The sequence below is a fragment of the Nitrosomonas communis genome (genome assembly GCF_900114745.1).
In the GTDB taxonomy this organism is placed as follows: Bacteria; Pseudomonadota; Gammaproteobacteria; order Burkholderiales; family Nitrosomonadaceae; genus Nitrosomonas; species Nitrosomonas communis_A.
On record NZ_FOUB01000029.1, the window covers coordinates 1 to 47,742 of the forward strand.

General features: G+C 41.6%; 48 protein-coding genes, 2 tRNA genes and 5 pseudogenes. 19 read left to right on the plus strand and 36 right to left on the minus strand.

All coding sequences use genetic code 11. The annotated features are described in order from the left end of the window. Positions 1 to 87, minus strand: a pseudogene (locus BM122_RS11480) (IS200/IS605 family transposase); the annotation flags it as partial. Between the two features lie 105 nt (positions 88 to 192). Here BM122_RS11480 and BM122_RS25140 point away from each other — a divergent pair. Then, positions 193 to 765 (plus strand): annotated as a pseudogene (locus BM122_RS25140) (ISL3 family transposase); the annotation flags it as partial. A gap of 1,378 nt (positions 766 to 2,143) precedes the next feature. Beyond that, positions 2,144 to 2,902: an IS5 family transposase gene (locus tag BM122_RS11505; protein WP_256212022.1), complete on the plus strand. Its 759-nt coding sequence runs from the start codon at positions 2,144 to 2,146 to the stop codon at positions 2,900 to 2,902. Here the strand turns inward: BM122_RS11505 and BM122_RS11510 are convergent. Then, the gene (locus BM122_RS11510; RefSeq protein ID WP_143083414.1) at positions 2,860 to 3,075 is read right to left on the minus strand and encodes a hypothetical protein; all 216 of its coding nucleotides are present in this window, start codon (positions 3,073 to 3,075) and stop codon (positions 2,860 to 2,862) included. The genes BM122_RS11505 and BM122_RS11510 overlap by 43 nt on opposite strands. Positions 3,076 to 3,924: 849 nt before the next feature. Here BM122_RS11510 and BM122_RS11515 point away from each other — a divergent pair. After that, positions 3,925 to 4,224, plus strand: a complete 300-nt coding sequence (locus BM122_RS11515) for an MBL fold metallo-hydrolase (RefSeq protein WP_074905694.1) — start codon at positions 3,925 to 3,927, stop codon at positions 4,222 to 4,224. Positions 4,225 to 4,352: 128 nt separating this feature from the next. Here the strand turns inward: BM122_RS11515 and BM122_RS26055 are convergent. After that, positions 4,353 to 4,478 (minus strand): annotated as a pseudogene (locus BM122_RS26055) (transposase); the annotation flags it as partial. A 196-nt stretch (positions 4,479 to 4,674) separates the two neighbouring features. On the opposite strand from BM122_RS26055, the gene BM122_RS11530 reads away from it, so the two are divergent. Further along, positions 4,675 to 5,028 carry an MBL fold metallo-hydrolase gene (locus BM122_RS11530; protein ID WP_177198108.1) on the plus strand — a complete coding sequence of 118 codons (354 nt, stop codon included), beginning with the start codon at positions 4,675 to 4,677 and terminating at the stop codon, positions 5,026 to 5,028. 621 nt (positions 5,029 to 5,649) lie between these two features. Here BM122_RS11530 and BM122_RS11535 read toward each other — a convergent pair. The 4 genes from BM122_RS11535 to BM122_RS11550 form a co-directional block, all read right to left on the minus strand. Then, positions 5,650 to 5,982, minus strand: a complete 333-nt coding sequence (locus BM122_RS11535) for a four-helix bundle copper-binding protein (RefSeq protein ID WP_074905696.1) — start codon at positions 5,980 to 5,982, stop codon at positions 5,650 to 5,652. 479 nt (positions 5,983 to 6,461) lie between these two features. After that, a complete protein-coding gene (locus BM122_RS11540; protein WP_074905697.1) occupies positions 6,462 to 8,516 on the minus strand; it encodes an amylo-alpha-1,6-glucosidase in 2,055 nt (684 codons plus the stop codon). Positions 8,517 to 8,563: 47 nt separating this feature from the next. Continuing rightward, complete coding sequence (gene treZ / locus BM122_RS11545; protein WP_083398462.1) at positions 8,564 to 10,483, minus strand: malto-oligosyltrehalose trehalohydrolase; 1,920 nt, start codon at positions 10,481 to 10,483, stop codon at positions 8,564 to 8,566. A gap of 630 nt (positions 10,484 to 11,113) precedes the next feature. Beyond that, a complete protein-coding gene (locus BM122_RS11550) occupies positions 11,114 to 11,620 on the minus strand; it encodes a DUF2726 domain-containing protein (protein WP_074905698.1) in 507 nt (168 codons plus the stop codon). Between the two features lie 710 nt (positions 11,621 to 12,330). Here BM122_RS11550 and BM122_RS11555 point away from each other — a divergent pair. Continuing rightward, positions 12,331 to 13,314: a malate dehydrogenase gene (locus BM122_RS11555; RefSeq protein WP_074905699.1), complete on the plus strand. Its 984-nt coding sequence runs from the start codon at positions 12,331 to 12,333 to the stop codon at positions 13,312 to 13,314. A gap of 7 nt (positions 13,315 to 13,321) precedes the next feature. Here the strand turns inward: BM122_RS11555 and BM122_RS11560 are convergent, their stop codons facing one another. From BM122_RS11560 to BM122_RS25145, 16 genes are all read right to left on the minus strand, one after another. Continuing rightward, entirely contained in the window at positions 13,322 to 13,786 is a 465-nt protein-coding gene (locus tag BM122_RS11560) for a peroxiredoxin (RefSeq protein WP_074905700.1), read from the minus strand. 38 nt (positions 13,787 to 13,824) lie between these two features. Beyond that, complete coding sequence (gene ccmI, locus BM122_RS11565) at positions 13,825 to 15,162, minus strand: c-type cytochrome biogenesis protein CcmI (protein ID WP_074905701.1); 1,338 nt, start codon at positions 15,160 to 15,162, stop codon at positions 13,825 to 13,827. A 2-nt stretch (positions 15,163 to 15,164) separates the two neighbouring features. Then, positions 15,165 to 15,698 (minus strand): cytochrome c-type biogenesis protein, encoded by a 534-nt coding sequence (locus BM122_RS11570; protein WP_083398463.1) that lies wholly within the window; start codon positions 15,696 to 15,698, stop codon positions 15,165 to 15,167. A gap of 5 nt (positions 15,699 to 15,703) precedes the next feature. Further along, positions 15,704 to 16,228, minus strand: a complete 525-nt coding sequence (locus BM122_RS11575; RefSeq protein ID WP_074905702.1) for a DsbE family thiol:disulfide interchange protein — start codon at positions 16,226 to 16,228, stop codon at positions 15,704 to 15,706. Beyond that, positions 16,225 to 18,267 carry a heme lyase CcmF/NrfE family subunit gene (locus BM122_RS11580; protein ID WP_074905703.1) on the minus strand — a complete coding sequence of 681 codons (2,043 nt, stop codon included), beginning with the start codon at positions 18,265 to 18,267 and terminating at the stop codon, positions 16,225 to 16,227. The genes BM122_RS11575 and BM122_RS11580 overlap by 4 nt, the downstream gene beginning before the upstream one ends. A 63-nt stretch (positions 18,268 to 18,330) precedes the next feature. Further along, a complete protein-coding gene (ccmE, locus tag BM122_RS11585; protein WP_074905704.1) occupies positions 18,331 to 18,780 on the minus strand; it encodes a cytochrome c maturation protein CcmE in 450 nt (149 codons plus the stop codon). Beyond that, positions 18,764 to 18,991: a heme exporter protein CcmD gene (gene ccmD, locus BM122_RS11590; protein ID WP_371264920.1), complete on the minus strand. Its 228-nt coding sequence runs from the start codon at positions 18,989 to 18,991 to the stop codon at positions 18,764 to 18,766. The genes ccmE and ccmD overlap by 17 nt, the downstream gene beginning before the upstream one ends. After that, positions 18,958 to 19,698 carry a heme ABC transporter permease CcmC gene (gene ccmC, locus BM122_RS11595; RefSeq protein ID WP_074905706.1) on the minus strand — a complete coding sequence of 247 codons (741 nt, stop codon included), beginning with the start codon at positions 19,696 to 19,698 and terminating at the stop codon, positions 18,958 to 18,960. Before ccmC ends, ccmD begins: the two co-directional genes overlap by 34 nt. A 33-nt stretch (positions 19,699 to 19,731) precedes the next feature. Then, a complete protein-coding gene (gene ccmB, locus BM122_RS11600; protein ID WP_074905707.1) occupies positions 19,732 to 20,391 on the minus strand; it encodes a heme exporter protein CcmB in 660 nt (219 codons plus the stop codon). Between the two features lies 1 nt (position 20,392). Next, positions 20,393 to 21,007 carry a cytochrome c biogenesis heme-transporting ATPase CcmA gene (gene ccmA / locus BM122_RS11605; RefSeq protein WP_074905708.1) on the minus strand — a complete coding sequence of 205 codons (615 nt, stop codon included), beginning with the start codon at positions 21,005 to 21,007 and terminating at the stop codon, positions 20,393 to 20,395. Positions 21,008 to 21,196: 189 nt separating this feature from the next. Beyond that, on the minus strand, positions 21,197 to 22,114 hold the full coding sequence (gene truB / locus BM122_RS11610) for a tRNA pseudouridine(55) synthase TruB (RefSeq protein WP_074905709.1): 918 nt from the start codon (positions 22,112 to 22,114) through the stop codon (positions 21,197 to 21,199). 169 nt (positions 22,115 to 22,283) lie between these two features. Next, complete coding sequence (gene rbfA, locus BM122_RS11615) at positions 22,284 to 22,637, minus strand: 30S ribosome-binding factor RbfA (RefSeq protein ID WP_074905710.1); 354 nt, start codon at positions 22,635 to 22,637, stop codon at positions 22,284 to 22,286. A gap of 17 nt (positions 22,638 to 22,654) precedes the next feature. Then, a complete protein-coding gene (gene infB / locus BM122_RS11620; RefSeq protein WP_074905711.1) occupies positions 22,655 to 25,315 on the minus strand; it encodes a translation initiation factor IF-2 in 2,661 nt (886 codons plus the stop codon). 126 nt (positions 25,316 to 25,441) lie between these two features. After that, on the minus strand, positions 25,442 to 26,914 hold the full coding sequence (gene nusA / locus BM122_RS11625; RefSeq protein ID WP_074905712.1) for a transcription termination factor NusA: 1,473 nt from the start codon (positions 26,912 to 26,914) through the stop codon (positions 25,442 to 25,444). A 32-nt stretch (positions 26,915 to 26,946) separates the two neighbouring features. Beyond that, positions 26,947 to 27,378, minus strand: a complete 432-nt coding sequence (gene rimP, locus BM122_RS11630) for a ribosome maturation factor RimP (RefSeq protein WP_074905713.1) — start codon at positions 27,376 to 27,378, stop codon at positions 26,947 to 26,949. 990 nt (positions 27,379 to 28,368) lie between these two features. After that, entirely contained in the window at positions 28,369 to 28,491 is a 123-nt protein-coding gene (locus tag BM122_RS25145) for a hypothetical protein (protein WP_256212018.1), read from the minus strand. 371 nt (positions 28,492 to 28,862) lie between these two features. On the opposite strand from BM122_RS25145, the gene BM122_RS11635 reads away from it, so the two are divergent. After that, complete coding sequence (locus BM122_RS11635; RefSeq protein WP_074905714.1) at positions 28,863 to 29,207, plus strand: hypothetical protein; 345 nt, start codon at positions 28,863 to 28,865, stop codon at positions 29,205 to 29,207. Between the two features lie 233 nt (positions 29,208 to 29,440). Here the strand turns inward: BM122_RS11635 and BM122_RS11640 are convergent, their stop codons facing one another. The 4 genes and pseudogenes from BM122_RS11640 to BM122_RS26060 all read right to left on the minus strand — a co-directional run. After that, positions 29,441 to 29,884, minus strand: coding sequence for a KGG domain-containing protein (locus tag BM122_RS11640; protein WP_074905715.1), 444 nt, complete (start codon positions 29,882 to 29,884; stop codon positions 29,441 to 29,443). Positions 29,885 to 30,263: 379 nt separating this feature from the next. Continuing rightward, positions 30,264 to 30,339, minus strand: a tRNA-Phe gene (locus BM122_RS11645). Positions 30,340 to 30,397: 58 nt separating this feature from the next. Next, a tRNA-Arg gene (locus tag BM122_RS11650) sits at positions 30,398 to 30,474 on the minus strand. A gap of 263 nt (positions 30,475 to 30,737) precedes the next feature. Further along, positions 30,738 to 30,800 (minus strand): annotated as a pseudogene (locus tag BM122_RS26060) (IS200/IS605 family transposase); the annotation flags it as partial. Positions 30,801 to 31,427: 627 nt separating this feature from the next. Here BM122_RS26060 and BM122_RS11655 point away from each other — a divergent pair. The 5 genes from BM122_RS11655 to metW all read left to right on the plus strand — a co-directional run bounded on the left by BM122_RS11655 (position 31,428) and on the right by metW (position 35,700). Further along, positions 31,428 to 31,820: a PTS sugar transporter subunit IIA gene (locus tag BM122_RS11655; RefSeq protein ID WP_074905716.1), complete on the plus strand. Its 393-nt coding sequence runs from the start codon at positions 31,428 to 31,430 to the stop codon at positions 31,818 to 31,820. Between the two features lies 1 nt (position 31,821). Further along, positions 31,822 to 32,091 carry an HPr family phosphocarrier protein gene (locus BM122_RS11660; RefSeq protein WP_046851719.1) on the plus strand — a complete coding sequence of 90 codons (270 nt, stop codon included), beginning with the start codon at positions 31,822 to 31,824 and terminating at the stop codon, positions 32,089 to 32,091. Beyond that, on the plus strand, positions 32,088 to 33,815 hold the full coding sequence (gene ptsP / locus BM122_RS11665) for a phosphoenolpyruvate--protein phosphotransferase (RefSeq protein ID WP_074905717.1): 1,728 nt from the start codon (positions 32,088 to 32,090) through the stop codon (positions 33,813 to 33,815). Before BM122_RS11660 ends, ptsP begins: the two co-directional genes overlap by 4 nt. A 130-nt stretch (positions 33,816 to 33,945) precedes the next feature. After that, positions 33,946 to 35,073, plus strand: coding sequence for a homoserine O-succinyltransferase MetX (gene metX, locus BM122_RS11670; protein WP_074905718.1), 1,128 nt, complete (start codon positions 33,946 to 33,948; stop codon positions 35,071 to 35,073). An 18-nt stretch (positions 35,074 to 35,091) separates the two neighbouring features. After that, positions 35,092 to 35,700: a methionine biosynthesis protein MetW gene (gene metW / locus BM122_RS11675; RefSeq protein ID WP_074905719.1), complete on the plus strand. Its 609-nt coding sequence runs from the start codon at positions 35,092 to 35,094 to the stop codon at positions 35,698 to 35,700. Here metW and BM122_RS11680 read toward each other — a convergent pair. From BM122_RS11680 to BM122_RS11695, 4 genes are all read right to left on the minus strand, one after another. Further along, positions 35,687 to 37,099, minus strand: coding sequence for an AmpG family muropeptide MFS transporter (locus BM122_RS11680; RefSeq protein ID WP_074905720.1), 1,413 nt, complete (start codon positions 37,097 to 37,099; stop codon positions 35,687 to 35,689). The two genes, metW and BM122_RS11680, sit on opposite strands and share 14 nt — an antisense overlap. Continuing rightward, positions 37,096 to 37,869: an exodeoxyribonuclease III gene (locus tag BM122_RS11685; protein WP_074905721.1), complete on the minus strand. Its 774-nt coding sequence runs from the start codon at positions 37,867 to 37,869 to the stop codon at positions 37,096 to 37,098. The genes BM122_RS11680 and BM122_RS11685 overlap by 4 nt, the downstream gene beginning before the upstream one ends. Positions 37,870 to 38,038: 169 nt before the next feature. Next, positions 38,039 to 39,346: a Y-family DNA polymerase gene (locus BM122_RS11690; RefSeq protein ID WP_074905722.1), complete on the minus strand. Its 1,308-nt coding sequence runs from the start codon at positions 39,344 to 39,346 to the stop codon at positions 38,039 to 38,041. Positions 39,347 to 39,353: 7 nt separating this feature from the next. Continuing rightward, positions 39,354 to 39,821: a LexA family protein gene (locus BM122_RS11695; protein ID WP_074905723.1), complete on the minus strand. Its 468-nt coding sequence runs from the start codon at positions 39,819 to 39,821 to the stop codon at positions 39,354 to 39,356. A gap of 171 nt (positions 39,822 to 39,992) precedes the next feature. Here BM122_RS11695 and BM122_RS11700 point away from each other — a divergent pair, with 171 nt between their 5' ends. The 3 genes from BM122_RS11700 (at position 39,993) to BM122_RS11710 (ending at position 41,027) form a co-directional block, all read left to right on the plus strand. Beyond that, on the plus strand, positions 39,993 to 40,184 hold the full coding sequence (locus BM122_RS11700) for a transposase (RefSeq protein ID WP_074905724.1): 192 nt from the start codon (positions 39,993 to 39,995) through the stop codon (positions 40,182 to 40,184). Next, positions 40,181 to 40,501, plus strand: coding sequence for an SOS response-associated peptidase family protein (locus BM122_RS26065; RefSeq protein WP_074905725.1), 321 nt, complete (start codon positions 40,181 to 40,183; stop codon positions 40,499 to 40,501). The genes BM122_RS11700 and BM122_RS26065 overlap by 4 nt, the downstream gene beginning before the upstream one ends. Before the next feature lie 268 nt (positions 40,502 to 40,769). Continuing rightward, positions 40,770 to 41,027: a hypothetical protein gene (locus BM122_RS11710; protein WP_074905726.1), complete on the plus strand. Its 258-nt coding sequence runs from the start codon at positions 40,770 to 40,772 to the stop codon at positions 41,025 to 41,027. Between the two features lie 141 nt (positions 41,028 to 41,168). Here BM122_RS11710 and BM122_RS23295 read toward each other — a convergent pair whose 3' ends face one another. Continuing rightward, a complete protein-coding gene (locus BM122_RS23295) occupies positions 41,169 to 41,309 on the minus strand; it encodes a hypothetical protein (protein WP_177198110.1) in 141 nt (46 codons plus the stop codon). A gap of 413 nt (positions 41,310 to 41,722) precedes the next feature. On the opposite strand from BM122_RS23295, the gene BM122_RS11715 reads away from it, so the two are divergent. From BM122_RS11715 to BM122_RS23305, 3 genes are all read left to right on the plus strand, one after another. Then, entirely contained in the window at positions 41,723 to 42,001 is a 279-nt protein-coding gene (locus BM122_RS11715; RefSeq protein ID WP_074905734.1) for an addiction module antidote protein, read from the plus strand. A gap of 206 nt (positions 42,002 to 42,207) precedes the next feature. After that, a complete protein-coding gene (locus BM122_RS23300) occupies positions 42,208 to 42,360 on the plus strand; it encodes a hypothetical protein (protein WP_177198111.1) in 153 nt (50 codons plus the stop codon). 165 nt (positions 42,361 to 42,525) lie between these two features. Then, positions 42,526 to 42,702: a hypothetical protein gene (locus BM122_RS23305; protein ID WP_177198112.1), complete on the plus strand. Its 177-nt coding sequence runs from the start codon at positions 42,526 to 42,528 to the stop codon at positions 42,700 to 42,702. 970 nt (positions 42,703 to 43,672) lie between these two features. Here the strand turns inward: BM122_RS23305 and BM122_RS22430 are convergent. Next, positions 43,673 to 44,020: a hypothetical protein gene (locus tag BM122_RS22430; RefSeq protein WP_177198113.1), complete on the minus strand. Its 348-nt coding sequence runs from the start codon at positions 44,018 to 44,020 to the stop codon at positions 43,673 to 43,675. 327 nt (positions 44,021 to 44,347) lie between these two features. Next, positions 44,348 to 44,833 (minus strand): annotated as a pseudogene (locus BM122_RS11725) (IS30 family transposase); the annotation flags it as partial. Between the two features lie 284 nt (positions 44,834 to 45,117). On the opposite strand from BM122_RS11725, the gene BM122_RS26070 reads away from it, so the two are divergent. Beyond that, positions 45,118 to 45,267: an IS630 transposase-related protein gene (locus BM122_RS26070; RefSeq protein WP_371264921.1), complete on the plus strand. Its 150-nt coding sequence runs from the start codon at positions 45,118 to 45,120 to the stop codon at positions 45,265 to 45,267. Between the two features lie 42 nt (positions 45,268 to 45,309). Here BM122_RS26070 and BM122_RS23310 read toward each other — a convergent pair whose 3' ends face one another. Together BM122_RS23310 and BM122_RS23315 are read right to left on the minus strand one after the other, a co-directional pair. Next, the gene (locus tag BM122_RS23310) at positions 45,310 to 45,453 is read right to left on the minus strand and encodes a hypothetical protein (protein WP_177198114.1); all 144 of its coding nucleotides are present in this window, start codon (positions 45,451 to 45,453) and stop codon (positions 45,310 to 45,312) included. A 385-nt stretch (positions 45,454 to 45,838) separates the two neighbouring features. Further along, positions 45,839 to 46,663 (minus strand): hypothetical protein, encoded by an 825-nt coding sequence (locus tag BM122_RS23315; protein ID WP_177198107.1) that lies wholly within the window; start codon positions 46,661 to 46,663, stop codon positions 45,839 to 45,841. An 878-nt stretch (positions 46,664 to 47,541) separates the two neighbouring features. Between BM122_RS23315 and BM122_RS11750 the strand changes: the two genes are divergently transcribed. After that, positions 47,542 to 47,742: transposase (locus tag BM122_RS11750; RefSeq protein ID WP_143083416.1), on the plus strand; the 201-nt coding region annotated here is incomplete at its 3' end.

Genomic DNA, 47,742 nt, shown 5'->3' on the forward strand with positions numbered 1-47,742 from the left:
TATCACTTTCTTCCTTCTTTTCGGAATAAATACGATATGGTACTTACAGTCCCATGTCGTATGGGCCAAACTCTGATAATCTCTCATTTGATTCTCCTAGCTCTTGATCAAGCTAAAAGAATCACGGTGACCGTATCACACGGTCAAACCTTTAATAGTCCCCCGGCATAGCCGGGGGATTACCTTATTTATTTATCGCCTGCTTTCATTGCCGGCGTCAACGATACTTTCTCCTGTGCACAGATTACCTTCGATCGTTTCCATATCGTCAAACTGCTCAATCAAGCAATGGATGCCGTGCGCAAAGCTGAACGCAAGGAACACGATGCGCTTAAAGGCCACCATACACTTTTCTAAAAAAACCTCAGTCGCTCTCAGAAACACAACAGCAACAATTAACTAGCATGATTCGCCTCTATCCTACTTTGGGGAAGGCCTACCGCCTCAAAATACTGTTCAATGATCTGTGGGACATGCCAGATAAATCCAGGGCACACGCTTTTCTTACCCAGTGATGCGATGAAGTCAATCAAGCCAGCATTCCAGCTTTCCAGGCTTTTGCTAACACGATCATCTCTCATTGGAACGGGATTATTCACTTTGTTGAATCCCGTCTGACCCAACGGCATTCTTGAGGGCATCAATAACAAGATTCAGCTTGCCAAACGGCGCGCCAGAGGCTATCGGAATATTAACAACTTCATCAATATGATTTATTTCTTATGTGGAAAACTTCAGTTTACTTACCCACGGTATTTCACATAGAATCCAGAGCTTTTGCCCGGGAATGTTAGAGCCAGCATCCATAATGCTTGAATTTGATACTTGAGTTGATTCATTTGAAACTCCTTATAAAAAAGTTTAATGGTTTTGGTTGTGCGCACCCCCAAATCAGCGTTATAGAGTAACGATTGGCTTGAGGCTGGGTACTATTCATCTTTAAATTATTGAAACTTTTATCATTTTAACGGTTCTTATTTTTAACCCTTTGCTAAAAAGGGTTACGGTACACAGCTATAGATTTATAGCCTCTCGCCATATGGTTGTGTACCGGTCTTTCATTCTTCTGATCCTTTACTGTGGTGCACAATTGATTTACTCCTCCCTTTTTCAATTTGTGCACCCATTTTTTATTTTTTGTTAAAACAGGTTGCAAATGTAAATGAAAACGATTATCATTATCATATCCAATGTTAAAAAAGAGCATTGATATAAACCTGTAGACCTCCTCTCTCCTTGTTATACAGGTGTGTATCGGTTCCACAATGGATATTCCCCTCAAATGGTGCACAATGTTTTTTTCTCATCTTTTCTTTGTGCACCATTTTTCTATTTAAGAAAAAGTTCATAATGTATTCCTTATTTGTTCGCTACAAGCTTTTACATGTACCTTAGTACAATGGAATAAAGCATGTATAAAGCTGGATAATTTACTTGTAGCGCTTGTGCTACTGATTTGTTTCGTTAAATGCAGTTTTCGAAACTGAATCATATTGTTGTACTCATTGTTGAAGTATTTTAACGGTGCATAGTGGCAAACATTGTCGGTAGGGCTTTTGTCGTTTTGCACCGTACTTTTTTTGAATTGTTGTTGAGATACCTTTCATATACCCCTTAATTAGGCGCTTGGTGCAAAAAAAATAAAAAGGAACGACAGCAGGGAGGTAAAAATAAGCAATTGATTAGAAAAGATTTCATAGCGTGTTCCTTATTTATTAACCACAAGTTTTAAGGGTTGATTGAATTCGTCATCGAACCTATACCAGTCAGGAGGAGAAACTGGTTCAAGCTCGACGACGTGAACTTTAGTAGAAAATTTGGTGACGTTGCGCGGCTTGGTTATATCAAGGCCGTGCTCACGTAGAACCTTGGCATGTCTAATGTTTATATGTCTAATGTCTATAAAGGGTTCCGTTTGACATGATGGTGCGTAAATCTTCCCCAGCTAGCCAAGCGGCAGCAGTGACATGGTAACGTGAAGGTATAGAATCTGGTATGTCGGGTTCATCGCTGCGATCAACACGGCGGAAAATTTCGGTTTCTGAGAAACTGTTTGGAAATTGTGAGTTCTGGGTTAACGTAGCGTCTTTTTGCTATTAGCAGACAATATGTTGAATCAACAAAAAAACGGAAGAAACGTTATCTGAGCAACTTAAGTGAGGGAGCGTGGAGTTATTTGAAACCCCATCTGCCAGTATCAGCTGTGGAGAGGCCACGAGAGTTGAGTATGCGTCAGGTAGTCAATGCAATTTTATATATTCTGAAAACAGGTTGTCAGTGGCGACAATTGCCTCGTGAATTCCCGGTCTGGAGCTCAGTTTACTACTATTTTTATCGCTGGTCCTATAACGGAACATGGGAACGTCTTCATCATTTGTTACGCTCTCGCTTGCGAGAAAAGTGTGGCCGACACAAACAGCCGACGGCAGGCTGCCCGGACAGCCAAAGCGTCAAATGCATCGCAGTTTCTGGTCAACGTGGTTTCGATGCAGGCAAGAAGATCAATGGTCATAAACGCCACATTCTGGTAGACACACCGGGGTTACTGTTGATGGTGGCAGTGACTGCTGCCAGTGTACAGGATCGTGACGGGGCTCGCCTGCTGTTGCGTCATCTGCCGGGAGGGTGCAAAAAATTGAGGAGGATCCGGGTGGATGGTGGCTATGGCGGTCGTTTAGTAAAGTGGGTGGCACAACGGTTTAAATTCTGTCTGGAGGTAGTATTGCGCCCCAGGGAAACCAGGAAATTTGTGCTATTGCCTCGTCGCCGGGTAGTCGAGCGCACTTTTAGCTGGCTGAACCATTCACGCAGGCTTAGTAAAAGCTATGAACGCATCACCCGTACGGATAAGACCTGGATTTACATCGCCATGACCCGCATTATGTTAAGGCGCTTGACATAAAACAGGAGTTTCCAAACAGTTTCTGATGCGAAGATTTGCTGAATCTTTTCATCTGATAGATTTTCCAGCTTGTCGAGTCCTTCGATTTGCAGCATACGGCGCTTAAGTTCTACTTCTACGCGTACAATTCCATTGTCTCTGCACCATTCATAAACAGGGTCATCTATTTTCATGCCGTGTTTCTCCATTTCGATGTGTTTAATATAGGCTTTTTTGATCATATGGCGTGTATTAGACCATCAAACAGCTTCGTCGCCAGCTCTCCCCTTTTTCATACGTGAAACAGATCGCTCGGCAAGCCAGCGAATAAGGTGTGTCGTGCCTGGGATTCTGCACCACACGCAAAATTAGCGGTGATGTCTACCCGCACTAAGCTAAACGCGCATGAGTCAATACATTTAAAGTCAAAGTCACCGTCTAAAGATGGTGGTTTTTAAATTGAGGTTATGGTTTAGTAAGATGATGGGTGGGTTGCGGAAATAAACGCGAAGCTGGCAATATTTAGGTATTACACGCAACGAAAACTCACCGTCCCCTCGACAGCCCATAAGCAGGCGCCCAGTCAGGGATCCCTGTGAAACTTTTTGCTAACCATCTCAAAACCATCGTTTGTTTTTTTTCGTTACAGCATAACAATTACAGTGTAGGTATCAGGCTATAAATGAGTTGCTTCTGTTGGTTATGTTTTACGAGGAAATCTATGTTTAGCCGCAAGGCGGCAAGTTTCAGCAGGAATGACGAGCCGTTCAGTTCAGTGACCATAGCAGATGCATTGTGTTTTGCTGGATATACAGGTTAATACTTTTATCAGTCAATTTGATGAAATACGAGTGTTAGTGCAAAAGGCTTGTGATTTATGAACAATGTTATTAAAACCACATCTAAAAAGCTATTTCTACATGTTATTCCATTTCTAAATCAAAATTGACTTTGTCGGCTTCACCTTGCCGAATTATTTATACTGTCTGCGGCTCGCCTTCGTGTCATTTTTGATTTAGAAATGGAATTATAGGAGTTCTTCCATGAAATTTAAGCAAATAAGGAATGCACCACTTAATATTAAATATGGCGGAAAAAAATTTCTGATTGATCCCTGGTTAGCTGAAAAAGGAGCAATTCCTGGATTTGGCGGTACTATCAATGACCACGTACGGAACCCAACAGCTGATTTACGTGTCCCTTTAAGTGAAATTGTTAATGTGGATGCGGTTATTTTGACCCATGTTCATCCAGATCGCTGGGATGACACTGCCAAGAATGCAATACCTAAAGACATACCCTTTTTTGTACAGCACGAAGTAGATGCACAACGATCCGCTTAGAGGGTTTCAAGAATGTCGGGGTACTCAAAGATACTAACACTTTTGATGGTATCACGATAATCAAAATGCCTGGCCGACATGGCGGAAGTGAAATTGTTGAGGATATAGCCAATCCCATATAATAAGATTTAATTTTCATAAGCGGCAAAGAGCTGCTCGATGGAATAACCTTCCCTTTTTCTGATGGCTTTGGCCTGAGCCCATTCGGGTTCAATGTCATTTAAGTCCGGGGAATAAGGCGGCAGGTATTCAAGTGTATGCCCGGCGGCGAGTTGTCTTGGGATCGGGAGTCTTGATCCAGCGCATCACGCTGGCGACACCTACGCCAAAACGCTCGGCCACGTGTGCGATTGAGAGGTTCTCCTTCTCACGAACGGATAATACTTTACGGCGAAATGATATCGGATAGGTTATCTGTAAATTATAATCAATTTATAGGAGATATGCTATATGAAAGATTTGTTAGGGGAAGTAAGTGGTATAGTTTTAAAGCATCCGGATGAGAAAACGGTCTACATCGCTGGAGATACTGTCTGGTATGAAGGAGTCGAAGACAATTTAAAGAAATATCATCCGCTTAATAGCGGTGATGCCAAAGTCACTGATGAAGAATCCATCATCATGGGCAAACAGGATGTTTATGAGGTTTATAATGCAGCACCTAACGCGACCATTATCGCCAGTCATATGGAATCCGTAAATCATGCCACGCTATCCAGAAAAGAACTACGTGAGTTTCTAAGCGAAAAAGGGATGACTCAGCGTGTACTAGTACCAGAAGATGGGGAAGCTTATAGTTTTTAATAACCTAGGCTATAAATGAGTTGCTCCTGTTGGTTGTGATTTGCGGAGGAATCCATGTTTAGCAGCGAGGCAGCAAGTGTCGGCAGGAATGACGAGCCGTTCGGTGCTGTGGTCATAGCAGATGTATTGTGTCTTGCTCGATATGCAGGTTAATACTTTTGAGCAGTCGACTTGATCGGATACCAATGTCGGCGCCATGAGTGCTACAGGCAATGGGACAGGTTCAGGCTTTACCGGCTGAGTAACTGGCTGACTGACGAATATGACCTGGTTTTTTTCAATTTCTGCTTTTGCATTAATGGCTGCTTTTCATGCTAGACAATATAGGTGATTTTTACTCCGCCCGGTACGACAGATAAAAGCGTAATGCTCATGATCAGTACCCAAACATATATTAATTTGAAGTATCAGGTAAATGATTTAAAACGTATTTGATATTTTTCTACCCATTATAGAATATCGCGATAGAGAGGCACTCTTACAATCGCCAACTCACTCAAGTTGCCTGAGCTTACTTAACCACACATGTCAGAGCTTAACTTTCTTTTGCCCAGTTAAAGGGAGCCACATCAAATTCAAAAAATACATAAGTTAATAAATTAATTAACAACCTTATGCAGCTTATGCAGCCATCACTCTGCAGCTTCTGGCACATTCACGACAAGTTCTTGCACAATCACTCATACCAATCTTTTCACAACTACTGGCACAGGCTTCGCAAACATCAGCGCATACCTTACAGAGCGGATAGCTGAAAGGCGAACGGCTCAGCATGAAATCGACTGAAGTCTGACAGATTTCAGCACAATTCATCATCAGGCGGAAATGGTCTGGCGCAACATGCTCACCGCCTGATTCAAGACAGTGATTCATCGCTTCATGCAAGCACATCTGATAACATTGATTACAGGCTTCTACACATTCTTTCATTTTGGGATCAGTCAAATGAGTCATAGTAGTACCTCTTAAAAGTTGAAAAATCCGATTTTCAGAAAGTAAAAACAGGCTTTAATTTTTAAGTGTTTGATGTTGCTCCCTTTAACTGGACAATCTCGAAGATAGTTAAGTTCTGACATGTATAGTTATTCGATTTCTCAATCAAAACTGACTTTGTCGGCTTCACCTTGCCGTATTATTGATACGTCTGCGTCTCGCCTTCGCATTATTTTTGATTTGAAAATGAAATTAAACAAATTCAGGCAAATTGACGGTAAACGTGTTTTTTAGCCAATCTGCTTTGGGCAAATTTGTTTCGTCACATATCATGCATAACCTCAAGGCTTCATTATTCATAATATTGATATCTTGTAAGGTAGATAATTCCAGAATCATTTCTTTTTTATTCCGTGCTTATTTTTCCGTTCAGCACCAACTTCGATGCCGTTTAAGATCTCACCTCGGTGAATTTTTCACCGAATTCATTTAACCTTTATTCAGCCGGCAGTCTCTCCTTTGGTCTTTTGCCAGACTCGCAATACTTCTGCTACACTCCAGGCTTGTGCGATGCAGCCGCGAGGATAGTAAGGGGGATCCGCGTCGAAAATCTCGCTTATAGTGCCAATACCTTCATCCAGGAGGTGTGCTCGAAACCCCTCAAGCATGCGGCGTCCCATGGGAAAGTTTCTATGAGTTTTAAGCCATGCGTCGATGAAAGGGCCGATTAACCAAGCCCAGACCGTGCCTTGGTGGTAGGCTGCATCTCTTGCTCTAAGATCGCCGAAATACGTGCCCTTGTAATCCCGATGGGCTGGATCCAGGCTTCTCAACCCCACGTGAGTCAACAATCGGCCTGCTACTACATCGAGCACCGATCGCCATTTCGCTTCTTCCAAAATGGGATGAGGAAGCGAGATAGCCAGAATCTGGTTCGGACGCAGGCTGTTGTCATCGCCTTGCTCTCCGTCAATGACATCCAATAAGTATCCCAAATCAGGCGCCCAGAAACGGCGATTGAATGACTGCGCCGCTTGGCTCGCCATGGTTATCCACCGCTCAGGAGAATCACCAACCGCTGCCCCCCAATCAGCCATACAACACAGGGCGTTATACCAGAGCGCCTGTACTTCAACCGGTTTACCGCGTCTCGGCGTCACTACCCAATCGCCCACCTTAGCGTCCATCCAAGTGAGTTGATAACCCTCTGCACCAGCATGCAGGAGGCCGTCATGTGGGTCAACCTTGATGCCGAAGTGTGTTCCCTTTACATGATGGTCAATTACAGAGATCAACACGGGATACAATGTCAGTAGCGTTTCACGGTCACCGGTTGTTCGATAATAACGGTCCAGAGCATGGAAATACCACAATGTAGCGTCCACTGTGTGGTAGAGAGCTTGCCGTTTCCCTTCCGGAAAGAGATTCGGAAGCAGGCCATCTCGTACATATTGACCGAAAGTCCGCAGAATAGATCGAGCTTCCCGGTGACGTCCGGTGCAGAGAGTTAACCCCTCGAGACTGATCATGGTGTCGCGTCCCCAATCAGTAAACCAGTGATACCCGGCGATGATCGTATGAGGTTCGTCAGCGGATGCGCGGGGCACGTGCACGTCAACACGAGATGCGGGGACAATGATGAATTGGTCAGCCGCCAACGTCAGCCACCGTTCCATACCGTCCTTTTCTGATTCATCGATGTGCGCCAACAAGGCGCTCAGCCGCTGAGCTTCTGACTCGATGATGGTCTGCGTTTCATATTCGAGCCGGTCCCAGGATTCGGTACTGGCCACGAAGGACACTGGTTGGCCCTGTGTCAGCTCGACGGTGAAATAGCCGGGGCTTGACAAGTCCTCGACGTATTCAGATCCCCGATCCCGATCGACGCGGTAGCAAACACCGCGACTCGTGACTGGGTCTACCAAAAAGCTAAAGTGTTCCTTTGGCGATCTGACGCACATGCGTAATGGCGGAACATCTTCGCAAAGCCAGAGTTCAAAGCGTCCATCAAGGAGAGTCGGCGGAAAGGCCAGCTGCCCGCCTTCACTGATCTGCGCGTCGAGCATGCGGAAAGTCAGGAATGGCCGGAGCTGGAGTTGCAGCGGTTCACCCTCGAGCAAACGATACTCCACATATACTGAGTTGTCACCGTGGGGCATGATGATGCGCTTTTCCAAGCGCCGTCCCTTGACTGCTATGCGCCAGACTGGCGTCTGCCATTCGCGGCAGAACTCTGTGAGTAGTCGCGGAAGGTCGCTCACCAACCGTCCATCTTCGTATTCTATCCCGCTGATGAGCAGAGACTCTCCGTCTGCGATGATTTCTTCGTCAAGTCGGGGCATCAGAACCGTCCGCCCCCAAGGTGCGGGCAGATCCGGTATGAATAGCCCATGATACCGTCGCGTCGGAGCTCCCAGCAATGTCGAGGAGGCATAGCCACCGAGTCCGTTCGTTACTAACCATTCCTTGGCAAGAAAGGAATTGATGTTGGGTAGCTGATCGTGTGGAATGGTTAAAATGATAGCATCGCTACGTACTGTCGTATTCATCGCCATGTTGTTATTTAACTCCTCTCCTCAATCCTGCGTTAATCGGCTCTGGCTTAACCTGGTACGGCGGTATACAGGACCGCAGACTCTCCAGGTAATCTCCAGCCTTGCTCAGTCAAGGGTTCAATGACACCCGGGCCTCCGTAACAAGGGGCGTCACTCGACCAGACGAATGACCAGGAGCGCCCGACGGGTGGAGCTATCAGGGGCTCCGGCGCAGGTTGATAGAGCAGATCGGCCCCCAGATTGATGAGCAGCAAGCGATCGTTCCCATCGTGTCCCATGTACCGCAAAAGAAATGCACAGGTGCCCAGCACTGCCCCATCGATTGCCTCTCGCACCTGTTGCGCAATCACCGGATCCTCACGCCGGAGGCGAAGGAGATCCCGGTGCAAGGCGTACCATTCGGCATGGTATTCTCGCTCGGACAGGTCCAGTCGTGAACGTTCATAGACTGAGGGATCGGAGGGATCGACGATGGCTGCTTGTGCAGCCGGTGAGCCATAACTAGGAAATTGTGCGAGAAATTCCTTGCGACCCTGATGGATATCCGCGGCCAATTTGCCAGGAGGAAAATCGACGAAGTAGTGGAAGGGAGCGGAAGCTCCGAACTCTTGCCCCATGAAGAGCATGGGGGTTTGGGGAGCTAGAAGCAGCAGCGTGGTCAAGGCACGACAAACTCCCGGGCTAGTCTTGGTATGCAGCCGATCTGCCCGCAACTGATTGGCAACCTGATCATGGTTTTGCAGAAAAAATACGAATGCTTCGGCTGGTTCATGCGATACCATCGTGCCTCGCGGTTTTCTTTGCCATTGGTACCGCTGGCCTTGGTAGAGAAACCCGCGCTTCACACAGGAGATCAATTCCTGCGGTGATCCGCGGTAATCAGTAAAATATCCTTCGCTGCGACCGGTAGCAGCCACGCGAGTCGTGTGATGAAAGTCTTCACTCCATACGGCATCGAGCCCCCACCCACCCTGAGCGATCGGTTGAATGATCCGCACCCACTGAGCTTCGCATTCAGCCACCAGAATGATCGAGCGTGTTCCTGCTGCCTCTCTGGCCGCCTGAGAGAGCTCAGCAATGATATGCATGGGGCTGGCATCCTGAAAGGCATGGACCGCATCCAGGCGTAACCCATCCAGGTGATATTCCTCGATCCAATAACAGGCATTTCTAATAAAAAATTCCCGCACCTCCCGCGATCCTGGCCCGTCAAAGTTGAGCGCCTCGCCCCATTCGTTGTTATAGCGGTCGGTGAAATACTCATCACTGAACTCCGGGAGATAATTACCATCCGGTCCTAAATGATTATATACCACGTCGAGAATGACGCCAAGTCCTCGTTGGTGGGCCTCGTCCACGAAGCGTTTCAACGCCTCGGGATCACCGTAGACATGGGAAGGTGCGTAGAGCCCGACTCCGTCATATCCCCAATTCCATCGACCAGGAAATTCTGCCACCGGCATTATTTCAATGACCGTAATCCCGAGATCTTTCAAGGCATCCAACTGGGTAATGGCAGAATCGAATGTGCCGCCTGGGGTGAAGGTTCCTACGTGCATTTCATAGATGACTTGCCCCCTCATCCTGACTCCCGGCCATTCTTGATCTCTCCATGCATAGGCGCCAGAATCTACGATCAGCGAAGGTCCATGAGGGCCCTGTGGTTGAAATCGCGAACAGGGGTCTGGATAACATCGCTCTTTATCCAATCGATAGCGATAAGTCATGCCTACCGAAGCATTTCGAACCAGCCCTGACCAATAGCCGTTAGACTCTCTTGTAAGAGGATATCCTTGCTCGTCCTCTTCGAGGACGACCTCAACTGTAGCCGGCTTAGGTGCCCAGCAACGAAACCATATTCCCTCTTGATTAATCCATGTTCCAAGATGCACTCTATCGGCTGAGTGGTTGGAGTGGTCAAGCCCTTTCTTATTCGGTATTTCGGTTAACTTAGAGCAGCTACTCATAGTACTCTCCCAAGGTTTGGCTGACCGTCCAGCCAGGTATCTGTCAATCCGGAATGCAGCAGAATGAGAACAATCCGCTTTTAGACAGAAGTGCGTAGCAAATCTGACTATTCTGACCGTTTGTGACTCATCACTGACTGCTTGAATAACATCCCGTCGAGATAGACAGCCTCAAAATACAATAGCACTACAACATATTGCATTGCCCGCACAAGTAGTATTTATCCTCGTTCTTTACCTAAGCGTACAAGAGAATAAACGCTCTTTGCTATACTTAATTATACTTAATCAAATATTTTTATCAAACACGGCGCTGAATGATCAAAAGGTTACACTTTTCTGCGTGAAGTCGTTATAAAATTTGGAAATTAGGATGATGAAGAATTCGTCATTTTTCTCAGGAAGGTGTCTGCCAAAAACAAATACCTTAAAGAAAAATTGTAGTTATAAAGGGTGCTGACAAATAAATTGTAATGTAGCTTGTCACGTTTGCTGAACCAAGCTTCCTAAGCATGGTTACATGATCACTTATAATTCAATAATCATATTGATACGTCTACTTCTTCTATTTATTGAAGACCAATATTAAGTACGAAGAACATACTATTTTATTGCTTTATGATTATTTTCTCATAGTTCATCGTGAGAAGAATTTAGAGAAACCATTATTTTATTTTTAATAGCTGGAATTTGATAGCTAGTTTTAACACTAAACCGAATCAATGTTAAATTAGCGTTTCTACATATATTTTCAACAAATGAATCTCTATGAATCGTTTTTTCTTCTAAATGGCTTTTATCATCAAGCTCAATAACTGCTACCACTGACAATGTGTCTTTAGTGCAAAGTACATAATCAAAATGCTTACAAGCAATTTGATTAAAAGCTATTTGCTTGACACTCTTATTTGAAGCCTTTTTAATCCCAACAACATCTGCAATACGTACTTTACCAAAAACTAAATATTGATTTGACACAGCTTTGGAAAGCACTCCAAAAAAAGACCTTTCAGCAGGAGTAAATAAAACTTTTGTATGGTAATAGACGCGATCGCTTTTTTTATAAAAGATTTTTAATAAAAGGATTAACACAAAACAGCTAGCAAAACCAATGATAATAATATTTTGTAATTCCATTTAGATACGCCATTCTCGAATGATGATTACTGTACTCTTATGACAAGTAACTTTTAAGCTTAAAGATTATCGAAAATAATGAAAATTGAAAACTTGTACGATACTGGATACGTTGTAGTTTGAGTTACAGCAGGGATAAAGCACTTCCTGTCCTAATTTCTTCGGAATCTACGCGCGAGCACTTTTCGATTCCCTACTCTAAATATTGCGTCATTAATTACTATGCCTGTACCTTAGTACAATTCCAAACGTCATAGAAAAAGTAGGATACTTTAGCTGTAGTATTTTTAGCTGTAGTATTTTAAGTTGCTAATGTGGTTTTGTTGAATGCATTTCTATAAACTGAATCACATTTGGAACTCATTTGTAACTCCTTTATTGATAGGAAATTGGCGGTGTACTTTTGCAAGCCGCTACCTCCATAGCTTGCATCTGTACACCGTATTTTTTCAATTACTCTACTGATCAGGCTTACACAGTTTAATTTATTCTCAGCTTATTCAGTTAATTGGAGCTATTTCGATTCGTTTTGTGACGAGTTTGTGAGTAATTCAAGCAAACTACAAATTCAGTTTTAAGCATGCAAAGTTTTCGGATTATTATCCAAATCTGAGAGTAAGGATAGCAGACTCCTAGTATAATAAAGAGAGTTTATTTACAAATTCTCAATTTTTTATTATGAGTGATAACGTCCTTTGATGAGCTAAAGAATGAAACCTCCTGTTAGCATTGCGATCACAGGTGCAGCCGGTCATATTGGTTATAGCCTGTTATTCCGGATAGCGGCTGGTGATTTGCTGGGTAATGATCAGCCTATCATCTTACATCTCCTTGATCTCCCTCAGTCTCAACATATTCTTGATGGCGTAGTAATGGAATTGTGTGACTGTGCCTTTCCTCTTTTGAAAAATGTCATCACAACAGATGATCCGTTAATCGCTTTCAATATGGTGGATATCGCTATTTTAGTTGGTGCCCGCCCACGCACTAAAGGAATGGAGCGAAAAGAACTACTCACCGTCAATGCAGAAATATTCAGTACTCAAGGTAAAGCCCTTGATAAAGTTGCAAAGCGTAATGTAAAAGTACTGATTGTTGGCAATCCAACCAATACCAATACTTATATTACAATGAAAAATGCTCCTAACTTATCACCAGGTAATTTTGCTGCCATGCTTAGACTTGATCATAATCGCGCCTTGTATCAAGTAGCAGCAAAATTAAAGGAATCAGTATCAAGCATCAGGAAAATGATTATTTGGGGTAATCATTCTTCTACACAGTTTCCTGATCTAAGCCATTCAGAAATCAATGGGAAGAAGGTCATCAATCTTATTGAAGATCAATCCTGGATTGAGGATTATTTTATTCCTACTGTTCAGAATCGTGGTGCCGCAGTAATTGAAGCAAGAGGATTATCGAGTGCAGGCAGCGCTGCTAATGCGATAATTAATCATCTTCATGACTGGATCATTGGGACAAGAGAACATGATTGGGTTACAATGGGAATTCCTTCTGATGGAAGCTATGGAATTCAAGAAGGGGTAATTTATGGCTTCCCTGTTACTTGCAAGAATGGGGATTATACGATTGTGCAAGGGCTAGAAATAAATGAAATATCTAAAGCAAAGATGCTTGCTACATATAAAGAACTTTTAGAGGAAAAAGACGCAATTAAGCATTTATTGCCTTAAATTTTATTTAACTTTTTTCTAATTCCTCAATAACCGAGAGAACTTCTTCAGCATGGCTGGGTACTTTCACTCCGCGCCATTCTTTTTGTAATACGCCTTTTGTATCAACTACAAAAGTACTTCGCTCTATACCTCGTACTTGCTTGCCATACATGTTTTTCATCTTAATGACACCATAAAGTTCACACACGGTTTCATCTGTATCGCTTAGCAAATCAAAAGGCAATGATAATTTCTCCTTAAAACCGTTATGAGACTTTATGCTATCTCGTGAAATCCCAACAATTTCACAATTGAGCTCTTTAAATTTAGTATAAAGATCTCGAAATTGTAGACTCTCATCGGTACAGCCTGGTGTATCATCTTTAGGGTAAAAATAAATTACTATATTCTTACCCAAAGATGCTGATAGGCGAAATGTTTTCTCACCAGTAGCCTTAAGTTCAAAATCTGGAGCCGGTTTGAGTATCATGGGAGTATTAAAATCTCGCATTTAACAAGAGGTTGTTATTAAGGAATGACTTGATCAATCACAACAGTAATTTCTTTATCACCCAGTTTTACTGGTTTGCTAAACCCTTCTAGATCGCCACTGGCTGGAACAGCTTGGCCTGATTTTGTTATCCTCCCACCTATTACTACTTCTGGAAAACTAGACATCTTCATAGTAGGTGTCATCGCCATATCATCATTTAATGAAAAAGTTGCAGGTAAATCCTTTACAGTCAGTTTCAAAATAGCCAATGGCATTTTAGGCCCAGTTTTAGCTCGTGCAAAAACAAACACTGTATCATTTGGGGATACCTTATTGGCTAATGCAGGGTTAAGCGTAACGGTTCCAGTGATGGTAGCCGCTTTGTTAGCGTTATCTGATTTATCAGATTGTGATTGCTGGTTTTTCTCAACAGGCAAATCTGTATCGATATTTGAATTTTTTGCTAACTGCATTGGAACTGAATCTTTCCCTTCGCTCGCCAATGATTTTGCCTGGGCAATACTATCGTTGACTGATTGAGCCAATTGTGAATCAGCTGGAATAACACTCAACAATTTCTCCCAAAAAGCTGCAGCTTGATCGTATTTTTTTTGTTCAAATTCAACAGTACCAGCTAGCGCAAGTGCTTTTGGATAATTCGGATCGATCTTAAGTGCTTGATTAATTAATTCAGCAGGTTTGCCTATCAAACTTCCGTTATTTGTCATGGCAAGTACGTCTGCATAATCACTCAACAATTGTGCACTATCAGGGATTATTTCGGTTAATTTAGCATAGGTTGCACTGGCTTCTTGATATTGACCCATAATAGCGTAGGTTCTGCCTAGCATTACCCAGCCTTCTATATCTCCTGGGTTTTCTTTTAAGCGCGCAACCAAATTGTCCACAACAGATTTAATTTCGCTATGACTAGGTGGCATTCCTGCCATGTCCTGTGCGTGAGATTGCGTTACACTGGCTAACTGAGATTGTGGTAGCAAACCACGTGTATCACCCAGAACCATATATAACGATATTGCAGTTAGAGGGACTGCAAATATAACTACAACTGATGTAACAATCCCCTGCCCTTTTATTATGGAAGAAGTTGTGGGGTTTTTTGATGATATCGTCAAATCTTGTAACATTCTTTTTTGTAATTCCTGCTTACTTTTTTCATGTTGCTCCTTAGATAAAATATCATTACGTAAATCGTTATCCAATTCTGCAAGCTGATCACGATAAATCGCAATATTCGCAGCTTCCCGCTCTAATAGCTCAATCTTATCTTGTCTTTTCCTCAGCAAAGTTGGAAGAACAAACATTAATGCAGCAACAATAAAAATTCCAGCAACAACCCAAAAAGAAGTCATACTTATTCCTTATTAGTTTTATTTATTAAAGCTTCGGCCTCTAAGCGCTGACTTTCCGATAGTGGTATGTCTTCCAATTGTGTGCGACGCCGTCTTAAATAAATAATTAAACCTATTGTTGCCCCCAAAAATAAAATAAGTGGGCCAAACCATAATAACAGTGTGGTAGTTTTGAATGGTGGGTTATAAAGAACAAAGTCACCATAACGGGCAACTAGAAAATCGATGATTTCTTCGTCACTTTTATTCGCTTTCATCTGCTCTCGCATTTCTCGTCTCAAATCATTAGCAAAATCAGCACGAGAACCAGCAAGAGATTCATTTTGGCATACCAGACAACGTAGATTTTCTGATAAGTCAATCAAGCGTTTTTCCAGTACGGGATCCTCTGCAACCGGTACCGCTTCATTAGCAAAGCTAATCAATGGTACCAACGCCACAAAGAGAACAGCAATGAGCTGTTTTATAAATTTAGAATAATGATCAATACGGTTTTGCAATATAAAACTATTTGCTGCCACTTCAAATTTATACATCGAATTTATCCTTGCAACTCTTTTATCAGTGGAAGAATTTTATCTTCCAACGATTTTACTGTCACAGGTCCAATATGTTTATAACGTATTATTCCTTGCTTATCAATGATATATGTTTCAGGGACACCATAAACGCCATAATCAATACCCACTTTCCCATCGGCATCAACGATACTGACTGTATAAGGGTCACCATATTGCTTAAGCCATTGTATGGCGGTATCTCGCTGATCTTTATAGTTCAGCCCATATATCGGCACTATTTTTGCTTTAGCTAATTGTACAAGCAAAGGGTGCTCATCACGGCAAGCGACACACCAGGAAGCCCAGACATTTAACAACCATACTTTCCCCAGATTATCTTGCGACATAAGAGTTTTATCTGGATCATGCAAATGATTCAGCTGAAATACAGGTGCAGGTTTGTCCACAAGAGGGGACGGTACCTGACGCGGGTTCAATGTTAAGCCAACTCCAAGAAATACGACTAGAACAGAGAATATCGCAAGCGGTAATAAGAACCGGGTCATACTTTTCTTACCTCCGGCACAATGATTGGCTCTGCTTCTGTGGGTGTTGCACCTTTATCACTTTCAGCAACCGTTTCTAAGGTAATTTCAGTTTTGCTTTTTTTGCGTATGCCGTAACGATAGCGACGATCAGTAACAGATAAAACTCCACCTAATGCCATCAATAAACATCCAAACCAGATCCAGTCTACAAAAGGCTTATGATAGACACGGACTACCCAGGCATTATTATCTAGAGGTTCACCTAATGCGACGTATAAGTCACGGAATAAACCAGTATCAATGGCGGCTTCAGTCATGGCCATACCCGAAGCATTGTAGGTTCTTTTTTCTGGATATAGCTTCCTAATCTGCTTATCATTCTTCAGAACATCAATATCACCTTCAATTGATTTGTAATTCGGTCCAGGTAAGCTTTTTGTCCCATTAAAACGGAAAGTGTATCCGCCAATTGAAACAGTATTACCGATTTCCATACGAACATCTTTTTCAGTTTCATAACCATTGACTAGCGTGACGCCGATTATAAAAACGGCTATACCTAAATGCGCACAATGCATCCCATAGTAGCTACGAGATTGTCGAGACAATTTGCTAAATAACCCACCCTCACCACTATTTTGTAAGCGGTGTTTGATATTGACGAAAATGCTGGCAATAATCCAGAAAGCTAATAACAAACCAAAGCTAACAAGTGGCTTCCATTCACTCATCAAAAAAGGCGTGATTAATGCGGAAACTAAACTCACGGCAAAAGCCCAGCGCAAACGGATTGCCAGAGACGGTAAACTTGTTTGTTTCCATTTCGCAATGGGTCCCACTCCAATCAGAAAAACAGCGGGTGCCATTAACGGTACAAAGATAGCTTCAAAATAGGGAGGCCCAACTGATATCTTCCCTAGCCCCAATGCATCAACTATTAATGGATAAAGTGTACCCAGCATGACGCTACCGGCAGCAACCAGCAACAATACATTATTGGCAAGAAGCATGGTCTCGCGCGAAACAAATTGAAAGCTTCCTCCCAACCCTACTTTAGGCGCTCGCCAAGCAAACAGTGTTAAAGAGAAACCTATTATCACAACCAAATAAACCAGGATGAATATTCCACGTGCAGGATCTGTCGCAAAAGCGTGAACGGATGTAAGCACACCAGAGCGGACCAAGAATGTTCCTAGTAAACTCAATGAAAATGCAACTATTGCAAGCAGAACAGTCCAGCTTTTGAAGCTGCCACGCTTTTCTGTAACAGCAAGCGAATGCACGAGAGCGGTACCAACTAACCATGGCATAAAGGAAGCATTTTCAACTGGATCCCAGAACCACCAGCCCCCCCAGCCCAATTCATAATAAGCCCACCAACTACCAATCATAATACCGATAGTCAAGAACACCCATGCAGCAGTTGTCCAGGGCCGCGACCAACGTGCCCAGGCAGCATCTAACTGACCACTGAGGAGAGCGGCAATAGCGAAAGCAAAGGCTACCGAGAAGCCAACATACCCCATATAAAGCATGGGAGGATGCATTACCATCCCAGGGTCTTGAAGCAAGGGATTCAAATCACTGCCTTCAAACGCTGCAGGCAAAAGACGATCGAATGGATTAGAAGTAAATAGCAAAAATAATATAAATCCCACACTAACCAGACCTAGCACACCTAACACTCTCGCTACCATATCGTCGGGTAGTTGACGACTAAATACACTGACTGCAACTGACCACCCTGCCAGCAGCAATACCCATAGCAGCAATGATCCTTCATGCGATCCCCAGGTAGCAGCAAATCGGAAATGCAGCGGCAATTCCGAATTAGAATGAGAAGCTACATTGTGCACAGAGAAATCGTTATTAATAAAGGAATAAGCTAGACAGCCAAATGCAATGGCAATAAATACAAATTGACCTTGTACAACCGGGCGAGCCAAAGCAATCCATGAAGGAATACCGCGAGCAGCACCAATAAGAGGCAACGTTCCTTGAATCAAAGCTAATAACATCGCAAGTATTAGCGCAAAATTACCAAGTTCTGGAATCATGTTTGAAATGCTATCCCTTAAAAAATTATCTGAGATTAAGAAATTGTCGATAAAAGCTTTTTCTTATTGAACTAATGATGCTTTCTGGGCTTTGGCTGCTTGTTCTAGTGCGCTTGCAGCCTCGGGTGGCATGTAATTTTCATCATGTTTGGCAAGAACTTCATCCGCATAAAAAATACCATCCTCCGCTATTTTTCCTTGTGCTACCACACCCTTACCCTCTTTGAACAAATCAGGTAGTATCCCGGTATATACGACTTTTATTGTTTCTGCAGTATCTGTTACGGCAAAGTTGACAGTCGTGCTACTGCCTTGGCGCTTTAAGCTACCCTCTTCTACGATTCCACCAATTCTAAAACTTTTACCCATAGGAGCTTCTTTGGCAACAACCTGGCTTGGACTAAAGAAAAAAACCAGATTACTCTGGAAAACATTCAATACTAAAATAGCAGCAAAAGTTAGCGCAGTAACACTTGCGGTGATAATGGCTATTTTTTTATGACGTGGTTTCATTCTTTTTCTCTCTCATATTTAATTCGTTTCTCTGACCAAGATATTTTTGTAAAGTTCGCTGACGACTTAATAAAATCCAAATTTCGCCTGCGATACAAATAAACGATACCAGATATGAGCCCCAGACATAGAATCCATATCCACCCATTGAAAAAAATTCTGACCAGCTGTTCCAATTCATCGTGTAATTCCCTTTAATTCTGCTACCCATGCTGTATGGCGCTCACGCTCTAATATAATAGTGCGCGCTCGCATCAATATCATCGCAATGGAGTACATCCATACAGCAAGTGCCATAATTAACATCCCTGCAAGCATTGCTGTAGCCATTTTGGGTGATTGAGCAATACTGACGGAAGCGCCTTGGTGTAATGTATTCCACCATTGAACTGAGAAATAAATAATAGGTATATTAACTACCCCTACTAATGCGATAATTGCACCAGCTTTATCTGCTCGCCGTGGATCATCAATAGCTGCCTGGAGCGACATAAACCCAATATAAAGAAAAAATAAAATTAATTCCGAAGTGAGTCGAGCATCCCATACCCACCATGTTCCCCACATTGGCTTACCCCACCACGCTCCTGTCCATAATGCAATAAAGGTGAACATAGCTCCTGTTGGCGCGATAGCTGTCGCCATCATCGACGAAAGACGCGTATTAAAAGCAAGACCAATTCCCGCCCAAAATGCCATAACTACATATAGAAACATTGACATCCAGGCAGCTGGCACGTGAATAAAAATAATACGATACGCTTCACCTTGTTGAAAATCAGTCGGCGCTACAAAAAAACCAATATAAAGACCAACAATTAGCAAAACTATAGCGGCAATAGAAAAATACGGAATCATTCTCCCTGCCAGAAAATAAAAACTTGCAGGTGAAGCATATTTATACCAGTTTATCGACATATTAGATTTTTATTTATAAGTTTTAGTTGAATTTTATTCCATTGAAATCCTGAGAGAGGCTGCTGTTGCCCACGGTGCAAAAACTAATGATACGAGCAAGAAAGCTCCAAGTAGAGAGAAATGCGCCTCGAATCCCAGGCCTGCGGTACTGGCTTCGACCGCGCCCGCTCCAAAAATAAGAACAGGAATATATAAAGGCAGCACTAATAAGGATACTAATACCCCGCCTCCTCTTAGTCCTAAAGTAAGCGCCGCACCTATAGCACCAATTAAACTCAGTATAGGAGTGCCTAATAATAATGATAATGTCAATACTACCAGCGCGCTGAAAGGTAAATCATATTGAATACCCAATACTGGGGCCATCAATACTAGTGGAACTCCTGTAATTAACCAGTGTGACAACATTTTTCCTAGCACTAATAATGACAAGGATGTGGGTGAAAGCAATATCTGCTCCAGCGTCCCATCTAGATAATCGTTAGAAAACATACGTCCAAGCGAAAGCATTGACGCTAATAATGCCGCAACCCATACAATCCCGGGAGCCATGATGCGAAGTGTATTCATTTCTGGTCCCACTCCAAGTGGAAACAGACTGACTACGATAATAAAGAAAAATAATGTCGTTAAGACATCAGCCTGCCGACGCACGGCCAATAATAGATCTCGCCGAATTACCCAAGTCAACATATCAAGAAAGGTATAATTGATGCGTTACAGTAGCACTAATATCAATTTCCTGATGCGTTGTCAGTATCACCATACCACCTTGAGCCAAATATCGCTCTATTATATTTTTAATTAATTCAATTGCAGACACATCCAATGCGGTTAAAGGTTCATCTAATATCCATAGCTTAGTATTCACTAATATCAAACGTGCCAATGCGACTCTCCGTTTCTGGCCTTGCGATAATACCTTAGCTAATAAGGTTTCACGTTCCTCTAGACCCATCTTCTGCAAGGCTTCATAGGCTATCTTTTCATCAATTGCTACCCCAGCAAGCGCGCTTGTAATACGTAAATTTTCAATGGCGGTCAAATCATCTTTTACACCACTCAAATGACCTAAATAGGTGATCATACTAAAATAATCCGCACCTAGAGATCGAATGCTGGTGCCATTCCAATTAATCTCTCCCGAACTTGGAACAGTCAATCCGCATAACATTCTCAATAAGCTTGTCTTGCCACTACCATTAGGACCACGCACCTGCATCAATTCGCCAGGTTTAATAGAAAAGTTGATCCCACTGAATAATACGCGATCGCCACGCGCGCATTCTAGATTGCTGCCTTGCAACATAGTTAGCAATTAATTAAAACTAAATATTATAGCGTACTGAAATACCTTTGACACTTTGTGTTATGGAAAAAATATCCGTAAAATAGTTGAACCTAAAACCAAAACTGCTTTTTAGGTTGAAAGTACTATTCATTTTATTTTTTATAACACCATATAGTTAGTAAATCGTATTACTTAATAATTAATTTTCTAAATTTTATTCGATATGAGTCTTTTAGGAGCTATTGCTCCAGTTTCTGTTATTTCCCCTACCCCAAAAAATAATCCTCTACTATCGTATAACTTAACGCGGGTTCCGCCTGGCAAATTAATTTTATTTGTACTCTTTATCAATTGCCCTTGACATAAAAATAAAGATTCTGCTTGATTGAGCGTAATGGAAGGAAAATTCTGAAGGAGACTCTCTATAGGATATAAATATGCATCATGTTCAGAGGATAAAGTACCCTGAAATTGATCAAGCTGATAAGCTTGATGCAAACTAAAATTCCCGACCTGATTACGGCATAAACTTGTAAGATATGCCCCACCAAATCCCAGTGCCTTACCGATATCTTCAGCCAATGTACGTATATAAGTTCCTGTTCCACAATGAACCACAATAGACATTTCGTTCTCGATCCATGAATCTAGATATAACTCATAGATAACAATATCCCGAATTTTTCTTTCAATTTCTTCACCCTTCCGCGCATATTGATATAAGCGTTTTCCATTAAATTTCAGTGCACTATACATAGGAGGAGTTTGTTTAATCCACCCTTTAAAAGTCTGCAAAACTTCTTGCACTTGCAACAAACTCAATTTTTCGTTATTCAACTTTGTGCGTACTGCGGCAATTATCTCCCCTTCTGCATCGCCAGTAGAACTGAGATAACCCAACTTCAATGTAGCATGATAGGTTTTATCTGCATTCAACAACATGGCCGAGAATTTTGTGGCTTCACCCAAACAAATAGGCAGTAGACCAGAAGCCATGGGATCAAGTGTGCCAGTATGACCTGCTTTTGTAGCACCGAAAAAACGCTTGATAATTTGTAGCGATTGATTAGATGTTAAACCAGAGGGTTTATTGAGTAATAAAATACCGTTAATATTACGTTTAATAAGTTAAATTCCTGTAAGCTTTGAAAAAATCATGTAAATTAAATAAATTGCAGCAATAGCTAATCTTATTTACCTATTTTTCTCAAAATTAAATATTTTATAGTTAAATTTCTTGTGGAATTTGTTTGGTTAAAAAAGAGATGATCGTTTTCAAGTGAGGGAATATTTGTTAGATTTTGCCTGTTGCTTTATCTATTAATTGCGAAAGATATAATCCACGCTCAACTGATTCATCATAAATAAAATGAAGCTGAGGAATTACTCTCAATCTAATTCTGCTTGCTAATTGGCTACGCAGGAACCCACTTGCATGTTTTAAACCCCCCTCAATTGCAACCCTATCTTCTTCATTACCAAGCGTTGTATAATAAATTTTGGCATGTGAATAATCACGTGTTACCTCTACATCAGTAATAGTGATCCTTCCTACTCGCGGATCTTTAACTTCGGTTTCAATCAGTACAGCTAATTCACGCTGTATCTGATCAGCAATACGCTGCGTTCTAGAATAATCTTTAGGCATTATGTTTATTTCTGGTGTTATAAAACACGTGCCGTTTCAATAATTTCATATATTTCTAGCTGGTCACTAACTTGGATATCATTAAAGTTCTTGAGTGAAAGTCCGCATTCAAATCCAGCCTTTACTTCCTTCACATCTTCTTTGAAGCGCTTCAAAGAATCAAGAATACCACTATGAATTACCACACCATCACGCAGGACTCGCACAAGAGAGTCACGTCTCACCACACCATCCAAAACATAACAGCCTGCTACCGTACCTACTTTTGAAATGCGATAGATCTCACGAATATCAACCAAGCCAAGAATATTTTCTTTACGTTCTGGCATCATCATGCCAGAAAGCGCTTTTTTAATCTCATCAACGGCATCATAAATCACGTTATAATAATGTACATCAATACCTGTTGAAGCGATTAACTTACGAGCACTTGCATCAGCGCGAGTATTAAAACCAATTACTACAGCTTTAGATGCAAGGGCTAAATTAATATCAGACTCAATGATTGCACCTACACCACTATGAATAATATTGATTTTCACTTCATCGGTGGTAAGCTTCTGCAAAGCATATGACAACGCTTCACACGAACCCTGCACATCTGCTTTAATAATAAGATTGAGTATTTTGGCACCTTCTTTCTGACCAAAAACATCTTCCATCTTCGCAATTTGCCGTTTATCAAGCTTCACATCACGGAATTTACCTTGGCGAAATAATGCAATTTCGCGTGCTTTACGTTCATCTTCTAGCGCTATGACTGCTTCACCTGCTACCGGCACATCAGATAATCCTTGAATTTCTACTGGTATAGATGTTCCAGCCTCTTCAATTGGAAGACCTTTTTCATCCAGCATCGCTCTTACTCTTCCAAATACAGCACCACTCAATAAAACATCACCACGTCTTAAAGTACCAGATTGCACTAATATAGTTGCAACTGGGCCACGTCCTTTATCCAAGCGTGACTCGATGACTACTCCTTTCGCAGGCGCATTTCTAACTGCTTTAAGTTCTAAAACCTCTGCTTGCAATAAAATGCTTTCAAGAAGCTCATCAATGCCTTGGCCAGTTTTGGCTGAAACAGGTACAAATATAGTTTCTCCTCCCCAGTCTTCTGACACAACCCCTTGATTTGAGAGCTCTTGTTTAATACGCTCAAAATTTGCCTCAGGTTTATCTATTTTATTAACAGCTACCACAATGGGAATATTTGCTGCCTTAGCATGATGAATAGCTTCTATAGTTTGAGGCATTACGCCATCATCAGCTGCTACAACAAGGACCACAAGATCGGTAATTTTGGCGCCTCGTGCCCGCATTGCAGTGAATGCTTCATGCCCCGGTGTATCCAGAAAAGTAATCATCCCATGTGAGGTTTCAACATGGTAGGCTCCGATATGCTGTGTAATTCCCCCAGCTTCACCGCCTGCCACACGTGTTCTACGAATATAATCCAACAACGAGGTTTTTCCGTGGTCCACATGCCCCATAACAGTCACTACCGGCGCACGAGACTCCATCTCCAGTTCGGATGCTGGTGTTTTAATTTCTTCAAGGAAAGATTCCGGACTATCAGGTGCAGCATATTTTGCAATATGCCCCATTTCTTCAACTACGATCATAGCCGTATCTTGATCCAGCATCTGATTGATTGTTACCATAGTACCCATTTTCATCAGCACTTTGATAACTTCAGCAGCTTTTACTGACATCTTTTGTGCAAGCGCAGCAACAGATATAGTTTCTGGCACCAAGACTTCATGCACAACTGGCTCGGTAGGTGCAGAAAATCCGTGCTGTATTTGCGTCTCAATTAGGTTTGATTTACCATGCTGCTTATCTTTGCGAACACGCCAACCTTGATTCCCAGATAAATCACCCCGTATTTTAGCTTCGCGTTTTTTGGTGACCTCATCTTTCCATGATTCTTCTTGTTTAGCTGGTTTTTTCTTCTTTTCTGTTTTGTCTTCAGCTTTAACAGCAGGTTTAGGCTGTGCACTCTCGGCTGGTTCCTGCTCAGCTTTAACAACAGGTTTGTGCTGTGCGCTCTCAGCTAATTCCTGTTCTGACTGGGGTACGGGGATTTGAGTTGATATCTCTTCAGAGATAGAGGAAGGAGTAGGCTCTTCTTTTTTTGCAATTAATTCTTCTTTTTTGGGTTCTTTTTTAACCTCAGCGATGATACTTTTTCTTTTTTCCTGTTTTTCTTTAAGCTCGGCTGCTTGACGGGCAATTAATTCAGCTTGTTTTAATGCTTCCTGCTCACGTAAGGCTTGTTGCGCTGCATCAATTATTGGTTTTCGGGTAGATGTTGATGGAATAACAGGGGCTGAAGTAGTCGCTGCTTCAAGCACTACCTCTCTTTCAACATCTTGCTCAGATGGCTTAGTGAGCACACGTTTTTTTCGGACTTTAACCTCAATAGTCCGAGCTTTACCAGTTCCATCCGATTGTCGTATTTCAGTAGTTTCCCTCCGAGTCAACGTGATCTTTTTCTTGGATTCAATCGAACCGTGTACTCTGCGAAGATAATCAAGCAGCTGTGTTTTATCTTTTTCTGTCAAAATATCTCTTATCGATTGCTTCTTGACGCCTGCAGCCAGAAGCTGGTCAAGTAACGCTTCTGGCAACACATCCAGTTCATTGGCAAATTTTTCTACAGTCATTTGAGTCATCAGCAACCTTTTTTACTCTAAATTCATTTCAAAAAACGCGAATCTTATTTTGGTTTTTAATCTTATGTTATTGGTATTGATAGGTAAAATTTCAAGCTCAAAGCAAACAATCAATATAAATATATTTTAATTAAACCACGGTTCTCGCGCTTTTATAATAAGCATATTAGCACGCTCAATATCGATACCTGTCATTTCGACTAAATCATCTGCGGCAAGATCAGCAAGCTCCTCTTGAGTGTTAATACCTTTGGCAGCTAACTCACGAACTAGTTGCATATCCATGCCTTCGAGTGAAAGCAGCCCTCCAGATATATGTTCAAATTTTTCTTCGTTAGCAATTGCATCAGTTAGAAGAGTATTACGTGCCTGATTACGTAATTTATTGATTGTTTCTTCATCAAGTGCTTCTATTTCAAGCATTTCATTAAGTGGGATGTAAGCAATTTCTTCTAGTGTAGAAAAACCTTCCTCTACCAGAATATCCGCTACTTCTTCATCAACACCAAGTTTTTCCATGAACAGCTTACATATCCTAGAGGTTTCTTCTTCATTCTTTTTCTGTGATTCCTCTACTGTCATGATATTGAGATTCCAACCAGTTAATTCTGATGCGAGGCGCACATTTTGCCCCCCGCGGCCGATTGCTTGCGCGAGATTTTCTTCATCGACAATAATATCCATACTATGTTTATCTTCATCGACCATAATGCTGCTGATCTCGGCAGGTGCAAGCGCATTAACGACAAAAGTAGCCGGATCTTCCGACCACAATATAATATCAATCCGCTCCCCCGCCAACTCACTTATCACAGCCTGCACTCTAGAACCTCTCATACCCACGCAAGTTCCAATTGGATCAATGCGTGGATCAGTTGATTTAACGGCTATTTTAGCGCGTGAGCCAGAATCTCTTGCTGCCGTTTTGATCTCTAATAATCCTTCTTCAATTTCAGGCACTTCTAATCGAAATAATTTAATCAAGAATTCAGGAGAAGTACGTGATAAAACTAATTGAGGTCCTTTTGTTAAGCGATCGACTCTAAGCAAATACGCGCGAACGCGGTCTCCAACCCTTAAATTTTCTTTTGGGATCATTTGATCACGAGGAAGAATTGCCTCAATTCTTCCTGACTCCACAATAGCATTGCCACGTTCCATGCGCTTGATAGTACCGGCAATCAAATACTCTTTACGTTCAAGAAAATCATTCAGATTCTGTTCTCGTTCTGCGTCACGAATTCTCTGAAAGATTACTTGTTTAGCTGCTTGTGCACCAATACGATCAAATTCTATTGCCTTCAAAGGCTCTTCGATGTGGCTCCCTAATTTAATATCAGCATCATACTGTAATGCTTCGCTTAAAGAAATTTGCCGCGCAGAGTTCTCTACAGCATCATCAGCAACTACTAATTTGTTCCGAAAACATCGATAATTTCCAGTTTCCCGCTCAATTACAACTTGCACATCAATATCTTCATGAAAATGTTTCTTTGTGGCGGACGCAAGCGCCATTTCTAAGGCAGTAAAAACGATTGCTTTATCAACATTTTTTTCATGTGCCAAGGCATCTACTAATAGCAAAATCTCGCGGCTCATATTCCTCCAGCCAATTTTTTATGCATCTATAGTTATAGTTCCGGAACCAACCGAGCTTTTTCTAAATTATCTAATTCAATATGCAGCAATTTTCCCTCAACTTCTAGCCCTAATATTCCATCATTGACTTCTCGTATATTTCCAATAAAGTTTTTCTGACCTTGTAGCGCTATTCGTAATTTAATTTTTATTAATTTTCCAGAAAAGCGGATAAAATCACTTTCTTTTATCAGAGGTCTGTCTAGACCTGGAGAAGATATCTCAAGTCGATTGTAATCTATCCCTTCTACTGCTAATAATTTATTAAGATGGTTGCTAATCACGACACAATCTTCAATAGAAATACCCCCATCCTTTTTATCTACAAATATTCTTAATAATTTACCAGATGCCGATTGCTCCACATCTACCAATTCATAACCCATTTCCGCTAAAATCGGATCAAGTAATTCATATAAGGTCATAGCTTAACCACAAATAAAAAATGGGCTGAATAAGCCCACCAGACATTAAGGTTATTATAACAATAATCAATTACTAACAAAACAGAATTTTATTTTATGATAATAATTCCAATAAGTTACTGTTAGCCTGATGTGCTTTATCCTTTTATTGTTAATGCCAATATTTAATATGGATAGCAATCTGCCGCTCAAAGTGGATCAAAGTATGATTGGGTACCGATTTGTGCATAGTAATCTTGTAAGCAAGGCATACAAAGATATGTAATTCCATTTCTAAATTAAAGTTGACTTTGTTGACTTCACCTTACCGTATTATTTAGATTTAGACTGTCTGCGGCTCGCCTTCGCGCCATTTTGATTCGGCAATGGACTAACATGAATAGACCTCATTAAAAGCGGCGATTCAAAATGGATTATTATGTAAAAAATAATAGATATTAATAAGGATAGGGCTAAGCAGATGGTTTACCGTCGTACCGCTGTCATAAAGTTGATAGATGCACATCTTGTTTTTTAATGCATCTTTGGATGTGTTTAATGACGACGGGAAAGTCTATTAAGAAGAGATTTATCATATCAATACATCTCCATATATTTTCTAAGGCTTATGTCGCTAATCGCCAGGATGCTTTTATTTTAACCTGTTCGATTACAATTTAGTTATTCCACTATTCCATTGATAATGCTTTAATAAAACTTAGCATGAAAAAACTGGGTACAAACAGAGGGATATATGGAGGTGTCTCGTAATTATTTGCTAAAAGAAATTACGATTGATATCGAACTATGTGATTGATATCGAACTATGTATAAAATTAGAAAAAACTATCAATTGATAAGCAGATTAACGTAGCTAGAAGTCGTGTCATACCACCATCGACTTCTAGCCAATATAACGCATTCAATTAGACCTCTCTTGACCTTTATACTAATCAACAAATGCGCCAAGAGATGATTAGGAAAATAGACTATTCTCCCAAACGCGATTAATTAGTATTTGCCGCCCGCTCCAGTAAACCATACGATTAGTCCGATAACTATGAGACCAATGGTTGTACCTGCAACTACTTTGAACAAACCAGCCTCATCTGTTCTTCTATTTTCTTCTGCCATATCTTCTTTCTCCTTTTGAAAGTTTACTCTTTGTTCTTAAAAAACCCATAAACAAGGTAGGGTTGCGAAGATTCTACGCATATTTCTTTAGAATGGCAATATTGAAGATGTATAACGTCGAAATGGAATGGATAATCACATTCTTCCACTTTTTGTAAGGCATAATGATATTTATATGGTAAGTAATTGGATTTTTAAATCCAAGCTGACTTTGTTGGCCTCACCTTGTCATATTATTTTATACTGTCTGCGGCTCGCCTTCGCGTCATTTGTGATTTGGAAATGGAATAAGAATGCGAGCAAACGGCAGATGCTATCACTCATGCAAGTAAGATAGAAAACCTGACAAGCCGGCGCACGTACAACTTTGCATGACAGTACGAAGTGCGTGTACTTCAGCAGAAGAGGTTGGCACCAAGTATTTTACTGGACGCCTATTTCAGAATTTCAATGTAAGCCCACAAAGTCACACAAGAGCAACTAGAAAAATAACCTTAAGTGTGGTATGGACTAAATACGTTACTGAACGAAAAAAATTTTGGTCAGAACAGCGCCTTAAAAATAGTGAACATCTTCCTCATGTTAGTGGCGAAAAAAGGAAGCGTAATGATAAGGTAACTGAATCTGGACTTCTTGCCTGGTTATCTAACAGCAAATTAGCCGATTTAACGCAGGAAAGAATCATTAATGGGGTAAATACCGAAATAAGCAAATGACCAACATGAACCAGGCTTGCTTTTCTTTTATTAAGAGCTTTTCTATCATGGTCTGACCATTCACCCTAAATCCACTCTCTTGTCAAGTATTACTCGTCGATAATTAAAAAATGATGGCTAAATTGATCATAATAGAGCGCCTTATTTAAGCTCCAGGTTTAGTGAACACATCATTACTTCTGCTGGCATAAAACAACGAGCAGACGAATCTGCTCGTTGTTTTTATTGCTGTGTTAGCGATTTTTATGGCTTTGCCTGCCTGCTTCAGCATGCTGCTCAGATGTGCCGCCACGAGTAGAGGAAGATGATTTATCTTCATCCTCGGATTCGCCTTTGCCACGTGATTGTCCACCTTTACGACCCGCTTCACGCGCTTCTTCCGAGCTAAACTCATGGGCTGTACCTTTTTCATGAGCAGCATGACCTCCTTTTCTGCCCGCTTCGCGCGCCTCTTCAGAAGTAAACTCATGAGCCGTACCCTTTTCATGAGCTGCATGGCCTCCTTTCCTGCCCGCTTCGCGTGCTTCCTCTGAGGTGAACTCATGCGCAGTACCCTTCTCGTGAGCTGCATGGCCGCCTTTGCTCGCAATTTCACGCTGCTTTTCTTCGTCCATAGAAGCAAAACCACGCTGACTGGTACCTTTGTTGTCCTCATCCTTTCCTTTATTCGAAGGCATAATCACCCTCCTATTTGCTAAGTTCAAAAAACACCCATGATGTGTTTGGGTTCTTTATCTCCGGTTTGATAACACGAAGAATGATTTTATCGTACTCTTCGAATCGGGCTTTATCTGTGCGCAAGCACACATAAGCCTAAAATTAAAGCTTGAATACAGAATGAGTTAGACTCCGATTAGTCAGAATAATAGCATTGTGCGCTACGCCTAAACGGTTTGCTCGCTCGTGCTGATAGGCATCGGGATAAATCAATTTTGCGCTTGCGAACCCCTTGAGGTTTGTGCTCAGCATGGATAAAAATTCTCTATTATTTTCCTAGACGAAAGCCTGAAAAGAGAAAGGCACTTAGCCGTGTTGCAGCTAAGTGCCTGATTTTATTGGTGGCCAAGGGCGGAATCGAACCACCGACACAAGGATTTTCAGTCCTCTGCTCTACCAACTGAGCTACTTGGCCTTTAGTACAATGAAGCGATATTTAATGTTACTTCAACAAATTTAGAAAGAATAAAATATGGCGCGCCCGGCAGGATTCGAACCCACGACCCCTTGGTTCGTAGCCAAGTACTCTATCCAACTGAGCTACGGGCGCTCCTAGCTTTTATTTCTCTTCAATTTTTATTATTGGTTAATAGAGCAACATTATATCAAAGGTTAATGGAACAGCATATTAAAGCCATTAGTAAATAATTGAAACCATCTTTCTTTAAAATCTTCTTATCAATTATTTTATGCTTTATAACAAGCCGGGCATAATGTTACATTTAACTACTTTTGTCAAGAAATAGCCTCTTATTCTCAATATGCAATGAAATCAATTTATCTTTCAGTACATATTTGTTCATCTCGTCCTTACGTTGATACGAAATAGCCTCTCGCCCTAAAATGCTGCCCTATAAAATTGCGTTTGTGCTCTCCGCACCTTCTATTCGGCTGTCGTTATATTATTCGCCCTGTTTCTTGAAAACTTCCCCAAAGTGCGGCCTCAATTACTCATACAGCGTCTTCCTCCGACATTTCGGTATAAATATGATGCAGTTATGTAGCCCCATTTACTATGGCTTAGACCTCACTCCCGCTCATCTCATTCTTCTTTTATCGTGTGCTTGGCGTTTGACAATCCGAGTTTCGCTGATGGATTTCCGTATATGTCAAATTACTATTACCACCTTCGCATAACTCGGGAATCTACTATCATGGGTTAAAGTTTTTTCTACCAAAAATAAATCGTTAAAGGCGACTATTCTAAAATAAATCGTTTTTATTAAACCATAAAAGACAGAATTAGTGATCATATGCTCTTACGGAATATAGAAAAAGCAAGGCTAAATCATCTTGTTTGAGCTATTAAGAAATGTAGAATACGGTAATATGATTTATCCTAATATACTTGCCTCTTTCGGTATACTCGGCTTCGTCAAGGGCATCATTGTTGTGCCGCTATAAAAACGGAATTTTTTGATATGTTAAAGATGGGCCAGGATAATCTCGGCAATGATAAAATTTGTAGCTTAATTTCTCCTTTTAAAAATAAGCAAAAATTGAATGATCGGAATTTTAATTATCTCTCATGATAAGCTTGGTGAGAGTTTTACTCATTGCGCAACCCATATTCTGGGAGAAAAGCCACAGCAATTAATATACCAAGCTATTTCTATTCAAGATAAGCCTGATGAAGTTGTTGCTCAAGCTAAGGAATTAATTAAAAAACTTGATCAAGGTGATGGCGTATTAGTGATGACAGATATTCTTGGCGCAACTCCCTCTAATATCGCTACCCAATTGATCCAAGCTGGAAAAGTAGAATGCCTTGCAGGAATGAATTTACCCATGTTAGTGCGTGCATTAAATTATCGTCATGAGCCACTTTCAATTGTGGTAGCAAAAGCACTTGCTGGAGGTAAAGAAGGTGTGATGCATATTTTACGTGGATGCTGAGATGCTACTTAAAGAAGTGACTATTATTAACAAGCTTGGCCTACATGCACGTGCTTCTGCGAAGCTTACACGCTTGGCAAGTCAATTCCAAAGTGAAGTATGGCTCATACGTAACGGTCGTAGAGTCAATGCAAAAAGTATTATGGGTGTAATGACGCTCGCCGCAAATAAAGGATCGACAGTTGCAATTGAAATAACGGGTGCTGATGAGACTGAGGCCATGCAGGCATTGACTAATCTGATCAATGGTTACTTTGGAGAAGGGGAATGAGTTTTATATTGCATGGTGTAGGTGCATCTGAAGGTATTGCTATCGGGCACGCGCATCTTGCTTCTCCAGCGACCCTGAATGTAGCTCATTATTTGATTCCCAAAAACCAGATAGACAAAGAAATAACACGATTAAACTGTGCTTTCGCAACAGTACGCAAGGAGATTGAAAAACTACAATCTTCAGCTAATCAAGGACCTACATTTGCTGAATTCAATGCTTTTCTTGAATTGCATCATATGATACTAGATGATCCAACACTTAGCTCCGCGGCAGTTGAGTGTATTGCTCAAACTCAATGCAATGCAGAATGGGCCGTTACGCAGCAGATGGAAGTATTGCTTTCTCAGTTTGAAGAAATTGAAGATGCTTATTTACGAGAACGTAAAACTGATGTCATGCAAGTCGTCGAACGAGTATTGAAAGTCTTATTGGGGCATCCAGGTTACATTCCTCCTCCTTTAAAGCATGATGGTAACAGTATTCTGGTAGCACACGATCTAAGTCCGGCAGATGTTATGCAATATAAACAACATCAATTTGCAGCTTTTCTTACGGATTTGGGTGGCGTGACTTCTCATACTGCAATTATAGCTCGCAGTCTGAATATTCCTTCCATAGTAGCGATGCACCATGCGCGCCAGCTTATTTACAATAATGACAATTTAATAGTAGATGGTGGTCAAGGGGTTGTGATTGTCAACCCTGACAAATATGTGCTTGCTGAATATCGTTTAAAACAGAATCATCTGGATCTGGAAAAACGTAAACTCAAACGTCTCAAATCTATTCCCACTATGACACTCGATGGTACATCAATAGAATTACATGCCAATATTGAGCTACCTCAAGATATTGAACAAGTTAAAGAAAGTGGCGCGATAGGTATTGGTTTGTTTCGCAGTGAATTTCTTTTTCTCAATCGGGATGATTTGCCCAGTGAGGATGAGCAGTTTGAAGCTTATTCAACTGTCGCCCAAAATATGCGAGGCTTACCAGTTACAATACGCACATTTGATTTAGGTGCTGACAAGAGTCTTAAAAATAGCTGCCGCTCTGCAATCAATCCAGCGCTGGGATTACGTGCCATTAGACTATGTTTAGCAGAACACGATATGTTTCTAACACAACTGCGTGCCATTTTGAGAGCGTCTGCCTATGGTAAGGTTCGCATCCTAATCCCAATGCTTTCAAATGATTACGAGATTAATCAGACTTTACAACTTCTTAATCATGCTAAACAAAGTCTGCTAGACGAAAAAAAACCTTTCGATGAGGAGATCAAGGTAGGTGGAATGATTGAAATTCCAGCAGCAGCACTAAGTGTGGAAATGTTCATGCGTAAACTGGATTTTTTGTCCATTGGTACTAATGATTTGATCCAGTATACATTAGCTATTGATAGAGCGGATGACACGGTGGCCCATCTCTATGATCCACTGCATCCATCTGTGCTTTGGCTACTGGCGCGAATTATTTCTACTGCCAACCGCTCCAATTTACCCATTTCAATTTGTGGCGAGATAGCAGGTGATATCCAATACACTCGCTTACTGTTAGGGTTTGGATTGCAACAGTTCTCCATGTATCCAGCACATATCCTGCCTGTTAAGCACGAGATTCTAAAAAGTCATTTACCAAGTATCATGCCGATAATCCAAAAAATTCTTAAAACTGATGAATCTGAGAAAGTTCATGGGTTATTATCCAAATTAAATAATTAATCTTTTTAATTTGAAATAATCGCGCTTTTATAAATACTTAAGCCTCATAAGTATTTTTGGCGATATAATGCTTATTTCACATAAGTTTTAGATGATCTCACACAGAATTTCCTAAAATTTTCTTATATTCATGCATGATTCAGACTCTATTGGCATCGTTGCGCCACTACGAATTTACTTTGATACACCACTTAGTCTGGAAAGTGGTGCAGTATTGGATAATTACGAGCTAGTTTATGAGACTTATGGTGAATTAAATGCAACTAGATCCAATGCAGTATTAATTTGCCATGCACTCTCGGGTAATCATCACGTTGCTGGCGTTTATGCTGATAATCCTAAAAATGTAGGTTGGTGGAACAATATGATTGGTCCTGGCAAACCTATCGATACACATAAATTTTTTGTGATTGGGGTAAACCATATAGGGGGTTGCCATGGCTCAACTGGTCCTGCAAATATCAATAAAAAAACTGGTAAGCATTATGGCGCAGATTTTCCCATGGTCACAACGGTAGACTGGGCAGAAACTTATGTGCGATTAGCTGATAAACTTGGCATTGATCAATTTGCTGCTGTGGTGGGCGGCAGTCTTGGTGGCATGTCTGCTATGCAATTAGCACTTTATTCGCCTGAGAAAGTCCGGCATGCTGTTATTATTGCTGCTGCAGCCAAATTAACAGCACAAAATATTGCTTTCAATGATGTTGCACGCCAGGCCATCATTACCGATCCGGATTTTCATGGAGGTGATTACTATTCTCATGGCACATTGCCGCGTAGAGGTCTGCGTCTTGCTCGTATGCTGGGACATATTACTTATTTATCCAATGATTCCATGGCAGAGAAATTCGGACGGGAATTACGAACAGGATCTCTTAGCTTCAATTTTGATGTAGAGTTCCAGATCGAGTCTTATTTGCGTTATCAAGGAGATAAATTTGCTGAGCAGTTTGATGCCAATACTTATCTGCTTATGACAAAAGCACTGGATTATTTTGATCCTGCGCGAGATTATGATGATGATTTGAGTGCTGCTTTCCGTTGCGCTAAAGCAAATTTTCTTGTGCTTTCATTTAGCTCTGATTGGCGTTTCTCACCTGAGCGCTCGCGCGCTATTGTCAAAGCTTTGCTGGATAATGAACTCAATGTAAGTTATGCAGAAATACTATCTAGGCATGGCCATGATTCCTTTCTCATGAAAGATGAGCACTATCATCAATTAGTGCGGGCTTATATGAACAAAATCGATATTTAATCTTTCCACAATGTTTTCATGGCTAAGCTACTTTCCTCTCTTACTTTATCAAGACCCGATTTTGCTACCATTGCTGCTTGGATCAGACCAGAATCGAAAGTACTTGATCTTGGGTGCGGTGATGGCACGTTGCTGCAGTATTTGCAGGATACGCTCGGCGTACATGGTTATGGCGTGGAAATTGATGATGCCAATATCCTGGCCTGCCTCAATAATGGGGTCAACGTCGTTCAGAGTGATTTAGAATCAGGTTTATCAGGCTTTGAATCTGATTCGTTTGATTACGTTATTTTGTCGCAAACTCTGCAAGCGATGAGGCACACGGAAAAAATTATTCAGGAAATGCTCCGTGCGGGCAAAGAAGGTATCGTCACCTTTCCTAATTTTGGCCACTGGAAAAATAGATTACAAGTTTCATTGGGTCATATGCCGGTATCACAAACTCTACCGTATGAATGGTTTGATACTCCCAATGTTCACTTATGTACACTAAGTGATTTTGAGCAGTTTTGCCACCAACATGGCGTGCATATTTTGGAGCGGCGAGTCATGAGTGGTAATCGACGAATTACTCTCGCTCCTAATTTTTTCGGGATGCTTGCATTTTACCGCTTTACTCGAAGGTAATTTTCTCAGCACGATTTTCCGCCTTACTATTAGTAGAGATTTTTAATTCGATGCGCCCGACCATCCATACCAGAAGGAGAACAGGTAAACCAAGTAAAGTAGTGCCTGTGAAAAATAGCGCGTACCCATATGTATCTACAAATTGCCCACTAAAACCAGCAATAAATTTTGGGAGCAGTAACATGGTTGAACTAAATAAAGCATACTGGGTCGCTGAATAAGCAGAATTAGTCAATCCTGAAAGATAAGCGATAAATGCTGAAGAAGCGATTCCAGCGGAAAGATTATCGGCAGAAATAGTCAATATAAGGGCAGTGATATCGTGCCCTTTCATCGATAACCAGACAAATAACAAATTAGTCACGGCAGATAAAATTGCACCAAAGAATAAAGTTTTAATCACATCCAATCTGACTATCAATAGCCCTCCTATTGCCGCACCTAAAACTGTCATGATGACACCATATACTTTTGAAACAGCTGCTACTTCATCTTTGGTATAGCCCATGTCAACATAGAAAGGATTGCTCATCACGCCCATTACAACATCTGAAATGCGGTAAATAGCGATCAAAGTCAGTATCAAGATGGCATAATAGCCATGCCGTACGATAAAATTCTGAAAAGGCGCAACCAAGGCCCCGTATAACCAGATTAACAATTGTGTAAGAGGGGTATTCAAATTCCAGCGAGCAATCATCTGGCTGGCTTGCCTTTCATTTTCCGCAGCCAGATGATGGATTGGAACATCTGGCTCCTGAATAATAAATGTGGTGATAATACCCACCGCCATAGAGGCTGCCATGGCTAGATAAGCTATTCGCCAAGACTGATAATCATAATCAGTTGGATTACCATCCAGCGAGGCTGCAATCCACAACACTCCCGCAGAAGCCAATATCATCGCTAAACGATAACCCGCTTGATAAGTAGCTGCCATCGCACCTTGTAATTTTAGTTCGACTGCCTCGATTCGATAAGCATCTAGGGCAATATCTTGGGTAGCTGAAGCAAAAGCGACTGCTAATGCAAAAAAAACCATGTGGGAGAGATTTTCAAGTGGGTCAGTACTCGCCATGCCCACCAAAGCGATCGTTATCATGGTCTGCGAAAGCAATAACCAAGCACGGCGTCGACCTAGCCATCGCGTTAAGAGCGGTAGGGGAAGACGATCGACCAAAGGAGACCACATCCATTTAAAGCCATAAGCCAGACCAATCCAGCTTAAATGGCCTATAGTAGTGCGGTCAATACCTGCTTCTCTTAACCAGAAGGATAGCGTGCCAAGTATCAGCAACATGGGCAATCCTGCTGAAAAACCTAGCGCGAGCATTCCCATCACCCTGGGGTGCGCATAGATACGACAAACACTCAGCCAGCTAGCAATGGCACTGATCATAAGTGATGATCGTAATCAATGATGAGCGGCGCATGATCCGAGAAGCGTTCCTGCTTATAAATGGATACGCTGGTTGCTTTGCTGGCGATCACAGGGGTTGCCACTTGATAATCGATACGCCATCCTATATTTTTCGCCCATGCCTGCCCCCGATTTGACCACCAAGTGTATCGTTCTGGTAATGGCTCAATTTTTCGGAACACATCAATGAAATTTAATTCATCAAAAACTGATGTCAACCAAGCGCGCTCTTCTGGAAGAAACCCTGAATTTTTTTGATTAGCGCGCCAATTCTTTAGATCGATTTCCTTATGAGCAATATTCCAGTCTCCGCACAAAATGAATTCTCTACCACTACGAGCCAGCGCCTGTAAAATCGGGAAGAATCGCTCCATAAAAAAGAACTTGATAGCTTGTCGGTGTTCACCACTCGCTCCTGAAGGAAGATAAATCGATATGATGCTCAAATTGCCAAAATCTGCACGTAAATATCGTCCTTCAAAATCGATTTCCGGAATTCCTATGCCCTCAATGATTTTGTCAGGTGTATGGCGAGAATACACCCCTACTCCACTATAACCTTTTTTATCTGAACAATGAAAATAACCTTGATAGCCATTCGGAATTTTTATTTCAGTTGCCATATCATTAAGTTGTGCCTTCAATTCTTGAACACACACAATATCAGCTTGTTGCTGAGGCATCCATTGAAAGAAACCCTTATTAGCTGCAGAACGCACTCCATTCAAGTTAAGCGTTATAACCCTCATATGAACAACATAACCTATTGATTTAATTTTTAATAAATATTATTTTACTCATTATTTGCCGTATAATGTACCTACTTTTTGTTTTTTGGCAGAACGCACTATAGATGGAAATGAAACAATAGAGCATACATAGGATTTGAACTTGAGCCCTAATCAAGTGGCCCTTTGATTAATGTGCGTATGCAATGGGAACATCGTTCCAATTCGTTGTATAGCAAGGTGACACTTTCCCCCGATGCATGGCCCATGATTTTCTCTTGCCTGTTGAAAATACCGATAAGGTATCACGTCCATATCTTTGATTTATTTGATCTAACACACACATTAATCTTGCTGATCTATCCCCTGCGCCATATAGCTCAAACAATGACTCCTGCTGTTTTGCTGCAGAATCAATACAGCTCAAGATTACACCTGTTTTTTTATAAGCATAACCTTGCCGGTAGATACACTTAAGACCAAATAGCGCCGCCCTGATCAGCAAGCGTATATCACCGCTGGCATTGGGCAGGGGCACAGTCATGCTGTTACTGTATTGTTTATCGTGTTGGCGGAAGGGATTGGTCTGGATAAAAACCTGGATTGCATTACAAACCGAGTGCTGATGGCGCAGCTTTTCTGCCGCACTGCTCATGTAGCTAGCAACAGCTTCGCTGAGCTCAGGCAAGCTATTAACAAGCTGGCCAAATGAGCGGGAAGAAATGATCTGTTTCCTGGGGGCTGATACTTCTTCCAATGCCAGACACGATACTCCGCGTAGCTCGTAACCTAAGCGTTCCACCACTACTCCGAACTTGGTACGTAGGCAAGAAGAGGGCGTATCACGTAATGCTTTCACGGTGCTAATACCAGCTGCATTAAGATGCTGGCTCAATTGTCGTCCCACGCTCCATACTTCGTCCACTTCGAGAACCGATAATAAAGCCTCCAACTGTGCGGATGGCATGGAGGCGAGATCACATACGCCATTGAATTCCGGTGGCTTCTTGGCAATGTGATTGGCCAGCTTCGCCAATGTCTTGGTAATACCAAAGCCAACACATACCGGCAAGCTGGTCCACTGGCGTATACGTTGACGGATGGATTGACCCATGTCCATAGGGGTTGACCAAAATTTGTTCAAGCCCTGCAGATCAAGGAAACGCTCATCAATCGAATAGACTTCAACATGAGGACTGAAATCACGCAGTATTGTCATCACACGGTCCGACATATCGCCATAGAGAGTATAATTCGACGAAAGCGCAATGATGTGATGCTGCTTTGCTAAATCCTTGAGCTTGAACCATGGTGTGCCCATTTTGACCCCAAGCGCTTGTACTTCATGCGAGCGGGCCACGGTGCAGCTATCGTTATTGGAGAGCACCACCACTGATCGATTGATCAGATTCGGATTGAAGGCACGCTCACAGCTGACATAAAAATTATTCACGTCCACCAGAGCGAACATCGGTTGACTGAGAGGAGAGTTGCTCATAGTAATCTCACACCACAAAGCGTGTGATCGTTCCCACCACCCCCCATACCTGCAATTCTTCATATTCCTTAAAACGAATCGGTAAATAAGCGGGATTTTCGGCATGCAGTTCGATCACACCATCACAAGCATACAGCCGCTTCACAGTGTATTCATTGTTAATCACTGCCACCACGATATGTCCGTGCTTAGGCTTGACGGAACGATCCACCACCAGCATATCGCCATCGTATATATCTGCGCCGATCATGGAATTACCCACGACACGAAAAAAATACGTCGCTACTTTATTGCGTACCAGATAATGATTGAGATCCAGCCCCTTCTCAACATATTCGTCTGCAGGAGATGGAAACCCGGCAGGAATGCGATGCTGCGATAACGGTAATATACAAACGGCAGGGTCAATCTCTGCGCTCTGTAAGGAGGGCAGCGTCGAGGCATTAGTAGGTACAAAGGAAACGATGGTTGTCATGAGTAGTCTTTAGTACATGATGAGACCGACAGTATAAAACACTCATTTAACGATTAACAATGTAACGATATGTAAGGGCGTTTTGCTCTTGCTATCCACGCGTCATGATGTATGCTGAGTTTTGTGGAGTCGCAAGCTTCGTAAAATATAAATATGGAATGGAGGACAAACATGGAGCAATTACCCCGACCTCGATATAGCCAGGAATTTCGTGAGCAAACGGTCAAGTTTTTTAAAGAAAGTGGATTAACACTAGTTGAAGCAGCGAAACGACTATCTTTACCCAAGGGGGCATTGAAGAACTGGGTTTATGCTGACAGACAAGGTGAACTTACTCCAGGAGGTAAATCAATGATACTATGATATTATGCAAATCTACTTACTGCTTAATCACATGGACTCCATATTTGACAACACACCTCAAACATTCATCAAGCAAAAGAAATAGGCCATTCTATATTTCTGCCAAAGATGCCAGTCCACTCCCCTTAACAGGCTTATGGGAAAGCAAAATAGCTAATGAAGTGATAATCACTAGCTGTAAGATCCTTACCACCCGCAGTAACGAATTGATGCTTTCCATCCATGCCCTCATGCCAATAATCCTTCCTCTCGGAGCTTGGAATACATGGTTATCCTCTTCACCGCTATCTGCTGATGTTTTAATGCTATTCTTATGAAACCGTTCTTATGAAACCGTTCTCTTCAGAACAGATGCAGTTATGGGCGGTGTTACCTGTAGTAAGACGGATAAGTAATCAGGGGGAAAAGTTGATTCAACCAGTCAATGGATAGGTAAACATAATAGTAGCTGCGTATCTGATTACTTATCAATATCTTTGATTTTCTCAAACGGTCTCAATCTTTCTAGACAGAGTTCAAATTATAAGTTACGTAGGAAAAGATGCCGATAGGTTTAATAAAATCATTAAGCAAATGGAGATAATAATGAGCTGGCAACCAATAAACACGGCACCGAAGGATAGGAGAATATTGCTTGCTTATGTTAACCCTGATCCCAATGAGTTAACAGAAAAGACTTTGGTGTGTATAGGAAGATATTTTAATAATAAATTTGTATATGAAGGTGATAGAACGGCAATAAGATTGTGGACTGCTTCCTGCGATCCAGTAGCCTGGCAGGAATTACCTCAATTTAAGGGGGTGATTGAGAATCTTAATAAAGACGCTAATATGAAATCATAAATGAGTACCCAATATATTATTCCATATAGCATCAAAGATCGATAACAATGGAATGATTTAATGATGAATCGTTGACACTAATATTTAGAAAAAAGAGCTTATCAAGAATGGCCTTGAATAGATGATAATATCAAAATCTATTCAACCACCTGGTACATAGATTTGCCTCTCTGTTAGCTCCTGTGCATATATCTTAGCTTTCTCGAAGTCTTGCCAAATTTCTGTCACGATCCCATGGCTTGCATTCCCGCTTTCCTTGAGATGGATGAAGCGCGTGCTCATGATGCAAAAGTAGCTACTTTTCTACCTTTGTTACCAGGTGCAAGTTAAATTACCTCCGGCAAAGCCGGAGGTAATTTAACTGCCGAAAACAAACTATGTATAAATATACTGAAGCAGTGAAATATGACTCGATTGCTACACAAAAATTTAATGAATAGTCCGGTAAACTAATTCTGGCAATCTGCAATAAATTATTATCTTGCCTCAATCAAGTTGAAAATAGCAATTTTAGTAATGACAGAACGATCGAAACCGAATTGCTCAAGCTGCGCTATTTTCTAGCAACAGCATTTATATATTATACAATCCGCCAGCAGCACATCGTTGTATTGTTTGCGTATGGTAATAAATCTGGTCAAGAGCGAGACATTAAGAAAGGAGAAAATATTTTTAAAATTCTTGGAGGTTTGAAAATGACTATCAGAACAAGACATTTCGACATTCCTGCACACCTTAAGACGGACGAGGACATTCGCAAGTTCTTGCGAAAAACTACTAATTCTAGAGTTGCATCCGATTTTATCCAGGCATTGAACACTGCTGCTCGCGCTAGGGGTATGACCGAAATAGCGGCACGAGCCAGAGTGTCGCGAGCTAGCTTATACAAATCGCTCTCGGAAGACGGCAATCCGCGATTTGGCACTATTGCCAAGATTGTCGAAGTATTTGGGTGCAAACTTGTAATATTTTGAGGTGTTATAAACGATATGCAGGCAGTCGGGCGTTGATAACCAGGCGAAAGTCAAGCGGAGTTATTTTTTCTTCCTTATAAGTATTGTATTCCTCGCGCACGCCCGACCATAGAAAAACTAGTGCGTAAAAAACCGCTTGCTATCGGATGCGGTTGGTCACTTTGGCTCAAATAAAGATGTTATCAGTACTGGGCACGAGATAAACGATGAGGCAGAAAGCCAAAGCCAGGCAATTTAACCGGAAAGACCGGAATAAGGTAGACAAGATGATTCGGCAGGATATACGTCCTGAAAAGGCATCAGCACGACTTGAATTGGAAGATGAATTATTCATAAGCCATGAACGCATCTATCAGTAGCTCTATACAGACAAACTGGCAGGGGGTGATTGGTAGCAACTTATGTGTTTGCTATCAGAAACCGCGGCGCAAGCGCCATGCAAGTGGGCGGGAACGACATGGCACACTTCGCAACCGGGTTAACATCGATGAGCAAAGCGCGTGTATAAGTGATTGGGCAATAACATGATCAGCAAGCACCATCAGGGGGTACTAGTCGCCCTGACGGAGCAGAAATCACGCCATATCCTGTCGGTCCGACTACCAGCCAAGCATGCTGAAGGGGTAACAGAAAGGATCATCAACAATCTGCTACCTCCTCACCAGCACAGATGTCACACTGTAATATACCTAACCAGTTAAGAATGATTCAAAATATATAAGATTTGAAGAGCATCTCAACGGTTTGGTTTTGTTGTTTACGCAATGCTTTGGCGTATGCCAATTTGTGCTAGATGAGACAATAAGAATACTCTTTGAATCATTTCTAGCTGGTTTTGCTATATTTGCAATAGCAAGTAATTTGCAGGACATGAAACTATCGCCTCAGAGCTGGAAGCAGCCATCCACCTTGCACATCCCGACCATTCATGAGAACGAGGATTGAATAAAAACAACAATGGTTTACTACGACAGTATTTGCCCAGGAATATGAAATTGACTAATGTTTCCGAGAAACAAGTGTAGCGGGCAGTCGATCGTCTTGATCACCAACCACGCAAAGTACCCGGATTTAGAATGCAGTAGGAGGTATTCTTCAGCGTACTGGTAAGTTGTACCAAACAGTATCAAAAGTTGCACTTGGAATTGAACTCGCTTAATCTTGCTGGGTTTTTGTAAGTTTTATTAAATGGGTATTGAAGAATTTCTTTGTGACATATTTCCTGAAATCAAATGCAAGGTAGCGCTAGGTTCTCTTGACATTTTTGCTTCATTAATATGTAAAACAGACTTAACGGACTTAATACTTCCAAATATACTAAAAAGGCCGCACATGCGGCCTTTTTTATATCTGTCTCGAAAGTCGTAATTATTATTTAAACTACGATTTAATACACTCTATTACCAAAGAAAAATGGTAGAAATTCGCTAGTTTACGGTGCTCTGCTCTACTCTATCATCTTACTAAGTTGTAATATTAGAATGTGAGACTAGACAATTTACAGCTCTTATATGTGACAGCTATGCATTATTTCTTCGGATTCTGATTCTGAATCTGATTTATAACATTGACGTTACCATACTTTATGTAATCAGCAGTTTGAGATTGAATCGCTCATCCGGAAAAATATCCCATTGATAACACGCATATTGGTAACGAGCGAGCTGCTCATTAATAACGCTGACTACCAGAACCACCAGGAGTGGTAGATGTACCAGAACCACCAGGGGTGCCATATGTACCAGAATCACTAGGAGCACCTGTTGTACCAGAACCACTAGGGGTCCCACCAGGGGTGCTACCAGTTGTGCCAGAACCACCAGGGGTACTAGGAGTTCCAGGACTACGAGGAGTACCTGTGGTACCAGGACTGGCAGAGCTATCCTGGGGACGAGAGGTATCAGGAGTGCTAGTACCACTACCAGGTCTTTTATCATTCGTAACACTCTGAGCGAATACTGTGCTGGTAAACATGAATGTAGTAGTCAACATTATTAATGCTAAAGTAGATTTATACATAATTATGTCTCCTTAATTTATAGCCACGTGAATAGAAATAGGCTTAATGCATGAAAACTACATTAGCTAATTCTCTTTATGTCAGCTAAATAAACTAGAAATAAAAAAGAGGAAATTATAAAAATAAAGAAATAATTAAAAACGAAGAAATTATCAACAAAGCAGATAAATTTTTGAAGAAAGCATAGATAATTGATCAAGTCAATTTAGCTTTGTTGTTTAACACTATAAAGCAGTAATAAATAACAAAGCAATAATGCAAATGCTTACAATTTTTATTTTTAAAGAAATATAAAATAGTCGTAAAAAAAATAAATATTCTTGAATTCAAATAATAAGTGCATAACCCACCAATCTTTCGGCATCTGTTCCTGACAATTCTCGGAACACCTCGTAAGGCGTCCTAAACCCCAGGCACTTTCTTGGCCTGTTGTTTAGTTTGTGTACAGCATCTAATACCTGCTGGGTGGTCACATCCAGCAGCCCCGTCGTTTTAGGGAAGTATTGACGTAACAGCCCATTGGCGTTCTCATTCTGACCACGCTCCCACGAGTGATAGGGTTTGGCAAAATAGGTTTCACATCCAAGAGTATTCGCTACTTCTTCATGCTTAGCGAACTCCTTGCCATTGTCAAAGGTGAGCGTCTGTACCCAATCCTTGAATACACCCAGCAGGGTGTTAATACCGCATACCACCTCCTCTGCAGTTTTGTTTGCCACTGGTAGAGCAAGACGTAGCCTGCATTTGCGTTCGTCCAGCGTAACTAATGCGCCCTTGTGTTCTTGGCCGATCATGGTGTCTGCTTCCCAGTCACCTAACCGTTCTCATCGGTTTGTCACCCCGGGGCACCTATCAATGTCTACCCGATTGGGGATGCCCTTGCGGCTACCTGTGATACTGCCATAGCGTTTGCGGTATTTTTCGTATGGTGGCGTAAATTCAGGGATAGCTCTCTCTCAGGAAATACCCATCAAGTGAATGATTTAATACGATATATTCAAGAAGGATTTTCATTAACAACGAGTTTCATACCCATTTTCTCGATGCTCTGAGCCAGATAAGTGGCGCAGCGTTTTTGTGTCGGGTAGCCAGCGTGATGCGTTGGATCAAAACTCCCGATCCCAGGACAACCCGTAACAAGCCTGCAACCAGGATCGACAGGGAGATGTTGGCGCAGGACGTCAAGAATTATCCAGACGCGTATCAGTACGAGCGCTTTCAAGCGTACCAGGCGGTTAGGCGTTAGCACCCAAGGCATCAATCACGCTTTAAAGCGTCTGGGTGTGACTTATAAAAAAGCCTGTGTCACCCCAAAGCCAGCGAAGAAAAGCGGCGTATCTTCCAGGAAAAAATTGAAGGCTATGAGCACGAAGGCCGCGTCATCGTTTATTTTGATGAAAGCGGCTTTGCGCACGACATGCCACGCACACATGGCTATGCGCCAGTGGGTGAACGCGCCCGTGGCGTAAAATATTGGCATGCAACAGGCCGAACCAATGTGATCGGCGCCCTGATCGGAAAGGCGCTGCTACCGTAGGCCTGTTCATGGCCAATATGACCGCCGATATTTTCCATGCGTGGGTGATGCAGGACCTTTTACCTAAACTTCTGCCCGCTTGCATGATTGTCAGGGACAACGTGACCTTCCATAAGGCGGCAGGATATCCAAATGCCGCCTATGTATTTTGTTCATTTTATATGGGATTATATATATGTCAACAAAATTAAAGGCAACTCAACACTTGCAAATAAAATAAAAACCAAGAAAAAAAGGCCGCATATGCGGCCTTTTCGTATCTGTATATAACAGTTATACGTTACTGCATCGGAGTTTGATTCGAATTTTGACCCTGATTCCCCTGATTCGAATTTACGACACTGGCACTAATACCCTGCATAGCATTAGCAGTTAAACCTGCGTTTGCACGATGCTGACTGTCTTCAAAAGCGTTGCAAGCTTGGTCTTGTGTCTCATCCACCTTGGTAAGCCTGGAAGAACCATGATAAACATCAAACTCATTTCTACTTTCACAGGTCCATGTATTTGGCGTTGAGCTCGCTTCATCCGTGGTACAGTCCACCGTTACTGACCGAACGAAATCAGCAGTTTGCCCATCTCCTCTGACCCATTTGGCAAGAAGACCCAAATGAGCTCCCGTCGAACCAGTGGTAGTTCCTGTCGTACCAGTAGTACCGGAGGTTTCGCCAGCAGTAACTACAGTTCCTTCTACCGTTGCCATGAAATTATTACTACTGTTATCACCACTAATCACATGTTTACCATGGACACTGTAAGCTGTTTGTTGGGCTTGGCCAGAATCTGTTCCTCCAGCTCCTCCACTTGTTCCAGTTCCTCCAGAAAGAGGACTATGGGTTTTTACATTAAGATTGAATCGCTCATTCGGAAACTTATCCCATTCATAACAAGCGGTCTGGTCAGTACCGCCAGTGGTACCAGTACCGCCAGTGGTATTAGTACCGCCAGTGGTATTAGTACCACCAGTGGTGCCAGTACCACCAGTGGTGCCAGTACCACCAGTGGTACCAGTACCGCCTGTAGTTTGAGCGAATGCCATGCTGGTAAACATAAATGTACCCATCAATATGAGTGTTTTCGTCAATGTTAAAGTAGATTTATTCATACTGCCTCCTTAACTTATAGCTTATAGCCAAGTGCATAGAAAATAAGCTTGATGCATGAAAAGCTGCATTAGTTAATTCTCTTTTAGTCGGCTAATAAACCAGAAATTATTAAATTGAAAGAAATTGGAAGTAATTATTAAAAAAGAAATGATTAAAAAAGAAGAAACTGCCAACAAAGCAGATAAACCACCAAAACAATAGATAAACCATTGTTTTAGGTTTTTAAGGCAATCTCACTTTGTTGTTTAACAATATAAAGGAATAGTAAATAACAAAGCAATAATGCAAATGCTTACAATTTATTTTTAGAGGAATATAATGTTGATAATAAAATATTAAATATATTATAAATACATGTACTTATATAAATTTATCATTTGAATGAGTGTCGCTTTTACAAAATAAACATTACCGAAGTATATCTTCTCAATATTAAAAAATAACTCCAAATTACAAAAGGTTATATGTATTGTTTCACCATTAATTTGGTTTCGTTAAAATGAATGTCAACAGAACCTAAGGCAAGAAAACCCGATAGCAAGACAATTTAAATGACAGCTGAAGAACACGGTACACTTGTCAATATTGCGATCCTCCATAAGAAATCTCACAAATGATAAGGTAAACGCTTTTAACCCAACTTTCTGGATTCAGTCTTGGCAAAGAAATCAGCATAACGTATTGATTAATATAGAATAAAAACCTCCAAAGCGGTAAAATTTAGTTTGCTTGATGAACTTAACCAACCACACGGAGGCTTTGATGAATCGTGACACAAAACCATTAGGGTCTGTTGACGTTTTAAGATAAGTATTTCATAGATAGAAACAAACTCGTAATATTGGGGTTCCTACACCCCCAACAAAACGAGTTTGCGATGCCCCGAATGATGCTCAATGATGAGTACTGGTCGAAGCTGGAGACAATTCTGCTTCAAGAATCGATTTATAACAAGCGCAATCTGCGCATGACGGTAGAAGGCCTACTGTATCGAATGCGGGTTGGCTGTCCGTGGCGCGATCTGCCCAGGGTGTTCGGCTGCTGGAATTCTATCTATAAAAGATTCAATGCCTGGTCA

Bases quoted from the DNA above. Each gene is read 5' to 3' on its own strand.
- BM122_RS23305 (WP_177198112.1), top strand. From the start codon at position 42,526: ATGATCAGCAAGCACCATCAGGGGGTACTAGTCGCCCTGACGGAGCAG.
- ccmI (WP_074905701.1), bottom strand. From the start codon at position 15,162: ATGACTTCTTTTTGGGTTGTTGCTGGAATTTTTATTGTTGCTGCATTA.
- BM122_RS25145 (WP_256212018.1), bottom strand. From the start codon at position 28,491: ATGGCAGAAGAAAATAGAAGAACAGATGAGGCTGGTTTGTTCAAAGTA.
- BM122_RS11530 (WP_177198108.1), top strand. From the start codon at position 4,675: ATGAAAGATTTGTTAGGGGAAGTAAGTGGTATAGTTTTAAAGCATCCG.
- BM122_RS11680 (WP_074905720.1), bottom strand. From the start codon at position 37,099: ATGATCAGTGCCATTGCTAGCTGGCTGAGTGTTTGTCGTATCTATGCG.
- ccmA (WP_074905708.1), bottom strand. From the start codon at position 21,007: ATGTTGCAAGGCAGCAATCTAGAATGCGCGCGTGGCGATCGCGTATTA.
- BM122_RS11660 (WP_046851719.1), top strand. From the start codon at position 31,822: ATGCTACTTAAAGAAGTGACTATTATTAACAAGCTTGGCCTACATGCA.
- BM122_RS11540 (WP_074905697.1), bottom strand. From the start codon at position 8,516: ATGGCGATGAATACGACAGTACGTAGCGATGCTATCATTTTAACCATT.
- BM122_RS11575 (WP_074905702.1), bottom strand. From the start codon at position 16,228: ATGACCCGGTTCTTATTACCGCTTGCGATATTCTCTGTTCTAGTCGTA.
- BM122_RS11560 (WP_074905700.1), bottom strand. From the start codon at position 13,786: ATGATACTCAAACCGGCTCCAGATTTTGAACTTAAGGCTACTGGTGAG.
- BM122_RS11695 (WP_074905723.1), bottom strand. From the start codon at position 39,821: ATGACAACCATCGTTTCCTTTGTACCTACTAATGCCTCGACGCTGCCC.
- BM122_RS26065 (WP_074905725.1), top strand. From the start codon at position 40,181: ATGATATTATGCAAATCTACTTACTGCTTAATCACATGGACTCCATAT.
- BM122_RS11580 (WP_074905703.1), bottom strand. From the start codon at position 18,267: ATGATTCCAGAACTTGGTAATTTTGCGCTAATACTTGCGATGTTATTA.
- BM122_RS23295 (WP_177198110.1), bottom strand. From the start codon at position 41,309: ATGAGCACGCGCTTCATCCATCTCAAGGAAAGCGGGAATGCAAGCCAT.
- BM122_RS11640 (WP_074905715.1), bottom strand. From the start codon at position 29,884: ATGCCTTCGAATAAAGGAAAGGATGAGGACAACAAAGGTACCAGTCAG.
- BM122_RS11515 (WP_074905694.1), top strand. From the start codon at position 3,925: ATGAAATTTAAGCAAATAAGGAATGCACCACTTAATATTAAATATGGC.
- BM122_RS23300 (WP_177198111.1), top strand. From the start codon at position 42,208: ATGAGGCAGAAAGCCAAAGCCAGGCAATTTAACCGGAAAGACCGGAAT.
- ccmE (WP_074905704.1), bottom strand. From the start codon at position 18,780: ATGAAACCACGTCATAAAAAAATAGCCATTATCACCGCAAGTGTTACT.
- treZ (WP_083398462.1), bottom strand. From the start codon at position 10,483: ATGAGTAGCTGCTCTAAGTTAACCGAAATACCGAATAAGAAAGGGCTT.
- BM122_RS11715 (WP_074905734.1), top strand. From the start codon at position 41,723: ATGACTATCAGAACAAGACATTTCGACATTCCTGCACACCTTAAGACG.
- ccmC (WP_074905706.1), bottom strand. From the start codon at position 19,698: ATGTCGATAAACTGGTATAAATATGCTTCACCTGCAAGTTTTTATTTT.
- BM122_RS11510 (WP_143083414.1), bottom strand. From the start codon at position 3,075: ATGAAAATAGATGACCCTGTTTATGAATGGTGCAGAGACAATGGAATT.
- BM122_RS11570 (WP_083398463.1), bottom strand. From the start codon at position 15,698: ATGTATAAATTTGAAGTGGCAGCAAATAGTTTTATATTGCAAAACCGT.
- BM122_RS22430 (WP_177198113.1), bottom strand. From the start codon at position 44,020: ATGTATAAATCTACTTTAGCATTAATAATGTTGACTACTACATTCATG.
- metX (WP_074905718.1), top strand. From the start codon at position 33,946: ATGCATGATTCAGACTCTATTGGCATCGTTGCGCCACTACGAATTTAC.
- rbfA (WP_074905710.1), bottom strand. From the start codon at position 22,637: ATGCCTAAAGATTATTCTAGAACGCAGCGTATTGCTGATCAGATACAG.
- infB (WP_074905711.1), bottom strand. From the start codon at position 25,315: ATGACTCAAATGACTGTAGAAAAATTTGCCAATGAACTGGATGTGTTG.
- BM122_RS11700 (WP_074905724.1), top strand. From the start codon at position 39,993: ATGGAGCAATTACCCCGACCTCGATATAGCCAGGAATTTCGTGAGCAA.
- BM122_RS11655 (WP_074905716.1), top strand. From the start codon at position 31,428: ATGATCGGAATTTTAATTATCTCTCATGATAAGCTTGGTGAGAGTTTT.
- ccmB (WP_074905707.1), bottom strand. From the start codon at position 20,391: ATGTTGACTTGGGTAATTCGGCGAGATCTATTATTGGCCGTGCGTCGG.
- rimP (WP_074905713.1), bottom strand. From the start codon at position 27,378: ATGACCTTATATGAATTACTTGATCCGATTTTAGCGGAAATGGGTTAT.
- BM122_RS11555 (WP_074905699.1), top strand. From the start codon at position 12,331: ATGAAACCTCCTGTTAGCATTGCGATCACAGGTGCAGCCGGTCATATT.
- BM122_RS23315 (WP_177198107.1), bottom strand. From the start codon at position 46,663: ATGAATAAATCTACTTTAACATTGACGAAAACACTCATATTGATGGGT.
- BM122_RS11710 (WP_074905726.1), top strand. From the start codon at position 40,770: ATGAGCTGGCAACCAATAAACACGGCACCGAAGGATAGGAGAATATTG.
- ptsP (WP_074905717.1), top strand. From the start codon at position 32,088: ATGAGTTTTATATTGCATGGTGTAGGTGCATCTGAAGGTATTGCTATC.
- BM122_RS11690 (WP_074905722.1), bottom strand. From the start codon at position 39,346: ATGAGCAACTCTCCTCTCAGTCAACCGATGTTCGCTCTGGTGGACGTG.
- metW (WP_074905719.1), top strand. From the start codon at position 35,092: ATGGCTAAGCTACTTTCCTCTCTTACTTTATCAAGACCCGATTTTGCT.
- BM122_RS23310 (WP_177198114.1), bottom strand. From the start codon at position 45,453: ATGTGTGCGTGGCATGTCGTGCGCAAAGCCGCTTTCATCAAAATAAAC.
- BM122_RS11535 (WP_074905696.1), bottom strand. From the start codon at position 5,982: ATGACTCATTTGACTGATCCCAAAATGAAAGAATGTGTAGAAGCCTGT.
- BM122_RS26070 (WP_371264921.1), top strand. From the start codon at position 45,118: ATGCGTTGGATCAAAACTCCCGATCCCAGGACAACCCGTAACAAGCCT.
- BM122_RS11550 (WP_074905698.1), bottom strand. From the start codon at position 11,620: ATGGAATTACAAAATATTATTATCATTGGTTTTGCTAGCTGTTTTGTG.
- nusA (WP_074905712.1), bottom strand. From the start codon at position 26,914: ATGAGCCGCGAGATTTTGCTATTAGTAGATGCCTTGGCACATGAAAAA.
- BM122_RS11635 (WP_074905714.1), top strand. From the start codon at position 28,863: ATGACAGTACGAAGTGCGTGTACTTCAGCAGAAGAGGTTGGCACCAAG.
- ccmD (WP_371264920.1), bottom strand. From the start codon at position 18,991: ATGGGTAGCAGAATTAAAGGGAATTACACGATGAATTGGAACAGCTGG.
- BM122_RS11685 (WP_074905721.1), bottom strand. From the start codon at position 37,869: ATGAGGGTTATAACGCTTAACTTGAATGGAGTGCGTTCTGCAGCTAAT.